Annotated in this window: 54 protein-coding genes and 1 rRNA gene (1 of these 55 running past the window's edge); 44 read left to right on the top strand and 11 right to left on the bottom strand. The window is 38.4% G+C overall.

Going from position 1 to position 57671, the window contains the following annotated elements; translation table 11 throughout:
* A protein-coding gene (gene ubiF, locus CUB63_RS03285) for a 3-demethoxyubiquinol 3-hydroxylase (protein ID WP_082147313.1) crosses the window boundary here: on the bottom strand, positions 1–835 show its 5' portion. 353 nt of this gene lie to the left of the window's left edge; the window shows 835 of its 1188 coding nt (coding positions 1–835); it begins with the start codon at positions 833–835; its stop codon lies off the left edge, out of view.
* Positions 836–1040: 205 nt separating this feature from the next.
* Here ubiF and miaB point away from each other — a divergent pair, with 205 nt between their 5' ends.
* The 5 genes from miaB (at position 1041) to lnt (ending at position 6508) form a co-directional block, all read left to right on the top strand.
* Entirely contained in the window at positions 1041–2471 is a 1431-nt protein-coding gene (gene miaB, locus CUB63_RS03280; RefSeq protein WP_006537711.1) for a tRNA (N6-isopentenyl adenosine(37)-C2)-methylthiotransferase MiaB, read from the top strand.
* A 28-nt stretch (positions 2472–2499) separates the two neighbouring features.
* Positions 2500–3561 carry a PhoH family protein gene (locus CUB63_RS03275; protein WP_072062938.1) on the top strand — a complete coding sequence of 354 codons (1062 nt, stop codon included), beginning with the start codon at positions 2500–2502 and terminating at the stop codon, positions 3559–3561.
* A complete protein-coding gene (ybeY, locus tag CUB63_RS03270; protein ID WP_006537714.1) occupies positions 3554–4021 on the top strand; it encodes an rRNA maturation RNase YbeY in 468 nt (155 codons plus the stop codon). Before CUB63_RS03275 ends, ybeY begins: the two co-directional genes overlap by 8 nt.
* Before the next feature lie 71 nt (positions 4022–4092).
* Complete coding sequence (corC, locus tag CUB63_RS03265) at positions 4093–4974, top strand: CNNM family magnesium/cobalt transport protein CorC (protein WP_006537715.1); 882 nt, start codon at positions 4093–4095, stop codon at positions 4972–4974.
* Between the two features lie 7 nt (positions 4975–4981).
* On the top strand, positions 4982–6508 hold the full coding sequence (gene lnt, locus CUB63_RS03260) for an apolipoprotein N-acyltransferase (protein ID WP_109847450.1): 1527 nt from the start codon (positions 4982–4984) through the stop codon (positions 6506–6508).
* Positions 6509–6595: 87 nt separating this feature from the next.
* Here lnt and CUB63_RS03255 read toward each other — a convergent pair whose 3' ends face one another.
* The 4 genes from CUB63_RS03255 to CUB63_RS03240 form a co-directional block, all read right to left on the bottom strand.
* Complete coding sequence (locus CUB63_RS03255; protein ID WP_109847449.1) at positions 6596–7099, bottom strand: protein disulfide oxidoreductase; 504 nt, start codon at positions 7097–7099, stop codon at positions 6596–6598.
* Complete coding sequence (locus tag CUB63_RS03250; protein ID WP_006537718.1) at positions 7099–7830, bottom strand: DsbA family protein; 732 nt, start codon at positions 7828–7830, stop codon at positions 7099–7101. Before CUB63_RS03250 ends, CUB63_RS03255 begins: the two co-directional genes overlap by 1 nt.
* Positions 7830–9869: a protein-disulfide reductase DsbD family protein gene (locus CUB63_RS03245; protein WP_109847448.1), complete on the bottom strand. Its 2040-nt coding sequence runs from the start codon at positions 9867–9869 to the stop codon at positions 7830–7832. The genes CUB63_RS03250 and CUB63_RS03245 overlap by 1 nt, the downstream gene beginning before the upstream one ends.
* A gap of 83 nt (positions 9870–9952) precedes the next feature.
* Positions 9953–10342, bottom strand: a complete 390-nt coding sequence (locus CUB63_RS03240) for a metal resistance protein (RefSeq protein ID WP_109847447.1) — start codon at positions 10340–10342, stop codon at positions 9953–9955.
* Between the two features lie 365 nt (positions 10343–10707).
* Between CUB63_RS03240 and CUB63_RS03235 the strand changes: the two genes are divergently transcribed.
* The 8 genes from CUB63_RS03235 (at position 10708) to nadD (ending at position 19022) form a co-directional block, all read left to right on the top strand.
* Positions 10708–11601: an amino acid ABC transporter substrate-binding protein gene (locus tag CUB63_RS03235; RefSeq protein WP_109847446.1), complete on the top strand. Its 894-nt coding sequence runs from the start codon at positions 10708–10710 to the stop codon at positions 11599–11601.
* 115 nt (positions 11602–11716) lie between these two features.
* Positions 11717–12457: an amino acid ABC transporter permease gene (locus CUB63_RS03230; protein ID WP_072062945.1), complete on the top strand. Its 741-nt coding sequence runs from the start codon at positions 11717–11719 to the stop codon at positions 12455–12457.
* Positions 12457–13131, top strand: coding sequence for a glutamate/aspartate ABC transporter permease GltK (gene gltK / locus CUB63_RS03225; RefSeq protein ID WP_006537724.1), 675 nt, complete (start codon positions 12457–12459; stop codon positions 13129–13131). The genes CUB63_RS03230 and gltK overlap by 1 nt, the downstream gene beginning before the upstream one ends.
* On the top strand, positions 13132–13857 hold the full coding sequence (locus CUB63_RS03220) for an amino acid ABC transporter ATP-binding protein (protein ID WP_109847445.1): 726 nt from the start codon (positions 13132–13134) through the stop codon (positions 13855–13857).
* Positions 13858–14183: 326 nt separating this feature from the next.
* Positions 14184–16766, top strand: coding sequence for a leucine--tRNA ligase (leuS, locus tag CUB63_RS03215; protein WP_072062947.1), 2583 nt, complete (start codon positions 14184–14186; stop codon positions 16764–16766).
* Positions 16767–16778: 12 nt separating this feature from the next.
* On the top strand, positions 16779–17327 hold the full coding sequence (gene lptE, locus CUB63_RS03210) for an LPS assembly lipoprotein LptE (RefSeq protein WP_072062948.1): 549 nt from the start codon (positions 16779–16781) through the stop codon (positions 17325–17327).
* Positions 17324–18358: a DNA polymerase III subunit delta gene (gene holA, locus CUB63_RS03205; RefSeq protein ID WP_109847444.1), complete on the top strand. Its 1035-nt coding sequence runs from the start codon at positions 17324–17326 to the stop codon at positions 18356–18358. The genes lptE and holA overlap by 4 nt, the downstream gene beginning before the upstream one ends.
* The gene (nadD, locus tag CUB63_RS03200; protein WP_006537730.1) at positions 18351–19022 is read left to right on the top strand and encodes a nicotinate-nucleotide adenylyltransferase; all 672 of its coding nucleotides are present in this window, start codon (positions 18351–18353) and stop codon (positions 19020–19022) included. Before holA ends, nadD begins: the two co-directional genes overlap by 8 nt.
* Before the next feature lie 10 nt (positions 19023–19032).
* Here nadD and CUB63_RS03195 read toward each other — a convergent pair whose 3' ends face one another.
* Entirely contained in the window at positions 19033–19779 is a 747-nt protein-coding gene (locus CUB63_RS03195) for a YbgA family protein (protein ID WP_109847443.1), read from the bottom strand.
* Positions 19780–20294: 515 nt separating this feature from the next.
* Here CUB63_RS03195 and rsfS point away from each other — a divergent pair.
* From rsfS to crcB, 10 genes are all read left to right on the top strand, one after another.
* The gene (gene rsfS, locus CUB63_RS03190; RefSeq protein WP_006537732.1) at positions 20295–20621 is read left to right on the top strand and encodes a ribosome silencing factor; all 327 of its coding nucleotides are present in this window, start codon (positions 20295–20297) and stop codon (positions 20619–20621) included.
* Positions 20622–20623: 2 nt separating this feature from the next.
* Positions 20624–21094: a 23S rRNA (pseudouridine(1915)-N(3))-methyltransferase RlmH gene (gene rlmH, locus CUB63_RS03185; RefSeq protein ID WP_109847442.1), complete on the top strand. Its 471-nt coding sequence runs from the start codon at positions 20624–20626 to the stop codon at positions 21092–21094.
* Between the two features lie 38 nt (positions 21095–21132).
* Positions 21133–23028 (top strand): peptidoglycan DD-transpeptidase MrdA, encoded by a 1896-nt coding sequence (gene mrdA, locus CUB63_RS03180; RefSeq protein ID WP_006537733.1) that lies wholly within the window; start codon positions 21133–21135, stop codon positions 23026–23028.
* Positions 23029–23033: 5 nt separating this feature from the next.
* The gene (gene mrdB / locus CUB63_RS03175; RefSeq protein WP_006537734.1) at positions 23034–24146 is read left to right on the top strand and encodes a peptidoglycan glycosyltransferase MrdB; all 1113 of its coding nucleotides are present in this window, start codon (positions 23034–23036) and stop codon (positions 24144–24146) included.
* A gap of 10 nt (positions 24147–24156) precedes the next feature.
* A complete protein-coding gene (rlpA, locus tag CUB63_RS03170; RefSeq protein ID WP_109847441.1) occupies positions 24157–25152 on the top strand; it encodes an endolytic peptidoglycan transglycosylase RlpA in 996 nt (331 codons plus the stop codon).
* 121 nt (positions 25153–25273) lie between these two features.
* Entirely contained in the window at positions 25274–26485 is a 1212-nt protein-coding gene (gene dacA, locus CUB63_RS03165; RefSeq protein WP_109400656.1) for a D-alanyl-D-alanine carboxypeptidase DacA, read from the top strand.
* A gap of 200 nt (positions 26486–26685) precedes the next feature.
* Entirely contained in the window at positions 26686–26949 is a 264-nt protein-coding gene (gene ybeD, locus CUB63_RS03160) for a DUF493 family protein YbeD (RefSeq protein WP_036912266.1), read from the top strand.
* 161 nt (positions 26950–27110) lie between these two features.
* Entirely contained in the window at positions 27111–27755 is a 645-nt protein-coding gene (lipB, locus tag CUB63_RS03155; protein WP_006537741.1) for a lipoyl(octanoyl) transferase LipB, read from the top strand.
* A 101-nt stretch (positions 27756–27856) separates the two neighbouring features.
* Positions 27857–28822: a lipoyl synthase gene (gene lipA, locus CUB63_RS03150; protein ID WP_006537742.1), complete on the top strand. Its 966-nt coding sequence runs from the start codon at positions 27857–27859 to the stop codon at positions 28820–28822.
* 13 nt (positions 28823–28835) lie between these two features.
* On the top strand, positions 28836–29210 hold the full coding sequence (crcB, locus tag CUB63_RS03145; protein WP_006537743.1) for a fluoride efflux transporter CrcB: 375 nt from the start codon (positions 28836–28838) through the stop codon (positions 29208–29210).
* Between the two features lie 60 nt (positions 29211–29270).
* On the opposite strand, the gene cspE is transcribed toward crcB, so the two are convergent.
* Positions 29271–29480 carry a transcription antiterminator/RNA stability regulator CspE gene (gene cspE, locus CUB63_RS03140; protein WP_023581133.1) on the bottom strand — a complete coding sequence of 70 codons (210 nt, stop codon included), beginning with the start codon at positions 29478–29480 and terminating at the stop codon, positions 29271–29273.
* Positions 29481–29677: 197 nt separating this feature from the next.
* On the bottom strand, positions 29678–30151 hold the full coding sequence (locus tag CUB63_RS03135; protein ID WP_006537744.1) for a methylated-DNA--[protein]-cysteine S-methyltransferase: 474 nt from the start codon (positions 30149–30151) through the stop codon (positions 29678–29680).
* Between the two features lie 283 nt (positions 30152–30434).
* On the opposite strand from CUB63_RS03135, the gene nrdH reads away from it, so the two are divergent.
* The 16 genes from nrdH (at position 30435) to emrB (ending at position 49058) form a co-directional block, all read left to right on the top strand.
* A complete protein-coding gene (nrdH, locus tag CUB63_RS03130) occupies positions 30435–30659 on the top strand; it encodes a glutaredoxin-like protein NrdH (RefSeq protein WP_006537745.1) in 225 nt (74 codons plus the stop codon).
* An 11-nt stretch (positions 30660–30670) separates the two neighbouring features.
* The gene (gene nrdI / locus CUB63_RS03125) at positions 30671–31090 is read left to right on the top strand and encodes a class Ib ribonucleoside-diphosphate reductase assembly flavoprotein NrdI (RefSeq protein WP_006537746.1); all 420 of its coding nucleotides are present in this window, start codon (positions 30671–30673) and stop codon (positions 31088–31090) included.
* Between the two features lie 5 nt (positions 31091–31095).
* On the top strand, positions 31096–33222 hold the full coding sequence (gene nrdE, locus CUB63_RS03120; RefSeq protein WP_109847440.1) for a class 1b ribonucleoside-diphosphate reductase subunit alpha: 2127 nt from the start codon (positions 31096–31098) through the stop codon (positions 33220–33222).
* A gap of 24 nt (positions 33223–33246) precedes the next feature.
* Positions 33247–34215 carry a class 1b ribonucleoside-diphosphate reductase subunit beta gene (gene nrdF / locus CUB63_RS03115; protein WP_109847439.1) on the top strand — a complete coding sequence of 323 codons (969 nt, stop codon included), beginning with the start codon at positions 33247–33249 and terminating at the stop codon, positions 34213–34215.
* A gap of 621 nt (positions 34216–34836) precedes the next feature.
* Positions 34837–36036, top strand: a complete 1200-nt coding sequence (gene proV / locus CUB63_RS03110; protein WP_072062961.1) for a glycine betaine/L-proline ABC transporter ATP-binding protein ProV — start codon at positions 34837–34839, stop codon at positions 36034–36036.
* Positions 36029–37225: a glycine betaine/L-proline ABC transporter permease ProW gene (gene proW, locus CUB63_RS03105; protein WP_072062962.1), complete on the top strand. Its 1197-nt coding sequence runs from the start codon at positions 36029–36031 to the stop codon at positions 37223–37225. Before proV ends, proW begins: the two co-directional genes overlap by 8 nt.
* Positions 37226–37345: 120 nt before the next feature.
* Positions 37346–38341 carry a glycine betaine/L-proline ABC transporter substrate-binding protein ProX gene (gene proX, locus CUB63_RS03100; RefSeq protein WP_006537756.1) on the top strand — a complete coding sequence of 332 codons (996 nt, stop codon included), beginning with the start codon at positions 37346–37348 and terminating at the stop codon, positions 38339–38341.
* A 283-nt stretch (positions 38342–38624) separates the two neighbouring features.
* Positions 38625–38975 (top strand): hypothetical protein, encoded by a 351-nt coding sequence (locus CUB63_RS03095; protein WP_006537757.1) that lies wholly within the window; start codon positions 38625–38627, stop codon positions 38973–38975.
* Positions 38976–39506: 531 nt separating this feature from the next.
* Positions 39507–40142, top strand: coding sequence for a CDP-alcohol phosphatidyltransferase family protein (locus CUB63_RS03090; protein WP_072062964.1), 636 nt, complete (start codon positions 39507–39509; stop codon positions 40140–40142).
* Complete coding sequence (locus CUB63_RS03085; RefSeq protein WP_109847438.1) at positions 40139–41908, top strand: bifunctional alpha/beta hydrolase/class I SAM-dependent methyltransferase; 1770 nt, start codon at positions 40139–40141, stop codon at positions 41906–41908. Before CUB63_RS03090 ends, CUB63_RS03085 begins: the two co-directional genes overlap by 4 nt.
* A 100-nt stretch (positions 41909–42008) precedes the next feature.
* A complete protein-coding gene (locus CUB63_RS03080) occupies positions 42009–43370 on the top strand; it encodes a phosphatase PAP2/dual specificity phosphatase family protein (protein WP_109847437.1) in 1362 nt (453 codons plus the stop codon).
* Positions 43351–43758 (top strand): hypothetical protein, encoded by a 408-nt coding sequence (locus CUB63_RS03075; RefSeq protein ID WP_109847436.1) that lies wholly within the window; start codon positions 43351–43353, stop codon positions 43756–43758. The genes CUB63_RS03080 and CUB63_RS03075 overlap by 20 nt, the downstream gene beginning before the upstream one ends.
* Before the next feature lie 168 nt (positions 43759–43926).
* Positions 43927–45135, top strand: coding sequence for an MFS transporter (locus tag CUB63_RS03070; RefSeq protein WP_109847435.1), 1209 nt, complete (start codon positions 43927–43929; stop codon positions 45133–45135).
* Positions 45136–45627: 492 nt separating this feature from the next.
* The gene (mprA, locus tag CUB63_RS03065) at positions 45628–46155 is read left to right on the top strand and encodes a transcriptional repressor MprA (protein WP_006537766.1); all 528 of its coding nucleotides are present in this window, start codon (positions 45628–45630) and stop codon (positions 46153–46155) included.
* Between the two features lie 230 nt (positions 46156–46385).
* The gene (gene emrA / locus CUB63_RS03060) at positions 46386–47525 is read left to right on the top strand and encodes a multidrug efflux MFS transporter periplasmic adaptor subunit EmrA (protein WP_109847434.1); all 1140 of its coding nucleotides are present in this window, start codon (positions 46386–46388) and stop codon (positions 47523–47525) included.
* A gap of 15 nt (positions 47526–47540) precedes the next feature.
* Positions 47541–49058, top strand: coding sequence for a multidrug efflux MFS transporter permease subunit EmrB (gene emrB, locus CUB63_RS03055; protein ID WP_109847433.1), 1518 nt, complete (start codon positions 47541–47543; stop codon positions 49056–49058).
* 94 nt (positions 49059–49152) lie between these two features.
* Here emrB and CUB63_RS03050 read toward each other — a convergent pair whose 3' ends face one another.
* Complete coding sequence (locus tag CUB63_RS03050; RefSeq protein ID WP_109847432.1) at positions 49153–50295, bottom strand: tRNA/rRNA methyltransferase; 1143 nt, start codon at positions 50293–50295, stop codon at positions 49153–49155.
* Between the two features lie 158 nt (positions 50296–50453).
* Positions 50454–51512 carry a C48 family peptidase gene (locus CUB63_RS03045; RefSeq protein WP_109847431.1) on the bottom strand — a complete coding sequence of 353 codons (1059 nt, stop codon included), beginning with the start codon at positions 51510–51512 and terminating at the stop codon, positions 50454–50456.
* A 139-nt stretch (positions 51513–51651) separates the two neighbouring features.
* Here CUB63_RS03045 and CUB63_RS03040 point away from each other — a divergent pair, with 139 nt between their 5' ends.
* From CUB63_RS03040 to CUB63_RS03025, 4 genes are all read left to right on the top strand, one after another.
* Positions 51652–52353 (top strand): tRNA-uridine aminocarboxypropyltransferase, encoded by a 702-nt coding sequence (locus CUB63_RS03040; RefSeq protein ID WP_109847430.1) that lies wholly within the window; start codon positions 51652–51654, stop codon positions 52351–52353.
* Between the two features lie 28 nt (positions 52354–52381).
* The gene (locus CUB63_RS03035) at positions 52382–55051 is read left to right on the top strand and encodes a bifunctional acetate--CoA ligase family protein/GNAT family N-acetyltransferase (RefSeq protein ID WP_109847429.1); all 2670 of its coding nucleotides are present in this window, start codon (positions 52382–52384) and stop codon (positions 55049–55051) included.
* A 178-nt stretch (positions 55052–55229) separates the two neighbouring features.
* Complete coding sequence (gene pssA / locus CUB63_RS03030; protein WP_109400636.1) at positions 55230–56588, top strand: CDP-diacylglycerol--serine O-phosphatidyltransferase; 1359 nt, start codon at positions 55230–55232, stop codon at positions 56586–56588.
* Between the two features lie 140 nt (positions 56589–56728).
* Positions 56729–57076: a YfiM family lipoprotein gene (locus tag CUB63_RS03025; protein ID WP_072062976.1), complete on the top strand. Its 348-nt coding sequence runs from the start codon at positions 56729–56731 to the stop codon at positions 57074–57076.
* Positions 57077–57295: 219 nt separating this feature from the next.
* Here CUB63_RS03025 and rrf read toward each other — a convergent pair.
* Positions 57296–57411, bottom strand: a 5S ribosomal RNA gene (gene rrf, locus CUB63_RS03020).
* Positions 57412–57491: 80 nt separating this feature from the next.
* Here rrf and CUB63_RS17620 point away from each other — a divergent pair.
* Positions 57492–57671, top strand: a 180-nt coding sequence (locus tag CUB63_RS17620; RefSeq protein WP_204901825.1) for a hypothetical protein, incomplete at its 3' end; no start/stop codon positions are given.

Genomic DNA, 57671 nt, shown 5'->3' with positions numbered 1-57671 from the left:
TTGCATGTTGACGCGTTAATGGGAATGAACCAGCTGCAATAGGTGTCACTTTACCTAATCGATCAGGAAAAGCATGTTGAATTTCTTTTTCTAACTGCGTCATCGACATATTTTGCAGTTTTCTAATTCTGTCAGGCGAATCATACCAAACCAAACAGGCCCAATTATCAAAAAGCGGTAAATAAGCGCGAGGCCCTGAGGGGTAAAAACGTTGCCATGTTCCCTTTTCAGGAGGTAACTCTGTTTTCACAGTGATCAGCATACAAGATTGACGATATTGCCAACCATTGCTACCAATACCCGCAAATTGGCGCACTTGAGAATTCGCACCATCTGCACCTACCACTAAATTTGTGGTCACTTCACTGCCATCAGAAAGTGTTACTTTCCATTTATCATCTAAATAGACCATTTTACTTAGACTGTTTGGGCATAATAAAGTGATATTGCTATAACGTTCAGCTTCTTGCCAAAGGGCTAATTGCAAAATACGGTTTTCAACCATATAGCCTAATTCAGGCAACCCTAAGCTTTTTGCATCAAAAACAACATGAGCATTTTCTTCTTCCCATGTTTCTAAGGTAAGATAAGGCGCAGAACGCATAGCCAAAACATGTTGCCATGCACCTAATTGTTTTAATAGACTAACGGACGCGCAACTAATCGCAGAAATACGGATATCAGGATGAGATGACGCATCAAAAGGTGCTGGAGACTGTCGTTCAATCATTGCAACACACAATCCTTCTTGCGCCAGCCCAATTGCAACAGCTGCGCCAATCATACCGCCACCCGCGATGATTGCATCAAAATCGTTTTTTACATTACTCATCATTGTTATGCCATAACTCATTACTTTAAATAATAGGTAAGCGCTGTTTCAGTTTATTTCTATTAAACTAAACGCCATAGATAATTAGCGCCGACTTGCTCTAGTCACTGACCACACAAATGACTACAATAACCACCTTATTGGCTTATTACACGCAACGTTTTCCAATGATTAGCTATTGTCTCACTGAAAATACCGGATTTACACAATGTCGACGATAAAAAAACTGTACATTAAAACTTGGGGCTGTCAGATGAATGAGTACGATTCATCCAAAATGGCAGACCTACTCGAAAGCACCCACGGTTATCAGTTAACCGATGTCGCCGAAGATGCGGACATTCTACTGCTAAATACCTGTTCTATCCGTGAGAAAGCACAAGAAAAAGTCTTTCATCAGTTAGGACGTTGGAAATATTTCAAAGATAATAAACCTGATATTATCATTGGCGTCGGTGGTTGTGTTGCCTCTCAAGAGGGCGAATACATCCGTCAACGTGCGCAGTGTGTCGATATTATCTTCGGGCCACAAACTTTACACCGTTTACCTGAAATGATTAATCAGGTTAAAGGGACTAAAAGCCCAGTTGTCGATATCAGCTTCCCTGAAATCGAAAAATTTGACCGTTTACCAGAACCGCGTGCTGAAGGCCCTTCTGCCTTCGTTTCCATCATGGAAGGCTGTAACAAATACTGCTCTTTCTGCGTAGTTCCTTACACTCGTGGTGAAGAAGTTAGCCGTCCTTGCGATGATGTCCTATTTGAAATTGCTCAATTAGCTGCCCAAGGTGTACGCGAAGTAAACTTGTTAGGTCAAAACGTTAACGCCTATCGTGGCGCGACTTTTGATGGTCAAATTTGTAGTTTTGCTGAATTAATTCGTTTAGTGGCAGCAATTGACGGTATTGACCGCATTCGCTTTACTACCAGCCACCCTATCGAATTTACTGACGATATCGTTGCGGTTTATGAAGATACACCAGAATTAGTCAGCTATTTACACTTACCTGTGCAAAGTGGTTCTGACCGCATTCTAACATTAATGAAGCGTAACCATACTGCACTTGAATACAAGAGCATCATTCGCAAATTACGTAAAGCGCGTCCTGATATTCTGATCAGTTCAGACTTTATCATCGGTTTCCCGGGTGAAACTCAAGACGACTTTGAAAAAACGATGCAATTAATTGCGGATGTTAATTTCGATATGAGCTTTAGTTTCATCTATTCAGCACGTCCTGGTACTCCAGCCGCTGACTTACCTGATGACGTTAGCGAAGATGAAAAGAAACAACGTTTATATCTGCTACAACAACGTATCAATCAACAAGCCATGAACTTTAGCCGAGCTATGCTAAACAGTGTGCAACGTATTCTTGTTGAAGGCCCTTCACGTAAAAATGTGATGGAGCTTTCTGGTCGTACTGAAAATAACCGAGTGGTTAACTTTGAAGGTACACCGGATATGATTGGTAAGTTCGTTGATGTTGAGATTGTAGACGTTTATGCCAACTCCCTACGTGGTAAAGTGGTTAGAACGGAAGATCAAATGGATTTACGGATCCATGAATCACCAGAATCCGTCATTGCACGTACTCGTAAAGAAGATGAATTAGGGGTAGGTGTTTACCAACCTTAATTAATCAGATTTAACAAAAGGATAATCAGTGACAGTAATAGCACATGCACAAGTAGCGACCCAAGAAATTTTCTTAGAGCCAGCTGACAATGCCCGTTTAATGAGCCTATGTGGCCCATTTGACGATAATATTAAGCAACTTGAGCGCCGTTTAGGTATCGAGATTAATCATCGTGATAACCGTTTTAAACTCACGGGTAAATCATTATGTGTCAATGCAGCAGCAGGAATTTTACGTCGCCTGTATGTGGAAACCTCGCCAATTAAAGGCGTGATCCCCGATATCGACCCTGAACAAATTCATCTTGCTATCAAAGAAAGCCGTGTGCTTGAGCAAAGTGATGAGCATGTTCCTGAATTTGGAAAATCAACCAATATTCGGACTAAACGAGGTGTAATAAAACCTCGTACACCAAATCAGGCACAATATATTGCCAATATTCAAACCCATGATATTACATTTGGCATTGGGCCTGCTGGTACAGGGAAAACATATCTGGCTGTTGCTGCCGCTGTTGATGCCCTTGAACGTCAAGAAGTGCGTCGTATTTTGTTAACGCGCCCTGCGGTTGAAGCTGGTGAAAAACTGGGTTTTTTACCTGGCGACCTTAGTCAAAAAGTCGATCCTTATTTACGACCGCTTTATGATGCGTTATTTGAGATGTTGGGTTTTGAAAAAGTTGAGAAACTAATAGAGCGTAATGTTATTGAAGTCGCTCCACTCGCTTATATGCGTGGGCGTACACTCAATGATGCCTTTATTATTCTTGATGAAAGCCAAAACACCACCATTGAACAAATGAAAATGTTCTTAACGCGTATTGGTTTTAACTCTAAAGCCGTTGTCACTGGGGATATTACTCAGATTGACCTGCCAAGAGGCAATAAATCAGGCTTACGTCATGCTATCGAAGTTTTATCCGATGTGAACGACTTAAGTTTTAACTTTTTCCACAGTGAAGACGTTGTTCGCCACCCTGTGGTTGCCAAAATTGTTATCGCTTATGAAACTTGGGAAACTGAAGACCAAAAACGTCGCCAAGCTATCAAAGCAGAAAAAGAGAAGCTTCAGAGAGAAAATCATGAGTGAAGTTATCCTTGATTTACAAGTAGCAAGTGAAAATACACAAGGGCTTCCTACTGAAGCCCAATTTATGACATGGTTAGAAGCGGTATTACCGCAATTTCAGCCTGTAAGTGAAGTGACTATTCGTATTGTTGATGAAGCAGAAAGTCACGAACTAAATCTCACGTATCGTGGAAAAGACAAACCGACTAATGTGCTTTCTTTTCCCTTTGAGGCCCCACCTGAAGTTGAATTGCCTCTCTTGGGGGATTTGATTATTTGCCGTCAAGTGGTAGAAAAAGAAGCGACTGAACAGAGTAAGACTGTTGAAGAGCATTGGGCACACATGGTTATTCATGGATGTCTGCATCTTTTAGGTTATGATCATATTGAAGATGATGAAGCCGAAGAAATGGAAGGTTTAGAGACGGAAATCTTACAAAATTTAGGTTATGCAGATCCCTATTTAATTGAAAAAGAGTAACAGTTCTCTTATTTTTATGATAAATACTATATCTAATTAACCATTCAATGAGGAAAAATAGTTAAAACGCCATGAGCGACGACCAATCTTCGAGTAACGATAACCCTGGTCCTAAGAAAGGGTTTCTCACACTGCTTAATCAGTGGTTCCACGGTGAACCTAAAAACCGTGATGATCTGATGGAGCTTATCCGCGATTCTGAACAGAAAGAATTAATTGATCCTGATACCCGCGACATGCTTGAAGGGGTAATGGATATTGCTGAACAGCGTGTTCGGGATATTATGATCCCACGCTCCCAAATCGTTACACTAAAACGTAATCAAACTCTTGATGAATGTTTAGATGTAATTATTGATTCAGCACATTCCCGCTTCCCAGTTATCAGCGAAGACAAAGATCATATTGAAGGCTTATTGATGGCAAAAGATTTACTGCCATTTATGCGTACAGACGCAGAGCCATTTAGCATGGATAAAGTCTTACGTTCAGCGGTTGTTGTACCTGAAAGTAAACGGGTCGATCGCCTATTAAAAGAATTCCGCTCACAACGCTATCATATGGCAATTGTGATTGATGAATTCGGAGGTGTATCAGGACTTGTCACAATTGAAGATATTCTAGAACTTATCGTAGGCGAAATTGAAGATGAGTATGACGATGAGGATGATATTGATATTCGTCCACTGAGTCGCCACGCTTACTCAGTTCGAGCTTTAACCCAGATAGAAGATTTCAATGAAGCGTTCGGTACACATTTCAGCGATGAAGAAGTTGATACAATTGGCGGTTTAGTTATGCAAGCCTTTGGTCACCTTCCTGCTCGTGGTGAAACTATTACCATTGATAATTACCAATTTAAAGTTGTTATGGCAGATAGCCGTAAGATCATTCAGGTGTATGTGCATATTCCAGATGATGCGCCCATTCCTGAACTAGGTAATGATGTATAGGATCTCAATGAATAAGACCTCTTTCTTAAACCGCCAGTGGGTTCGCGCCCTTCTGGCGTTTTTTTTCGGTGCTATCGGCACTTTCGCGTTTTCGCCTTTTGACTTTTGGCCTGCTGCTTTAATTTCACTGCTGGGCCTATTACTGATAATCTCGCAACGTACAACCCGACAAGGTGCATTTCTTGGCTTTGCTTGGGGCTTTGGATTATTTGGCGCGGGTGTAAATTGGGTTTATGTCAGCATTGCTGATTTTGGCGGTATGCCATTTGCGATAAATATCTTTTTAGTGATTTTATTAGCACTTTATTTATCACTTTATCCCCTACTTTTTGCCGGCTTATTAAATAAGTTTTTCCCAAATCCGACTCTATGGCGATTTGTTTTTGCTGCACCCGCACTATGGCAAATCACTGAATTTTTAAGGGGTTGGGTATTATCAGGCTTTCCGTGGTTACAGTTTGGTTATAGCCAAATTGATGGCCCTTTAAAAGGCATTGCACCTATTTTTGGTGTCACTATGATAACGTTGCTCTTAACCGTTATTAGTGGATTAATTGCATTTACAATCTATCGTAAATCAATTTACAGCCTCGTGGTTGCACTACTTTTATTAATATTACCTATCAGCTTTAAATCCTATCAGTGGTATCAACCTTTGCCGGATGAAACGCAAGAAATTGCATTAATCCAAGGTAATATTGCACAATCATTAAAATGGGAACCGGGTACATTAGAGAGTACATTAAAAACCTATCTCACCTTAAGTCGCCCTTTTATTGGTAATGCCAATCTTATTATTTGGCCTGAATCGGCGATCCCTGACGTTGAAATTCAACAACAAAGCTTTTTAGCAGAATTAGATAAACAATTAAGAGAGCAAGATACTCATTTAATGACGGGAATTATTGATGCTCGACCGACATTAGAAGGTTATCGTTTCTATAATAGTGTCATCACATTAGGTGAACACTATGCTTATCAATACCCAGCCACTGATCGCTATAACAAACATCATCTTGTTCCTTTCGGCGAATATGTGCCATTAGAATCACTATTACGCCCACTGGCACCTTTCTTTAATTTACCGATGTCATCATTAAGCCAAGGCGAATATGTACAGCCTCAACTGACTGTCAATGATGCCAAAATTACCGCAGCTATTTGCTACGAAATTATTTTAGGTGAACAAGTCCGTGCTAATTTTAAACCCGATACACGGTTCTTATTAACGATTTCTAATGATGCGTGGTTTGGTAATTCAATCGGCCCTTGGCAGCATTTCCAAATGGCGAGAATGCGCTCTCTTGAGTTAGGAAGACCATTATTACGTTCGACAAATAACGGTATTACAGCCTTTATTGCAGCCAACGGTGAGGTAATTTCTCAACTTCCTCAGTTTGAAGAAGGTGCTTTAGCGGAAAAAATCACACCAACAACGGGGTTAACCCCTTATTATAAATGGGGGAATACACCATTGTGGATACTGGTTGGATTATTTTTTATTATCGCCTTAATTAAACGTCGAGTTGAATAAAGCAAAATAAAATAACGGAATTCAATATGACAATGAATTCCGTTATTTTTAATCTACTAAAGCTTAAAATAATCGTTGGTATACCGTTCAAAAACCAGCCCACCATAAACGTAGTTTTAATCCCCACGAAGATGACCAGCCACTTGTAAAGCCTACCATTTCCCCTTTATAAATAATAACAAATGAAGGTGTTGCACTAATTCCCCACTGCTGAGAAATATCCCCTCGACTATCATTTATCACAGGAAATACCAGTCCTTTAGACTGGATACCGCGCTCTAACTTTGCGTTATCACCAGAACGGATCGCAACAGATGTCACGTTATAACCATCTTGCGCTAACGAATTTACTGCAGGCGTTGTTAGTTTACACACCCCACACCAAGTTGCCCAAAAATAGATTAATAATGGCTTTTCAGCGCTCAATTCTGTTAATGAAACAACTTTATTATCAACAGTATAAAGTTCAGGTAAATTTGTTAAAGAGGGTGGCGTAGGTTGTCGCCACCAATCCATCGCGAAAGAAGCTACAACGAAAATGACAACCAGAACAATCAGTTCTTTACTCCATTTTCGTAAGCGACTACGCATTATTTTTTCACTTTAGCCAGTTGCTCTTTCACAATCACTTCTAGCTGAGCGTAATCAACGGCACCAGGGATAACCATATCGCCAACAACTGTTGCAGGTGTACCTTGGATACCTAATTTACGAGAAAGATCTAAGTTATTTTGTAACGTTTTTAAGCTGTCATCTGTTAATTTTACTTTGCTTGTGTTGGTTGTCTTCATTGCATCGTCAATACTTGCATTATCTAGCATTGTTTTTTTCTGCATTAAACGTTGGTGTAATGCTAAGAATGCTTTTGGATCTTCTTTCCAAACTGAAAGCACCGCTTGAGAGGCTTTAGCCGAGCTTTCGCCTTTAAATGGCAGCGGTTTAATTACCACAGCTACTTCTGGATAATCTTTTGTAATTTGTTCTAATAATGGATCGAAACGTTTGCAGTAAGGGCAGTTATAATCAGTAAAGGAAACTAACACTAACTTAGCGTCTTTTGCACCAATACGAGGGCTTGCTGCATCGTTATATAATGCGTCGTGTTCTGCCTTTAATGCGGTACGAAATTGTGCTTGTTGTTCATCGGCTTTTTGTGCTTGTAATGCAGTGATTGCTTCTTCCAAAATTTCTGGATTTTTGATTAACGTATCACGCACCAGTGCACGAACTTCTTTTTCCTGATCAGCGCTTAATGCCGCTGCTTGCACATTTGCACCAAAAAGTAACGAAGAAATAACCAGTGCAGAAAGTGTTTTTTTCATTATTGGGCTCCTTTAGCCTCTGAAAGAACTGTCAATGTTGAATCTTTATTTAAAATAGAAGGTAAAACCACGCCATTTTTATGGCCTGGCCCATAAACTTGGTTAAAAGGTACGGCAACTTGACCACGTTGTTTTAAAAACTGAGTGATCTTGTCAGAGGGTTTAGTCCAATCCCCTCTTAATGCGACAACATCTGGCGCTGAAAGTGCCTCTTGGATCTCGTCTCGCAATAATACATTGTATTTGTTTGCTTTGCAGGTTACACACCAATCTGCTGTAACATCAACAAACACGCGTTTATTCTCTGCTAATGCTTGATGTATTGCCTCTTCTGATAAAGGTTGCCAATTTATCGTATCTTGACCTGCGAGTGTTTGGCTTGCTGGTTGAGCAACAAACAAATAAGTACTTCCCGCCAAAAATAGGGCAATTACAGTAGAAATAAGAGCCGTTTTTTTGCCATAGTGCCGTGCAATTGCGAGTAATAAAAGCAAAGTAATAACAATAAAAATGCCAGCAACAATTGTCATGCCCAAATGAGGAATTAAAAGTGTAATAAGCCAAATGCTAGACAACAGCATCATAAAACCTAAAACCACTCTTAGGCGATTCATCCATTTACCGGGTTTTGGTAGCACTTTTGCAACAGATGGGAATATAGCCACTAAGATCCACGGCAAACTCATTCCTATCCCTAATGCAGTAAAAATAAGCCATAACTCACTTAACGGAGCAACCAAAGCATAAGCGACGGCGGTGCCTAAAAAGGGTGCAGAACAAGGGGTGGCTAGTAAAGTAGCAAAAGCACCTTCCCAAAAATGGCGACCATATCCCTGCCCACCAGCCGTTGCCATTTTAGTATTCATATTGCTACTTAAACGCAGTTCAAATAATCCAAATAGATTTGCAGTAAAAATAGCGGTAACTAACACCATAAAACCAATAAACCAAGGGCTTTGAAACTGTATTCCCCAACCTAAGGCCTCTTGGCTATAACGTAACCCCGTCATAAATAGAGCTAGTGCCCAAAAAGAAACTAAAATACCTAAAACAGACACCGAAAATTGCTTACGAATAACCCCTTTATCACGATTTTCAAGATGTAAAATCGAACCCAATTTCATCGCCAACACAGGTAATACACAAGGCATCAAATTCAGAATTAACCCCCCCAATAGTGCGAAAGCAAGAATGCTCCAAAGCCCAATACCTGAACTAGATAGTGGAACAATGTCTTCTTTTCCATGCCCTATTGTGTCATTAACTTGACGAGAAAAATCTTGATCAGTAATAACAAAGGAAAGTGCCTTACCTGAGATATCACCAGCTGCATCGCCCCAATCATCTGTCACATCAATGGTGACAAATAAGTTTTTATCTTGATGATTTAATTTTGGAATGCCGTAAAGCATACCTTCAGGGGGATCGAGATAAATATTAGGCTCAACCCAAGCACCTTGCTCTCTTTGCAAAGAAATAGTCAGTTGGCTATTGTTATAATTCGAAGAAACTGATGATATTAATCCTGTATCAACTGGGATTTTTGCCATCGCCTGATTATATTGCCATTCAAAATCAGCAGGTGCTGGCTCTGTAAGATCTAGATCTAAAGTGTAGTCCGTTAAAATACAGACATTACTGCATGTTGATAACGTTAAAACGCCTGTTAAACGGTCAGCATCAACAGAGGTTAATTCAATCGGAAAAACAACTTGTTTATCATAGCCTTGAGTGTGAATACCTGCGACATCAAAAGCAGAAGGTGACGGCCAATGCCATACCATTGCACTCACATCTTGTGACCAATTAATTTCAGGTGCAACACCACCTTCTCCTGGTGAGCGCCAGTAAGTTTTCCATCCAGACTCAAGTTGCACTTCAAGTAACATTTTCACATCACCCGTTGGTGACTTTTGTGCTGTCGCCCTAACTTGTGCGTGAGAATTATCAGGCGTGGTTAACCAACCTGTCTCTGCTGCTTGAGATGTAGATAACGTAAATAGCGTTAATACCAACGCCATAACAAAAGAACGAAACATAACAACTCCCTAAAAATTCCTACAACGCTACACAAAGCTACGCCCAAAGATAGACGTACAATTTTTTAGCTAAAAGGAAATTTCTAATCCCTCAGAATACAATAATGAAGGTGAAGTCTGATTGGAGGCGGTGGATGATAGTGTTTTTTCTGATTACGCTGACGCGATACATAGATGCCAGCCATACTTAACAATAGCAATACAGCCCACGAATGGAAAAATGGCTCTATTGTTAATGGAGGAACAGATATTAATGATTTAGCGCTTAATTCACAGGTAGAGAGTGAATAAGTATGATCTGTTGCGCTATTCTCATCAGTAATTGGTGTTGATAGTGGGTATTGTGTTTGAGCAACAGCCATCGCTAAGCGCTCACTAATGACGTGGGCACCTAATGAACGCTGAACAATGCAACTCAAGATCAGCAAAACTGTTATCACCACTAGCCAGCGACCTGACCGCCAATTACTCATAGATGTTCCTCATCAATATGACACGCCATCTTAATAGTAATCTACAGACAAACAACTCCTTAAGACAAACTTTACAAATCCATACTTATTTTATTTTTCGCATTATCTCAAATATTCATCTTTAACCTTTATTTCTATAAGGTTTCTACTACAATAATTTTAAATATTGAAAACAACTTCCAAAAAAATAATCAACCACATTTGATTTCATTCTTTTATTGAGAGATACCTCTCGTATTTCATAAATTGCACTTCCCAACGGTATGTTATTTGTTCTATCTATTAACATTATCAAAACAAATTAAAACAAAAAAGCAACACAAAGCAAAATACAAATATCATTTATCACCACGACAGGAGTTATTATGCGCATGCGTAAACTAGCGTTATCATTAATGATTTTAGGGGCTGCAGGAGCTGTGCAGGCAGAAGAACTCACTGGAACCTTAAAAAAAATCAACGACAACGATATTATTATCGTTGGACATCGGGAATCCTCTGTTCCTTTTTCTTACTATGATAACCAACAAAAAGTGGTTGGTTATTCTCAAGACTATTCCAATCTGATTGTACAAGCAGTAAAAGACAAAATAGGCAAACCTAACCTGCAAGTTCGCCTGATCCCTATTACCTCTCAGAATCGCATTCCATTATTACAAAATGGTACATTTGATTTTGAGTGTGGCTCAACAACCAACAATGAAGCTCGTCAACAACAAGCTAGCTTCTCTAATACTATTTTTATCGTAGGTACACGTTTACTGGCGAAAAAAGACAGTGGAATTAAAGATTTTGCTGACTTGTCAGGTAAAAACGTTGTCGTAACATCAGGAACAACGTCTGAAATGTTACTTAACAAATTAAATGATGAGAAAAAGATGAATATGCGCATTATCAGCGCAAAAGATCATGGAGACTCGTTCCGTACACTTGAATCAGGTCGTGCTGTTGCCTTTATGATGGATGACGCATTACTAGCTGGTGAACGTGCTAAAGCGAAAAAACCGGGTGAGTGGGAAATTGTAGGAACCCCACAATCTGAAGAAGCTTATGGTTGTATGTTGCGTAAAGACGATGCTCAATTCAAAGCATTAATCGATGAAACTATCGCTAACGCACAAAAATCAGGCGAAGCAGAAAAATCCTTCAATCGCTGGTTCAATGCACCGATCCCACCTAAAAATCTTAACTTAGAATTCACTATCTCTGATGAAATGAAAGCCTTATTTGCATCACCAAATGATAAGGCACTGAACTAAAAATACATAAGCAGTTGATGCAAACAAATAATTATAAAGTATCTGTTGGACAGACAGATCAGTGAAGTTTGGGGCAGCCGTTCCCTGCCCCTCTTTTTTCACCGGAGGTGAAATCATGTCGATTGATTGGGATTGGGGGATATTCTTCCAAGAAGCCCCTTTCGGAAACACCACATACTTAGGATGGCTGATTTCTGGCTTCCAAGTCACTATTGCCTTATCTCTATGCGCTTGGGTTATTGCCTTTCTTGTTGGTTCTTTATTCGGAATTTTACGCACGGTCCCTAATCGTTGGCTTTCAAGCTTAGGTACTGTTTATGTTGAGTTATTCCGTAACGTACCACTTATTGTTCAATTCTTTACGTGGTATCTCGTCATTCCTGAACTATTACCTCAATCTATTGGCGACTGGTTTAAAATGGACTTAGCGCCAAATGTGCAATTTTTTGTCTCTTCAGCACTCTGCTTAGGTTTATTTACCGCAGCGCGTATGTGTGAACAAGTCAGAGCTGCAATAAACTCATTGCCCCGTGGTCAAAAAGCCGCAGGCTTAGCATTGGGCTTAACCTTACCTCAAACTTATCGTTATGTTTTATTACCCAATGCATATCGAGTCATTATTCCACCAATGACCTCCGAAATGCTTAATCTCGTGAAAAACTCAGCGATTGCTTCTACTATCGGACTTATTGATATGGCAGCACAAGCGAATAAACTCCTCGATTATTCAGCGAAAGCGTATGAGTCATTCACAGCAATTACCCTCGCCTATGTTTTTATCAACGTCATCATTATGTTACTCATGAGTTGGCTTGAAAAACGTGTGCGTTTACCTGGCACAACAGGAGGTCAATAATGTACGAATTTGACTGGAGTTCTGTTGTTCCAAGCCTACCATTTCTAGTCGATGGTATGGCAATCACTTTAAAAATCACTATCACCGCTATAGTAGTTGGTATTTTATGGGGAACGGTACTTGCTGTTATGCGCCTTTCTACGTTTAAACCTATTAGTTGGTTTGCGGCCGCTTACGTTAATACCTTTCGTTCAATCCCATTAGTCATGGTATTACTGTGGTTTTATTTAATTGTGCCTAACATATTACAAAATGTTCTAGGACTTTCACCAAAAAGTGATATCCGTTTAATTTCGGCAATGATAGCGTTCTCATTATTTGAAGCTGCGTACTACTCTGAAATTATAAGGGCAGGTATTCAAAGTGTTAGTAAAGGACAATTTTCTGCCTCACTTGCATTAGGTATGACCAAATCACAAACAATGCGTTTAGTGATCTTACCTCAAGCCTTTCGAGCCATGATCCCGCTTTTACTGACTCAAGGAATTGTCTTGTTCCAAGATACGTCCTTAGTTTACGTATTAAGTCTCACTGACTTTTTCAGAACGGCGGCAAATATTGGTGAACGCGATGGTACACAAGTTGAAATGATCCTCTTTGCTGGTTTTGTTTATTTTGTCATTAGCTTCGCTGCTTCAATGTTAGTGAACTTTCTTAAAAAAAGGACTACCTAGATGATTTCCCTAAAAGATGTATCCAAATGGTATGGTCAGTTTCAAGTACTGACTGAATGTTCCACTGAAGTTAAAAAGGGGGAAGTTGTTGTTGTCTGTGGACCTTCTGGCTCAGGTAAATCAACACTGATTAAAACAGTGAATGGTCTAGAACCAATACAGCAAGGTGAGATACTTGTTAATGAAATCAAAGTAAATGACAAGCATACCGATCTTGCTAAATTACGAGCAAAAGTAGGTATGGTATTCCAACATTTTGAACTCTTTCCCCATCTCTCTATTATTGAAAATCTTACACTCGCACAAGTTAAAGTGCTTAATAGAGAGAAAGACGCCGCAAAAGAAAAAGGCTTAAAGTTATTAGAACGCGTAGGTCTATCCAGTCATGCGAACAAATACCCAGCTCAACTTTCTGGCGGTCAACAACAGCGTGTCGCCATTGCTCGTGCTTTATGTATGGATCCTATTGCAATGTTATTTGATGAACCGACATCCGCACTTGATCCTGAAATGATTAATGAAGTCCTTGATGTAATGGTAGAGCTTGCAAATGAAGGTATGACGATGATGGTAGTGACCCATGAAATGGGTTTTGCTAAAAAGGTTGCTGACCGTATTATTTTTATGGATGAAGGTCGAATAGTGGAAGATAGACCTAAAAATGACTTTTTTGATAATCCAAAATCAGCACGAGCCAAAGATTTCCTCGCTAAAATTCTGCATTAATCGCTGCATCTCCTCTGCTGGCGTGCTTTTTTAGCACGTCAGCCCAAAATAATAATTTCGATTAACCTCGCAACTAAATATCAAAAAAACTTATTTTCTCGCAATATCAAAATTATTTTTTCAGAAAATACGCATTTATTCTCTTTTTGCTTTAACTCTTTTCAAGATATCTCGCAATTGTCTTGAAAAAGTTATGCAAACAGTGGCTTTCATTAAGATCAATAGTTGTGGCTATTAGACAAAATCAGCTATGCTATGCAAGTCTTAATTTCATAATAGCGGTTACCCTCCGGTAGCCATTAATTCACCATAGGATTATCGGTGCCATGCAAGAACAATATCGTCCCGAAGATATAGAGCAAACTATCCAGGAACACTGGGAAAAGAACAACACATTTAAAGTGACAGAAGATAATAACAAAGAAAAATATTACTGCCTGTCAATGCTACCTTATCCTTCTGGCCGACTACACATGGGACACGTCCGTAACTACACCATTGGTGACGTGATTTCCCGTTATCAACGAATGCAAGGTAAAAACGTCTTACAACCTATTGGTTGGGATGCATTTGGCTTACCTGCAGAAGGTGCCGCTGTAAAAAATAATACCGCGCCAGCGCCGTGGACTTACGAAAATATCAATTACATGAAAAACCAGTTAAAAAAACTGGGTTTTGGTTACGATTGGGATCGTGAAGTCACTACTTGTACACCAGAATATTATCGTTGGGAACAGTGGTTCTTTACTAAGTTATATGAAAAAGGCTTAGTGTATAAAAAGACCTCCGCCGTTAACTGGTGCCCACATGACTTAACCGTATTAGCTAACGAACAAGTTATTGACGGCTGTTGTTGGCGTTGTGATACCCCTGTAGAACGTAAAGAAATTCCACAGTGGTTTATCAAAATTACCGATTACGCAGAAGAACTGTTAAACGATTTAGATACGTTAGATGAGTGGCCAGAACAAGTTAAGACCATGCAACGTAACTGGATTGGTCGTTCAGAAGGTGTCGAAATTAAATTTGATGTGGCCGATAGCGACGACACAATGACCGTTTATACAACGCGTCCTGATACATTTATGGGCGTCACTTATGTTGCAGTTGCAGCAGGTCACCCATTAGCGCAAAAAGCTGCTCAAAATAACCCTGAAGTTCAGCACTTCATTGATGAATGCCGTAACATGAAAATGGCAGAAGCCGATATGGCAACAATGGAGAAAAAAGGGATTGCAACGGGTCTTTATGCTATCCATCCATTAACTAAAGAGAAAGTAGCTATTTGGGTTGCTAACTTTGTATTAATGGAATACGGCACAGGTGCTGTAATGGCGGTTCCAGGTCATGATGAACGTGACTGGGAATTTGCAACTAAATACAATTTACCAATTAAAGCTGTTATTGCGGATGCTGAAGGTAATCAACCTGACTTATCTGAAGGCGCATTAACCGAGAAAAATAGCCTGATTAACTCTGGTGAATTCTCTGGATTAGACAACCAAGCTGGCTTTAACGCAATTGCAGATAAACTAGCACAAATGGGTGTTGGTGAACGTAAAGTTAACTACCGTTTACGTGACTGGGGTGTTTCTCGTCAACGTTACTGGGGCGCACCAATTCCAATGGCTACCTTAGAAGACGGTACAGTTGTTCCTGTTCCTGAAGATCAACTGCCCGTTATCCTGCCAGAAGATGTAAAAATGGATGGGATAACCAGTCCAATTAAAGCTGATCCTGAGTGGGCAAAAACCACCATTAATGGTCAGCCAGCACTGCGTGAAACAGATACTTTTGACACCTTTATGGAATCATCTTGGTATTACGCTCGTTATACCTGCCCTGATTACGATAAAGGCATGTTAGATCCAAAAGCAGCTAACTATTGGTTACCTGTTGACTGGTATATTGGTGGTATTGAACACGCCATCATGCACTTAATGTATTTCCGCTTCTTCCATAAACTGATGCGTGATGCCGGTTTAGTGAACTCTGATGAACCAGCAAAACGTTTACTGTGTCAAGGTATGGTATTAGCGGATGCGTTCTATTACACCGGTGAAGATGGTGCTCGTCATTGGGTATCTCCTGCTGAAGCTATCGTTGAACGTGATGAGAAAAACCGCATCATAAAAGCGACTGACAGTGAAGGACATGAGCTGACTTATGCTGGCATGAGCAAAATGTCTAAATCTAAAAATAACGGTATTGACCCACAAACGATGGTTGAACGTTATGGCGCAGATACCGTCCGTTTATTTATGATGTTTGCCGCTCCACCAGAATTAACACTTGAATGGCAAGAGTCTAGTGTTGAAGGTGCAAATCGTTTCTTACGTCGTTTATGGCGTTTAGTTCATGAACATACACAAAAAGGAGCGACACAGTCACTTGATCTTTCTGCTCTGACAGAAGAACAAAAAGATTTGCGTCGTGACTTACATAAAACAATTGCAAAAGTATCTGATGACGTAGGTCGTCGTTTAGCCTTTAACACCGCGATTGCAGCCATTATGGAGTTAATGAATAAATTAACTCGTGCAAGTCAAGATACAGAGCAAGATCGTGCATTAATGCAAGAAGCATTAGAAGCCATCGTTCGTATGCTTTCTCCAATCATTCCTCACGCTTGTTTTGTTATGTGGCAGGCATTAGGTGGAAAAGAGGACGTTGATGTTGCACCATGGCCGGTTGCTGATGAAGAAGCAATGATCGATGACACCAAGCTAATAATCGTTCAAGTGAATGGTAAAGTGCGTGGTCGAGTCACTGTTCCGGCTAATTCAGAAAAAGAATATGTTCAGGAAATGGCGACAAAAGAGTACAGTGTTGCTAAATACTTGGAAGATGTGACTATTCGTAAAGTCATTTATGTTCCAGGAAAATTACTGAACATCGTTGTTGGCTGATAAGGAGGCCTAGTGCGATATCTATTTTCGCTATTTTTCGGTTTAGCGGTGTTAATCACCGCTGGCTGCGGTTTTCACTTACAAGGGAAAACTCAGGTTCCAGCAGAATTAAAAACGCTTTATCTTAGCTCTGGTGACCCTTATGGCCCATTATCTCGTGTAATGCGTCAACAACTCAGACTTAGTGATGTTCAGCTTGTTGAAAATCCAACAGCAGATATCCCTATTCTCAAAATTGTCGGTTCGTCAGAGAGTACAGAGACCGTTTCTGTGTATCAAGACGGTAAATCAGCAGAACGTCAGCTAACATTTGTGCTAGATGCGCAAGTGATTATGCCTGATGGAACGATTTACCCAATTTCATCACAGGTTTCACGCCCATTCTTCGATAACCCATTAGAAGCACTCGCAAAAGATGCTGAAAATGACATTATCAAGCAAGAGATGCGTGAACAAGCGACAGCAATATTAGTGCGTAAATTATTGGTTGTTCACAATGCTGAACGCCAAAAAGCTGCACAAGCTGAGCAAGCAAAACAGATAATCTCTCCGGCCAAATGATCCGCTTATATCCAGAACAACTGAATGCGCAGCTCCAAGAGGGGCTGCGCCAAAGTTATCTACTCTGGGGTAATGAACCTCTGTTACTCCAAGAGTCTCAAGATGCCATCCAATCTGTTGCTAAAGCCCAAGGATTTATTGAACACTATCAATTTACTCTTGATAATAATACGGACTGGAATGAAATTTACTCACTTTGTCAATCGCTAAGCCTTTTTTCTCAAAGGCAATCTCTTTTGCTGCATTTACCTGAAAATGGCCCCAATGCAGCCATGTCAGAGAAACTCACAAGGTTATCTCAAGAGTTACATCAAGATTTATTGTTGATTTTACGTGGCAATAAACTCACTAAGGCTCAAGAAAACAGTGAATGGTTTAAAACATTAAGCCAGAATGGAACGTATATTTCTTGTCTGACACCTGAACTTGATAAATTACCTAATTGGGTTGCTCGTCGAGCAAAACAAAAAGGATTAGCGCTGGATGAACAAGGTAACCAACTACTTTGCTACTGCTATGAAGGTAATTTGCTCGCATTAGCACAAGCGATAGAGCGTCTTTCCCTACTTTATCCTGACGGTAAATTGACATTACCTAGAGTAGAAGCGGCCGTTAATGACGCGTCACATTTTACCCCTTATCACTGGGTTGATGCATTACTGACAGGAAAAACACAACGTGCATGGCATATCTTGCAACAACTCAAAAGAGAAGATTCTGAACCTGTTATTTTACTTAGAACTTTACAACGTGAGTTAATGCAGTTGATTACACTACATCGTGAATCTAAAACAGCTTCGTTAAAAACGATTTTTGATAAGCATCGAATTTGGCAAAACAGGCGCCCAATATTCACAGCAGCACTACAGCGTTTATCCGAGCATCAATTGCTAACGGCAATACGGTTATTAGCCAGTATCGAAATGACCATCAAACAAGATTATGGTCAAACTGTTTGGCCATCTCTTAGCGCGTTAGGCTTATTGCTTTGTGGGAAAGCATTACCAGAAGGATTTGTAAATCATGCCTAAAAATAATGATCCTACACCTTTAATTAATCAAGCTATCGCCTTATACGGTGGCACATTTGATCCAATTCATTATGGGCATTTACGTCCTGTTGAAGCTCTTTCAGGATTAATTGGCTTAAAAGAAGTGGTATGGCTACCCAATAATATTCCCCCTCATCGCCCTCAACCGGAGGCATCTTCTCAACAACGACTTGAGATGGTGCGACTTGCTCTTGAACCCTATTCCTCATTTAAAGTGGATACTCGTGAACTTGAGAAGCCAACACCTTCTTATACTATTGAGACATTAAGAGACTTCAGACAAGAAATTGGTAATAAACAACCTTTAGCATTTATTATTGGCCAAGATTCATTACTTTCAATTAATACATGGCATCAGTGGGATGAACTATTGGATGTATGCCATTTGTTAGTTTGTGCTCGCCCTGGTTATCAAACTCATTTCGAGTCAGCCCAAATGCAAACTTGGCTAACCCAGCATCAGACAAAACAGCAAGAAGATATTCATTGCTTACCTTCTGGCAAAATTTTTCTGGCCGATACACCTCTTTATAATATTTCAGCAACAGATATTCGGGCTCGTCATAAAGCGGGATTAGACTGCCACGATTTACTACCAAATGCGGTTGAAAACTATATCCGCCAACACCAACTCTATAAATAATTTATTATTTCTAAAGTTGTTCTCTGAGATAATCAAAAGCTTGCGGATAAGGTGAGAAGTAGCGTTGATGAATCAAATAATCATCAGGATAAACACTTAGCCAATATTGAAGTAAATTATAAGGCTTGGAAAAAGGCACAACACCTTGACGATATAGCAAAATTGTCTGTGCCAGTTCTTGTTTTTGTTGTGAGTTTAGATTTCGCTTAAAATACCCTGCCATATGCATTAACGCATTAGTTTGCCCTTCTCTATTCGCTGCAACACTGAATGCCTTCATTAGCTTTTCCAGATATTTCGATGCAACTTTTTCAAGGGGAATGGCATCAGAAAAATTAGCAATATCACGCCCCAATTCTCGATAAGCTGCTAGTGAATAAGCCATAATTAAATATTTGTATCGGCTATGAAATTTAACTAAAGCCCCTTTAGTTAATGATTGATTAACCTGTTGTTGGTAATCAAACAGTGTGAAAAATTGGGTAAGAAAATGATCAAAAACAATAGGCTGTAAAAGTTGGTCAATATTTAATTGAGGTAAAGTAAAATTCACGGGTGAGATAAGGCTGTCTCCTTTTTTTCCAATATAACCATAAAGTGGCAACAGGTTATCTCTATTTTGAGCCTCTATCTGCATAATGCCTATCTTTTCTGCCTGAACAGTATCGCAAAGCAAAGCTAACTTTTCTTGCAATTGGTGATTGGTGTTACTCATAATTTCTGAAGATATCCCGAGATAATTCACTTTTCTTTCCATTCTTTTTCTCTCCAATTAAAAAGTCTGAGCATTACACCGTATAATCTGAACACAACAAAGTAAAACACACCTAATTAGGTGTTTGATGAGCATTGACAGACGAGGTTTAGCTGTTATTCTCACCCTCTGTTCCCTTAAGGGAACTGTAAGGTAAAACTGTCGTCTAAATGGAAAAGTTCTTATCTGCCTTCTTTTTGTTATTTATTATGACGCAGTTAATGGACATATATGAATTTTTCTAAATCAAACGTCGAAAAACAAGAAAATGAGATTTATGTTCTTGTTATTGCTAACTGGAATTAATCATCCAGTAAAATAGATTTATTGGTATAAATTCCTTTAAAATAGCATTCATATTCTAAATAATTTGAGGCGCAGTTAGACAACAATTGAAGTAAGTCGCTAGGAATATACCCAAGTATATAACTAGTGCGAATAAATGTAGTCAACAACGCTGCAACTTAAAGTATCACGAGTATGTTATTTTTCGGTTGAATTAACTCATTAGATTAAAGGTGATCCTTTTGCAAGGTTCTGAATTACAGCAATTTATTATTGATAAACTTGAAGATTCTAAAGCTCAAGACATTATTGCATTAGATGTCCGCGGAAAATCAAGTGTAACTGATTACATGATTATTTGTACGGGTACATCAAGCAGACACCTGATGTCTGTTGCAGATAACCTCGTTGATGATTGCCGCGAAGCGGGATTACAACCGTTAGGTGTTGAAGGACAAGGCGTTTCTGACTGGATTGTCGTTGATCTTGGTGAAGCCATGGTACACGTCATGCAAGAAGATAGTCGCCGTATGTATGAACTAGAAAAACTCTGGAGCTGAGTTTGAAATTACAGCTCATTGCCGTTGGTACAAAAATGCCGGACTGGATACAGACCGGCTTTATGGATTATCTTAATCGATTCCCCAAAGATATGCCTTTAGAACTTATCGAGATCCCCGCAGGCAAGCGTGGAAAGAATGCAGATATCAAACGTATTCTCGAAAAAGAAGGTGAACAAATGTTAGCTGCAGTAGGTAAAGGGAATCGTATCGTCACTCTCGATATTCCTGGCGCTCGCTGGGATACGCCAAAACTTGCAGAACAACTTGATCGATGGAAGCTTGATGGTAGAAATGTCAGCTTACTCATTGGCGGCCCTGAAGGATTAGCACCTGCTTGTAAAACTGCGGCTGAACAAAGCTGGTCTTTATCTCCTTTAACCATGCCACATCCCCTTGTTCGTGTCGTGGTTGCAGAAAGCCTTTATCGAGCATGGAGCATTACCACAAACCATCCTTATCATCGTGAATAATCAATAAATTGGCGGGTCAGTAAGTGAAGTCAAATGGGATGAAAAGAAAAAAACGTACCCCGTTTCGAGATTATACTGCGGAATCAAAGCTATTTATCCGTCGTGTGATTGTCGCATTTTCAGTAATTATTATATTGAGTGGTGTTTTGGTTTTTAACCTCAATCACTTACAAATCACTCGCCATGACGATTATCAAACACGTTCAAATGATAACCGAATTAAATTAGTACCGATTGCGCCCAGCAGAGGCATTATTTACGACCGCAATGGTATCCCTCTTGCGCTCAATCGTACTATCTATCAATTAGAAGTTGTGCCTGAAAAGGTAGCAAACTTACAAGAAACACTTGAAAGTTTAAGAGATATTGTTGACTTAACTGATGAAGATATTGCTGCATTCGAAAAAGAGCGCAAACGCTCACGCCGATTTAGCTCTATTGCCTTAAAAACAACATTAAGCCAAGTACAAGTCGCCCGTTTCGCAATCAACCAATACCGCTATCCTGGTTTAGAAATTAAAGGTTATCAGCGTCGTTATTATCCTTATGGCTCAGCATTAACGCATGTGATTGGTTATGTTGCGAAAATTAACGATAAAGATGTTGAACGCCTTGATAAAGAAGGTTTATCACCTAACTATGCAGCGACTCACGATATCGGCAAGTTAGGCATCGAACGTTATTATGAGTCTGTTTTACATGGCACAACGGGCTATGAGGAAGTTGAAGTTAATAGCCGTGGTCGAGTTATTCGCCAATTACACGAGCAGCCTCCACAAGCCGGTAAAGATATCTATCTTACCATCGACCTTGAACTGCAAACCTATATTGAAGAATTACTCACCACAAGCCGAGCCGCGGTTGTAGTAACCGACCCTCGCAATGGTGAAATTTTAGCGCTTGTATCAAACCCTAGTTATGATCCTAACTTATTTGTCGGTGGAATTTCGAATACCGATTATCAAGGGTTACTAAATAACCCAGATAGGCCACTGATCAACCGTACAACCCAAGGTCTTTATCCGCCAGCATCAACCGTGAAACCATTTATGTCTGTTGCGGCATTAAGCGAAGGTGTAATCACAGCCAATACAACAATTCATGATCCCGGTTGGTGGCAACTTCCTGGTTCTGAAAAACGTTATCGAGATTGGAAACGTTGGGGACATGGAAAACTTAATGTGACAAAATCTATCGTAGAATCTGCGGATACCTTCTTCTACCAAGTTGCTTATGATATGGGGATTGATCGCATATCAACTTGGATGAGTCGCTTTGGTTATGGTGAATATACAGGTATTGATTTATCTGAAGAGCGTAATGGGATCATGCCAACACGTGAATGGAAACAGCAACGTTATAAAAAACCTTGGTATCAAGGTGACACGATCCCTGTAGGAATTGGACAAGGCTATTGGACAGCAACGCCCATTCAAATGGCGAAAGCTTTAATGACATTAATTAATGACGGCCAAGTTAAAACTCCTCACCTGCTTTATGGTACAAAACTTGGCAATGAAATGTTGCCTTATGTTGATAAGGAAACACGCCAAATTGGTGATATCAACTCAGGTTATTGGGAATTAGCAAAACACGGTATGTATGGTGTGGCTAACTTCCCAAATGGTACAGGCCGCCGAAGTTTTGCTGATGCACCTTATAAAGTAGCTGCAAAATCAGGAACAGCACAGGTGTTTAGTTACGAAACCTACAATGCAAGCCAATTGGCTGAACATCTTCGTGACCACAAATTGATGATTGCCTTTGCGCCTTACGATAACCCAACCATAGCCATCTCTATTATCCTAGAAAATGGTGGTGCTGGCCCTTCTGTTGGTGATATTACAAGACAAATTCTTGACCACATTCTCCTTGGTGATAACAACACAGTATTGCCAGCTTCTCCACCCGCACCGCGTGGTTCAGAGGAATAATACTTATGACTGAAAATAACAAGAAAAAATCCTTCTGGACACGGATCCATATCGACCCTTTATTCTTGCTCTGTATTATTGCTTTATTAGGATACAGCGCATTTATTATGTGGAGTGCCAGTGGACAAGATCCAGAAATGATGCAACGTAAGTTAGGGCAGATTGCAATGGGTTTTATGATCATGATAGTCATGGCTCAAATCCCACCACGAGTCTATGAAAGCTGGGCTCCTCATCTCTATTTCTTCTGTGTTATTTTACTTATTCTTGTTGATGTCTTTGGTCAAATCAGTAAAGGGGCTCAACGTTGGCTAGATTTAGGCATTGTGCGTTTTCAGCCTTCAGAAATCGCTAAAATAGCCGTGCCTTTAATGGTCGCTCGATTTATGAATCGCGATGTGTGCCCTCCGACATTGCGTAATACTGCTATTGCTTTAGTCATTATTTTTGTGCCAACTTTATTAGTCGCAGCACAGCCTGACTTAGGAACCTCTATTCTTGTTGCCGCATCGGGTTTATTTGTTCTTTTTCTTGCAGGAATGAGTTGGCGCCTTATCACTGTAGCCATAGTTCTTGTTGCTGCTTTTATCCCCATACTCTGGTTTTTCCTTATGCATGATTACCAACAAGCTAGGGTAATGATGCTACTTGACCCTGAATCTGATCCACTCGGCGCCGGATATCATATTATCCAATCTAAAATTGCCATTGGTTCTGGCGGATTACATGGAAAAGGATGGTTACAAGGCACGCAATCTCAATTAGAATTCTTACCTGAGCGCCATACAGACTTTATTTTTGCTGTATTGGCTGAAGAACTCGGATTAATTGGTGTTTTGATACTGCTAGCTCTTTATATACTCTTAATTGCGCGAGGCCTTTACCTTGCAACGAAAGCACAAAATACATTTGGCAGAGTAATGATTGGCGGATTAATGCTAATCTTCTTTGTCTATGTCTTTGTCAACATAGGAATGGTGAGTGGTATTCTTCCTGTTGTCGGTGTTCCGTTACCGCTAATGAGTTATGGAGGCTCGGCCCTAATTGTCTTAATGGCAGGATTTGGCATTGTTATGTCTATTCATACACACCGAAAACTATTATCGAAAAGTTTATAATGAGGTTTCTATGCGTCTGCAATGGGTTTTGGTAGGTATCAGTGCATTGCTACTTTCAGGATGTGTTGTTGATAAGCCGAACACGAATAAACAGCCTGCACCATTACCCAATGTGCCAGCTCAACGTGTTCTTGGTGCTGAACCTCGTTACGAGCCTTATCACCCAACAGCAAATCAAGATTACCGAAAAAATGGTGTGATCTATCGTATTGTGACTGATCCTGCAAACTTTAGTGAGCGAGGAGAGGCTATTGTTTATGATAGCTTAGCGATGAGTCGTTTAACGACTATTGGTGAACGTGTCAATCCCTATGAATTTGCGGCTGCACATCCTACATTACCCATTCCAAGTTATGTAAAAATTACAAACTTACTCAATGGGCGCACAATGGTTGTACGTATTAACGACCGTGGCCCTTACGTTAATGGAAAACAAATTCAAGTCACTCCAGTGGTTTCTGATAGCTTACGTTTAATGCCGACAACCCCATTACTTATTGAAGGGATTGTTGTTGATCAAACTGGCCATATGAGCGGTATTGGTACGCATGGTGCGCAAATAGAAAAGAAAACAACGGCATTACCTGAGCGCCCTAATTTTAATGCTCAACCAGCTGCGCCTGCGCCATTAACAACATCAACGCCTACCAACAACAATATGCCAGTTGAGTCACCTGCGCCAACTCCAGTTCCAGCAAAAACACCAACTCCAGTGCTAGTTCCAACGCCAGCAGAGACGGAAACAAAAGCGTCAAAACCAGTATTATCGGCAAACTCCATAGCGCAAGGTTTTTATGTCCAAGTCAGTGCTCTAAGTAACGAAAATAATGCACAGTTTTTGCTCAATGATTTATCGTCATTATTTAACACACAAGGTGTGATAAATAAAACAGATGGATTATATAAAGTGCAACTCGGCCCTTATTCATCTAAAGAGCAAGCCGAAACGATAAAAAACAAGCTAAAACAAGTTAAAAATATCACTGGGTTTATTATTACCCAATAAAAGATAATGTTACGTAAAATTCTTTTTATATCAGCAAATTCAAGCGTAGAATCATCCGGATTTGCTGATATTTTATTTATCGGTTCCTATTTTTCCCTGAATTTTGGATAAAACAAACAGAATGAAACAGATACTCCCAGCAAAACGACTAAGAACCAGCTTGTTAAGTGCCACGTTTGCTTTACTCACAGTCAGTCATCAAGGTATTGCCGAAGATTCCCTAAAAACAATGATACCCGCTGTTCCTAGTATCGAAGCCGAATCTTATATTCTGATTGATTATAATTCTGGGAAAGTATTGGCTGAAATGAATGCTGATGTTCGCCGTGATCCTGCAAGTTTAACCAAGATGATGACCAGCTATGTTATTGGTCAATCTATTCGTGCTGGTAAAATATCTAATAGCGATATTGTACCCATTGGTGAAGAAGCATGGGCAACGGGCAATCCTATTTTTCGCGGCTCTTCTTTAATGTTCTTAAAACCAGGTGATCAAGTTACAGTTGCACAGTTAACACGTGGTATTAACTTACAATCAGGTAATGATGCTTGTGTCGCAATGGCCTCTTATGTTGCAGGAAGCCAAGATACATTTGTGGCTATGATGAACGATTACGTTAAGCGTCTAGGTTTACAAAATACACAGTTCCAAACCGTTCATGGCCTTGATGCCCCAGGACAATACAGCACAGCACGTGATATGGCACTAATCGGTGCTGCATTAATTCGCGATGTACCGGATGAATATGCCATCTATAAAGAAAAAGAGTACACTTACAACAATATCCGCCAAACTAACCGAAATGGCTTGTTGTGGGATACCAGTTTAAACGTTGATGGTATTAAAACAGGTCATACTGCATCCGCAGGCTATAATCTTGTCGCCTCTGCAACTGAAGGCAATATGCGTTTAATTTCTGCAGTTATGGGCGGTCACTCACCTAAAGGTCGTGATGTCGAAAGTAAAAAACTACTTACTTGGGGTTTTCGTTTCTTTGAAACCGTAAAACCATTGCAAGTCGGTAAAGAATTTGCGGCAGAGCCTATCTGGTATGGTGAAACAGATAAAGTACAATTAGGGGTAGATAAAGATGTTTATTTAACTATTCCTCGTGGTCGTTTAAAAGATTTAAAAGCAAGCTATGTTCTTGATAATGTAGAATTACATGCACCAGTCACTAAAAACCAAGTTGTAGGAACAATTAATTTCCAACTTGATGGACAAGTTATTGAACAGCGCCCGCTTGTTGTGATGAATGAAGTAAAAGAAGGTGGCTTCTTTAGTCGTATTATCGATTACATCAAATTATTATTTTCACACTGGTTTGGCTAAGACTTGAAAAAGGTAAATGTGACCACATATAACTTACATATAGATATTGGCATAAACACATTTACCATTACCATATTTACCCTAATGACTAGTATCGCATTCCTTATTATGTAAGGAATGCGCTTTTTATTTGCTAAGATTAGGTATAGAAATAAATTATTAAAACAACAGCACCTGTTGTCTTAAGGAATTACATTATGATGAAAACAAAATTAAACGAGCTGTTAGAGTTCCCATGTTCTTTCACTTATAAAGTGATGGGTCATGCAAAACCAGAATTAGTGGATCAAGTTGTTGAAGTCATTCAACGCCACGCGCCTGGTGATTACACTCCTTCAGTGAAACCAAGTAGCAAAGGTAATTACCACTCTGTTTCTATTACCATCAACGCAACTCATATCGACCAAGTAGAAACGTTATATAAAGAATTAGGTGAACTTGAACTGGTACGTATGGTTCTGTAATCCCTTCATTTAAAATGATGAATTTTTCAAAAGCGCCTTTACTCAGGCGCTTTTTCTTACCTTAATGTCTTTCACTTTTCTCTCCTTTTCGGAAAAAAAACATCTCAATCTGGTAGTTCATTTGCTGGGGCGTTATACTGCCCTTCACAATTACGCTACAAATGAAGATTTTCACGGTGCAAGACAAGACAATCATTATTCGCCAATTAGGTGTGAAACCCTATTTACCGGTTTCTGATTCTATGCATCAGTTTACGGAAAAACGGGAAAGTCACACACCTGATGAAATATGGCTCGTTCAACATGAACAGGTTTTTACCCAAGGCCAAGCAGGTAAAGCTGAACACTTATTAAACACAGGAACTATTCCTGTTATTCAGTCTGATCGTGGTGGCCAAGTAACTTATCATGGTCCTGGTCAGCAAGTGATGTATGTTTTAATTGACTTAAAACGCAATCATATCGGTGTTCGTCAACTAGTTACTGCTCTTGAAAACACGGTTATTGATACGCTGGCAGAGTTTAATGTAGAAGCTTATGCTCGCGCTGATGCACCCGGCGTTTATGTAAAAGGTGATAAAATTTGCTCTTTAGGATTACGTATTCGTAAAGGTTGCTCCTTTCATGGACTTGCGCTCAATATCGATATGGATTTATCCCCTTTTGCACGAATAAATCCTTGTGGTTATTCTGATCTCAAAATGACGCAGTTAATTGATTTTGCACCAAATACGTCAACGACACAGGTAGCACCGTTATTAGTTAAGCATTTTTGTACACATCTAGGATTTCAACCACAGCAATAAAAATGCTATAATTTTTTTAACATTTATCATATTTTTTTAAAACCCTGATTACCTCAGTCACATCGTGTTAATCACTCTAGATAACTGGAACTGGCACAATTATGAGTAAACCTATTCAGATGGAACGCGGAGTTAAATATCGCGACGCCGATAAAATGGCACTTATTCCTGTTAAAACAGTCGCTACAGAACGAGAACAACTGCTACGCAAACCTGATTGGATGAAAATAAAGCTACCCGCTGACTCAAGTAAAATACAGGGTATCAAAGCAGCAATGCGTAAAAATGGTCTTCATTCGGTCTGTGAAGAAGCCTCTTGCCCTAACCTTGCAGAATGCTTTAACCATGGAACGGCAACCTTTATGATTTTAGGGGCAATCTGTACACGCCGTTGCCCATTCTGCGATGTCGCTCATGGCCGCCCAAATGCTCCCGATCCACAAGAGCCAGAAAAACTCGCTCAAACAATCAAAGATATGGGGTTACGCTACGTCGTAATTACCTCCGTAGACCGTGATGATTTACGTGATGGTGGTGCTCAGCATTTTGCGGATTGTATTGCTGCAATTCGAGCAAAAAATCCAACCATCCGTATTGAAACATTAGTTCCTGATTTCCGTGGTCGTATGGATAAAGCACTGGAAATCCTCACGGAAACCCCACCTGATGTCTTCAACCATAACTTAGAGAATGTTCCTCGTGTTTATCGTCAAGTACGTCCAGGCGCTAACTATCAATGGTCATTGACTTTGTTAGAGCGCTTTAAGCAAGCTCACCCTGATATTCCCACCAAATCAGGTTTAATGGTCGGTCTTGGGGAAACCAACGAAGAAATTATTGACGTTATGCGTGATCTGCGTAAACATGGGGTAACGATGCTGACTTTAGGGCAATATTTACAGCCAAGTCGTCATCATCTTCCTGTTCAACGTTACGTCAGTCCTGACGAGTTTGAATATATGAAAGAGCAAGCACTCGCGATGGGCTTTACCCACGCTGCTTGTGGGCCGTTTGTTCGCTCGTCTTATCATGCTGATCTTCAAGCTCAGGGGATTGAGGTTAAATAACAATTAATTTCTCATGCTTAATATTGCAATTGCTGTATTTATAGGTGGTGGTTTAGGTAGCGTATTACGCTGGCTGATTAGCTACCGCCTAAATTCTATTTTTCCTCATTTTGCCACAGGCACCTTTGTTGCTAACTGTATTGGTGCTTTTATTATAGCCTTTGGTATCGCTTGGTTTAGCAAAGCCCCCAATATTGATCCTATTTGGAAAATTATGCTAACTACGGGTTTTTGTGGCGGTCTGACAACATTTTCAACCTTTTCTGTCGAAGTTGTCGCACTCTTAACTGAGGGAAAGATAGGATGGGCATTAAGTACGATGGGCGCTAACTTAGCGGGTTCATTTTTAATGACCGCATTTGCGTTTTGGTTACTACGAGAAATGTAATACTCAGAATATAAAAACCCGTTAAACAACGGGTTTTTACTGTCTCAAAGAAGTCGTTAATTAGATAGCGACAACGTTTGCAGCAGATGGCCCTTTCGCGCCGTCAGTAACTTCAAACTCTACTTTTTGACCTTCAGCAAGGGTTTTAAAGCCTTCTGATGTAATAGCGGAAAAGTGTACAAATACATCTTTGCTGCCATCTTCTGGAGTGATAAAACCAAAACCTTTAGTTTCGTTAAACCACTTAACGTTACCTTTTAATTTAGACATCAAGTTTACCTTTAAAATAGAAAATAAACGCAAGCGTTTTGCGTTGACTATAGTAAAACAAAAATGATGATTCCCTGTCCACAGCCTAGATCACGAAACTCACATTTTTTTTCTGCTAAATGATTAATATTCAGACAAATCCCATGCCTTAACGCATAGTTCACTTAAGAAATAATACTTAATACTTACTATCTGAACTATTCATCAATTTCTACTTTTTCATATTGAAGTAGCCAACGCTTAATATCTAACCCACCAGTATAGCCGACTAACTTACCGTTATGACCAATAACTCGGTGGCAAGGAATAATTAAAGAAATTGGATTGCGTGAGTTTGCCATTCCTACCGCTCTGCAATAATTGACTGAACCTAATGTAAGCGCCAATTTTTTATAACTCCAAATTTCGCCATAAGGGATTGTCTGTAATGTCTTCCAAACACGGCTTTGAAACTCTGTTCCTTCTGGTGCCAAAGGCACAGAAAAGGCGGTACGTTTACCCGCAAAATACTCTTTGAGTTGTTTTATACATTGATTAATTACGGAGCTTGGATTCACAGCAACATCTTTGTCATTTACAAAATAGAGGCTAGTGATCCCTTTTTCATTGGCTGTAATAGAAATATAAGGTTTTGGGAAGCCAACAGGGGCATCGAGATAATCTTGGTACATAATATTTTCTCTGCTGATTTGTCTGTAGCACTAAGAGTAAATCATGCCTGATTGATAAAGCAATCATCTAATTACTCGTATATCTAATAAAAATTGATCAATCGAGCGATCTAAAAATAAAATTAATGCACTAACTATTTAATTTTAATGATAATCATTATCAAAAATCAAAATCACCATATATTGTGTGGTTGAAAATAAATAACTCTATATATAGTATTTAATCACTTTCCATTATGGATGTGAAAACAGACGCATCCATATTTTTATAAGGGTTATTTTTATGTCTGTTATCCTCTATACCAAACCGAATTGCGTTCAATGTAGTGCCACAGAGCGCGCCTTAAAACAGAAAAACATTCCGTTTGTTGCTGTTGATCTCACCCAAGATACGCAAGCCCTCGCTCACATTGTTTCTATGGGATATCGCCAAGTTCCCGTTGTTGTTCATGGTGACCAGCATTGGTCCGGTTTCTGCCCTGATAAGATCAGACAGATCACGCTCTAAAGGAGCATTTCATGCAAACTGCACCTTTGATCTATTTTTCAAGTCGCTCTGAAAACTGTCATCGTTTTGTACAAAAGCTCAACTTAAAAGCGACCAGAATTTTTGAAGATGAAACATTGCTTGCAACACAGCCATTTGTGTTGCTTTGCCCTACTTACGGTGGCGGCAGTACTAAAGGTGCGGTGCCTAAAGCGGTTATTCAGTTTTTAAATATTTATGAAAATCGCCAACTAATACGCGGTGTTATTGCTTCTGGAAATACAAATTTTGGTACAGCTTATGGATTGGCTGGCGACATCATTGCACAAAAATGCCAAATCCCTTTTTTGTATCGATTTGAATTATTAGGCACGCCAGAAGATGTAAACCGCGTAAAAACGGGTTTAAGCGCATTTTGGTCAAGCCTTACTGACCAATGCGCCATGAGATAATTAATATGACACAATCAATAGAACAACTTGATTACCATGCCTTAAACGCCATGCTAAACCTGTATGATGAGCAAGGTAATATTCAGTTTGATAAAGACAAATTAGCGACACATCATTTTTTTCGCCAACATGTAAATCAAAACACGGTATTTTTTCATGATTTAAAAGAAAAACTTGAGTTTTTAGTACAACAACACTATTACGAAGCTCAAGTATTAGAACAATATGAATTTGCTTTTATCAAACAGCTATTCAAACATGCTTATAGCAAAAAATTTCGCTTTCAATCTTTTTTAGGCGCTTTTAAATACTATACCAGTTACACCTTAAAAACCTTTGATGGTGAGCGTTACCTTGAGCGCTATGAAGATCGCGTCTGTATGGTAGCGCTTACTCTTGCACAAGGTGATACTGATCTCGCTATTCATCTTGTTGATGAAATCATTAGTGGTCGTTTCCAACCCGCAACACCCACTTTTTTAAATTGCGGGAAACAACAACGCGGTGAATTAGTTTCCTGCTTTCTATTACGTATAGAAGATAATATGGAGTCTATCGGTCGATCGGTAAATTCTGCATTACAGCTTTCTAAACGTGGCGGCGGCGTTGCATTTTTGCTCACTAATTTACGTGAAGCAGGCGCCCCCATTAAGCGTATAGAGAATCAATCTTCTGGCGTTGTTCCCGTTATGAAGATGCTTGAAGATGCTTTTTCCTATGCTAATCAGTTAGGAGCAAGACAAGGTGCTGGCGCTGTTTATCTTCATGCTCATCATCCAGATATTTACCATTTTCTTGATACCAAAAGAGAGAATGCAGATGAAAAAGTTCGAATAAAAACCCTCTCTTTAGGGGTTGTTATTCCTGATATCACTTTTGAATTAGCGAAACGTAATGAAGATATGTACCTCTTCTCTCCTTATGATGTAGAGCGTGTTTATGGCGTACCTATGTCAGAGATCAGTATTAGTGAAAAATACAGTGAAATGGTAAATAACGCGCAAATTCGTAAGAAGAAAATTAAAGCGAGGGAGTTTTTCCAAACATTAGCCGAAATTCAATTTGAGTCTGGCTATCCTTATATCATGTTTGAAGATGCGGTAAACCGCGCAAATCCTATTGCGGGTAGAATAAACATGAGCAATCTCTGCTCTGAAATTTTACAAGTCAACAGCGCAAGTGAGTATCACCCAGACTTAAGCTATCGCCATATCGGTCATGACATCAGTTGTAACTTAGGTTCTATGAATATTGCTATGGCAATGGACTCGCCTAACTTTGCCCATACTGTCAGCACAGCAATTAGAGCATTAAGCAATGTCTCTGAAATGACGAAAATAGAGTCTGTTCCTTCTATTGAAAAAGGTAATCTCGCTTCTCATGCAATTGGTTTAGGGCAAATGAATTTACATGGCTACTTAGCTCGTGAAAGGATTTATTACGGCTCTGAAGAAGCGTTAGATTTCACCAATATCTATTTTTATACCGTCACTTATTATGCGTTATTCGCTTCAAATCAATTAGCTATTGAGAAAAAACAGTACTTTAAAGGTTTTGAAAACTCAAAATACGCAACAGGTGAATATTTTAATAAATATGTATCACAACAGTGGTTACCTAAAACTCAAAAAGTCCACCAGCTATTTAGCCAATCTAATATTCATATTCCAACACAAGAAGATTGGCAGACTCTCAAGCAATCTATTATGACGCATGGGATCTATAACCAAAATTTACAAGCAATACCGCCGACAGGATCTATTTCCTATATCAACCACTCTACATCAAGCATTCATCCTATTGCCGCGCCAATAGAAATTAGAAAAGAAGGTAAGATTGGACGGGTTTATTACCCCGCCCCCTTTATGACTAATGAAAATCGCCAATATTACCAAGATGCGTATGAAATTGGTGCAGAAAAGATTATCGATACCTATGCAGAAGCGTCACAACATATCGATCAAGGCTTATCACTGACATTATTCTTTTCGGATGAAGCCACAACAAGGGATATTAACAAAGCACAAATCTATGCCTGGCGTAAAGGAATTAAAACCTTGTATTACATTCGTATCCGACAATCCGCATTAGCAGGCACTGAAATCAAAGGCTGTGTTTCGTGTGCACTTTAATAATTACAATAAGGAGAACATAGCATGTCATCACCTTTATTAAGTCATGTTAATGCGATTAACTGGAATCGTATTGAAGACGAAAAAGATTTAGATGTTTGGAACCGTTTAACCATGAATTTTTGGTTACCTGAAAAAATTCCACTCTCCAATGACATTCCTTCATGGAGTACATTAACTCAAGCCGAAAAACAGCTCACTATTCGTGTTTTTACTGGGTTAACGTTATTGGACACTATCCAAAATACAGTAGGTGCGCCGACATTGATGCCCGATGCATTGACGCCACATGAAGAAGCGGTGTTATCCAACATCTGTTTTATGGAGGCTGTTCATGCTCGCTCTTACAGTTCGATATTTTCTACACTCTGCTTAACAACTGATGTCGATGAAGCATATCGTTGGAGTGAGGAAAACCCTTACTTACAAAAGAAAGCAGAAATTATTTTGCGTTATTACCAAGATGAAGATCCTTTAAAGAAAAAAATTGCCAGCGTCTTTTTAGAATCCTTTTTATTTTATTCAGGATTCTATTTACCAATGTATTGGTCAAGCCGAGGAAAATTAACTAATACAGCCGATTTAATTCGACTCATTATTCGTGATGAAGCCGTTCATGGTTATTATATTGGCTATAAATTTCAAAATCAGTTATTAAATAAATCCGAATTAGAGAAACAAGATATTAAAGATTTTGCATTCTCATTATTATTAGATTTATATGACAATGAAGTGAAATATACTGAAGATCTTTACGACACTGTAGGTTGGACAGAAGATGTCAAAAAATTCCTTCATTATAATGCAAATAAAGCATTAATGAATTTAGGGTATGAAGCTTTATTCCCTGATGAAATAACCGATGTAAGTCCTGCGATTCTTTCTTCATTATCACCAGATGCAAATGAAAATCACGATTTCTTTTCTGGTTCCGGTTCATCTTATGTTATTGGAAAAACGATTAACACTGAAGACGATGATTGGGATTTTTAAGATTTATTAGTCAAATGGGAAGTAAGAGAAACAACAAAATACATTCAATTTGATTATGTATCACATATAAAACATAATGCACTGAAAAATATAGATTATTTTTTTGTGCATTTTTATTTGAGCAATAAACAATCTAATCGATTGATTTTTGCCGTTCAATATTGTCAAAAAATCAATTTTTTTCGAATCATTTCAGCTTAAATTTCGTAGATAAACCTTATCACAAGAGAATAAATATTAATCATGCTAATGATTATTGGTTTTTTTTCATTTAATTTTCATCTATTTCATCCTCTATTTTGAGATTAAATTTTCATTTTTATTGAGATCCTAATCAAAATAATAACATCTATAAAAATAAAGTTATTTCAGTTAGTTAGATAGAAATATATCTTTTAATCAATTTTATTTATTTCACTTTATTTAATTATTAATCATATAAAAAATAAAGAAATTACAGCTAAATAATTTAGTTAATTATAATTAACATAGGGTTGTCAGACTCAATCATTGTGGTAGGGTATTTCCCTTACTAAAATTTTATTTAGGAAAAACAATAACACTTATTAATTAATATTTAATTTATTCCTTTCAATATTTAAATAGGAAACTATATATTGCATGGCAATTAAACTCGAAGTAAAAAATCTCTACAAGGTATTTGGCGAGCACCCTAAACGCGCTTTTGAATTATTAGAGTCTGGTATGAACAAAGATCAGATTTTTGATAAAACAGGGCTTACGGTGGGCGTTCAAAATGCAAATCTGGCAATTGAAGAAGGCGAAATATTTGTCATCATGGGATTATCTGGCTCAGGTAAATCCACCCTAGTCCGCCTTCTCAATCGTCTGATTTCTCCTACAAAGGGAGAAGTGCTTATTGATGGTGAAAATATTGCCACCATGTCTGATAAAGAATTACGACAAGTACGCCGTAAAAAAATCAGTATGGTGTTTCAATCATTTGCATTAATGCCCCATATGAACGTGCTTGATAACACTGCATTTGGCATGGATCTCGCTGGATTAAGCAAAGACGAACGTTATAAAAAAGCGATGGATGCCTTAGAGCAAGTCAATTTAGGCAGTTACGCAAACTCTTGGCCTGATGAACTTTCTGGTGGGATGCGTCAACGTATTGGTCTGGCTCGCGCACTTGCCAATGATCCTGATATCTTGTTAATGGACGAGGCTTTTTCAGCACTTGACCCATTAATTCGTACTGAAATGCAAGATGAGTTATTGAGCTTACAAGGCGATAAACAGCGTACGATTGTGTTTATTTCTCATGATCTCGATGAAGCCATGCGTATTGGTGATCGCATTGCCATTATGCAAGGTGGTGTTGTTGTTCAAACGGGCACACCGGATGAAATACTCAACAATCCAGCGAATGATTATGTACGTACCTTTTTCCGTGGTGTTGATATTAGCCATGTATTTAGTGCAAAAGATATTGCCAAACGTCGCCCAGAAACCTTACTGCATATTGCCCCAGGTTTTGGCCCACGCTCCGCCTTGAAAGTACTCGAAGATGAAGATAGAAATTTTGGCTATCTCATTGAGCGGGGAAGAAAATTTGTTGGCATCGTTTCCGTTACGTCTCTTGAAGAGGCGCTCAAAAATAAACAACCTATTGAGTCAGCTATTCTACCTGAGCCTTGTGCCATTAATGGGGATACACCGTTAAATGAGCTGATTTCAACTGTTGCACAATCTCCCTGTGCTATTCCTGTTATTGATGAAAAAAACCGTTATATCGGCTTAATTTCTAAAGGAATGTTACTACAAGCACTGGATAAGGAGACGCCAAATGAGTAATACAACAGATAAAAATACGACTGTGGATACAGATATCCAAGAAACCATAACAAGCGAGACAGCTCAAGAGGCAACCAATAATGCCAATGATGATCCTTGGGCAACAACAGATACTAGCACAACAGAAAGCGATCCTTGGAGTAGTACTGACAGTTCATCAACAGATGCCGATCCATGGGGTGCAGGCGGTGGTGGTGACATTGATACATCATCCGCTGGCAGTGATTGGCTTGATGCCGCACCGACGGATGTCGCACCCGATTCATTCAATCTAATGGATCCGTTTCACAATACGCTGATCCCATTAGATTCATGGGTTACCGATGCGATTGACTGGATTGTGTTGCACTTTCGCCCAGTTTTCCAAGGTATTCGTGTACCCGTTGATTTGGTATTAAGTGGTTTTGAAAATTTCTTAACCTCAATGCCTGCACCTATCGCCATTATTCTGTTTTCTCTGATTGCATGGCAACTTTCAGGCAAAGCCATGGGTGTCGCTTCTTTTATCTCATTAATATTAATTGGTGCAATAGGTGCTTGGTCTGAAGCCATGGTTACCCTTGCATTGGTACTCACTTCATTACTGTTTTGTCTTATTATCGGACTTCCATTAGGGATATGGCTAGCTAACAGCGATAGAGCATCCAAAATTGTCCGGCCTTTACTGGATGCGATGCAGACAACACCTGCGTTTGTCTACTTAGTGCCTATCGTCATGTTATTTGGTATTGGTAACGTCCCTGGCGTTGTGGTCACCATTATTTTTGCTTTGCCACCTATTGTGAGATTGACCATTTTAGGGATCAAACAAGTCCCTGAAGATTTAATTGAAGCAGCACAATCATTTGGTGCAAGTCCTCGCCAAATGCTGTTTAAAGTGCAATTACCGCTCGCCATGCCAACGATTATGGCAGGTGTAAACCAAACACTGATGTTAGCGCTTTCAATGGTTGTTATTGCATCAATGATAGCCGTTGGTGGATTAGGTCAAATGGTATTACGCGGTATAGGCCGTCTTGATATGGGACTTGCTGCTGTAGGGGGCGCAGGTATTGTTATTCTCGCAATTATTCTTGACCGATTAACGCAATCTTTAGGTCAAAACAGCCGTCATAAAGGCAATCGATGCTGGTATATGACAGGGCCTATTGGCTTAATTTGCCGACTCTTTGGCAAAAAAGCATCGTAATAAATATTTTACTATTAATTAAAAATCAATAAAGAACATCACGTTCAATCAATATAAGAAATAGAGGCGACAGTTCGCTGTCGCTATTTATCTCTTACCATAACAACAGAAGGAAAAACTATGCGTAATCCAGTTCTCTGGGCAACAGTATTGTCCGCCACACTGATAAGCACCCAGTTATCCGCTGCTGATTTACCTGGAAAAGGGATTTCGGTTCAACCCGTGCAAAGTACGATTTCTGAAGAAACCTTTCAAACTTTAATCGTCAACAAAGCATTAGAACAATTAGGTTACACTGTTCAGCCAATTAAAGAAGTAGACTATAACGTTGCTTACTCCTCTATCGCCAATGGTGATGCGACCTTTATGGCAGTCAGTTGGGTTCCTCTTCATAATTCACAATATGCAGCAGCAGGAGGTGATAATACCTTTTATCGCAAAGGGGATTATGTCGTTAATGCAGCTCAAGGTTACTTGATTGATAAAAAAACGGCAGAGAAATATAACATTACGAATATTGAGCAATTAAAAGATCCTAAAATTGCCAAACTCTTTGATGCCGATGGTGATGGCAAAGCCGATTTAACGGGTTGTAATCCGGGATGGGGTTGTGAAGAAGCTATTAACAACCACTTAAAAGCCTATGGATTAGAAAAATCTGTCACACATAACCAAGGTAATTACGCGGCAATGATGGCAGATACTATTACTCGCTATAAAGAAGGTAAACCCATTTTTTATTACACTTGGACGCCTTACTGGATAAGTGATGTATTAAAACCGGGTAAAGATGTTGTTTGGTTACAAGTGCCTTTCTCTTCATTACCGGGTGATGATAAAACCGATACTACATTAGCAAATGGTAAAAACTATGGTTTCCCGCCAAGTACTATGCATATCGCAGCGAATAAAAAATGGGCTGAAGAAAACCCTGCAGCGGCAAAACTCTTTGAAGTCATGAAAGTGTCTGTTGCCGATATTAATGCGCAAAACTTACGTATGCATAATGGTCAAAAATCGCAGGCAGATATTGAACGTCATGCTAATGCTTGGATCAAAGCACATCAAAAAACCTTTGATGGCTGGATTGAACAAGCTCAGGCTGCTGCAAAGTAATTAATAAATAATCTTAAATTAAGATTATCACAAAACAGGTCACACTATTGTGGCCTGTTTTTATTTATAAAAAACTATAATTACATGTAATTAGGCAGAGCTAATTTATATAAAAATAAAAAGATCTTAATACTATTTCATTATTAAGATAATTCTTTTTATTAATGGCAAAGATATACCTGTCTTTCATTCTCTCATTTCTTCAATTATGATTATCGTTTTCTCCAGTTGCCATTTTGGCATTCTCATTTTTATATTTATTATTTTAGATAAGGAATAAACTGTGTCTTACACTAACAAACCAGTACCTGAAGAAATTAAACGTTGGAACTGGGGTGCTTTCATGTTTAATATTATTTGGGGTTTTGGTAATAAATCCTATCTTCCATTATTAGCGCTTGTTCCTTTACTTAACTTAGTTTGGATCTTTGTCTGTGGTATTAAAGGAAATGAATGGGCTTGGAAAAGCGGTGATTACGATTCTGTTGAAACCTTTATGAAAGTGCAAGAAACATGGAACAGAGCTGGCTTTGTTTACTTTATTATTAGTATCGTTATGGCTGTTCTTTTCTTTATTTTCTTCTTCACAACCATGATGGCAATGATTGCAACTTCTGCATCACAAGGTTATTAATTCAATATATTGAGTATGAACTCGTAATGACAATAAAACCCCATAATATCTATGGGGTTTATTCGTTTTTATTTTCATAATATTCGAAACATCTTGCCACTGTAACTCGTTGATTACACTATTGATACCCCTATTATATTTAAATCTCATTTAAAACAATACATTAAAAATAAATCAAACTACTTCATCAGCTGTTATAAAGTGTTTAATATCCCTTATTTTCATTCCCTTCTTTTAATTCTCTAATTATAATTACGCACACATTTCTAAAGAAAAATTAATCATTCTAAAAATAAAAAATAAACACAAATACAGAACAATCCGATAATTACAATTATATGCATTTGATTTTTGTTTTATTTTTAGAGCTAAATAATTATTAAATCAGGTAAATTTCAGAAATTAGTTTTATGGCTAAATCGTAAATAAATTAAATATTTGAAATAAAGATATTCAATGAGATAAAAATCAGCTAATAATAAATCAATAATTTTGAGATAGTATACGTACTTTTGAACACAAGGATGCGTCATGACAATTTATGACTTAAAACCCAAATTTCAATCTCTATTGCGCCCTTATGTAAAACAATTATTTAAAAAAGGGATCACCGCAAATCAAGTTACACTTTCTGCCTTACTCTTATCCATTGCCGTTGGTGGACTACTTTTGCTTCATCCTTCCCCTCGTTTATTTTTATTACTCCCTTTTGTCCTCTTTTTTCGGATGGCGCTTAATGCCATTGATGGCATGCTTGCGCGAGAACATAATCAAAAAAGTGCGCTTGGCGCGATATTAAACGAAGCTAGCGATGTTATTTCAGACATTGCACTCTATTTACCTTTTGCTTTTATTTTTCCACAGGCCTACTGGTGGATCATGCTGGCACTTTTTTTAATGATAATGACTGAGTTTTTAGGTGTTCTTGCCCAAACTATTCATGCGTCTCGTCGTTATGATGGCCCCATGGGAAAAAGTGATAGAGCCTTTATTTTCGGTACTATTGCGCTTTTTATCGGAATATTCCCCTCACTGACATTATCAGAAAACATACATTATCTTTTTATTATTATTAATTTATTACTTTTGTTGACTTGTTATCACCGTATTCATCGAGCACTAAAAGAAGCAACGATGACAGATAAAGATAAGGATACATCGTTATGAATCAACAACCGCAATATCAAACTCAAAGGAATATGATTGAGTCTGAATTTACCACCAGCGATAAGACACCGTTGTATTATCGCCATTGGCCTGCTCAAATCACCACTGAATCAAAAGCAATTATTTTATTTCACCGAGGTCATGAACATTCGGGGCGTGTTTCTCATCTAGTTGATGAATTAGATCTTCCTGATTTTTCAATGTTTGCTTGGGATGCTCGTGGACATGGTAAAAATGAAGGTGCTCGCGGTTATAGTCCATCAATGGGAACATCAATAAAAGATATAGACGAATTCGTTCATTACGTTTCGTCTAACTATAGTATTCCAATGGAGAATATTCTGGTTGTTGGTCAAAGTGTCGGTGCTGTTTTAGTTACTGGTTGGGTACACGATTATGCCCCGAAGATCCGTGGTATGGTGTTAGCTTCTCCTGCATTTAAAGTGAAGTTATATGTTCCTTTTGCACGCACCGGCCTCGCCTTAATGCAAAAAATTCGGGGCCTTTTTTACGTCAATTCATATGTGAAAGCCAAATACTTAACCCATGACCAAAGTCGTATCGACTCTTTTAATCAAGACTCGCTAATCACTCGCCCTATTGCCGTCAATATTTTATTAGAACTTTATAAAACGGCCGATCGCGTGGTTGAAGATGCAAGTGCGATTACTTTACCAACACAATTATTTATTTCAGGTAATGATCATGTAGTTCACGCCAAACCTCAACATCTTTTCTATGAACGTTTAAATACCTCTATTAAAGAAAAGCATGTTTTACCTGGTTTTTACCACGATACATTGGGCGAGAAAGACAGAGCAATCCCCATCAATAAAATGCGTCACTTTATTGAAACATTGTTTGCACAACCGCTTTATCAACACGATTATCAAAATGAAGATATATGGAGCCATAGTGCTGATGTTTATCGCGCATTACAGACCCCTCTTCCTAAATATTGTCCAAAAAAACTTTATTATAAATTAATTAGCCGTTCTATGAGCACGTTAGGTAAAGCGTCTGAAGGGGTTGCTCTGGGTTACGATAAGGGTTTTGATTCTGGATCGACTCTGGATTATGTCTACCGTAATCAACCTCAGGGAAAAGGCTTATTTGGTCGTATCATTGATAAACAATATTTAAACAGTATTGGTTGGCAAGGTATTCGCCAACGTAAAATCAATATTGAAAATACGATCAGATACGCTATTCGCCAATTAACACAAAATAATATGCCAGTACATATTATGGATATTGCTGCAGGACAAGGCCGTTATATTTTTGATGCGGTTAATGACTATGGTAAGGTCGATTCAATTTTAATGCGCGACTATAGCCCGATTAATGTTGAACAAGGCCGACTTGCCATTAAAGAACGCCATTTAGAAGACAAAGTGCGTTTTGAAGAAGGTAACGCTTTTGATGCAGAAAGTTTGAGTGCTGTTTCACCTTCACCCACTTTGGGTATTGTCAGTGGACTTTATGAATTATTCCCTGAAAACCATCTGCTAAAAGAGTCTTTAAAAGGACTTTCGCTAGCCATTCCAAGTGGTGGCTTATTGATTTATACCTGTCAACCTTGGCACCCTCAACTTGAAATGATTGCGCGCGTATTACCAAGTCACCAAAACGGACAACCTTGGATCATGCGTTGCCGTAGTCAAGGTGAAATGGATGCTTTAGTCAATGAAGCGGGATTTGAAAAGTTAGATCAACAAATTGATCATTGGGGGATTTTTAGTGTATCGATAGCAAAACGTCGCTAATAGAATACACTACCAATAACAGGGCTATCACTCTATGTCACTGTATAGCGGTAGCTTTAAGTCCTTGTAAAAAAACATAAACAAATAAAGGGATCTTTGTATGGGGGGAAACCAACACTCTCAAATAATATCATCAAGAAAAAGTATCTGGCTCGCTGGTATTGTATGGCTGTTATTTCTTGCCCCATTTTTCTATTTAACTTATATGCAAGTTAACACTTATACTTCCACTTTATCTGATGTTCCTTCTTTTGTTTATTCGTGGGAAAAAGCAATCCCCTTTTTACCCTGGACAATCATTCCTTATTGGAGTGTAAATATTGCCTATGGTATTTCACTGATTATTTGTACAACGCTAAAAGAACAATTTATACATGGGCTACGTTTAATTGTTGCCTCGCTTATTGCTTGTGCTGGTTTTTTATTATTCCCTTTAAAATTTAGCTTTATTCGCCCAACAACAGAAGGGGTTTCTGGCTGGTTATTTACCCAATTAGAGGGGTTCGATTTACCTTATAACCAAGCCCCTTCTTTACATATTATTTTATTGTGGATTATTTGGTTACGTTTCCGTGCTCATACGCCAAAATCATGGCAATGGCTTTTAAATTTATGGTCATTGCTTATTGCTGTGTCTGTACTAACAACGTGGCAACATCACTTTATTGATATTATTACGGGTTTTGGTGTCGGCGTATTTATTTGCTATTTATTACCAATAAATTCGCGTTGGAAATGGCATTTTACTGGTAGCAAACGTAGTTTGCGTATTGGTAAAAACTATGCGTTATCCGCAATGGTGTTTTATCTGTTATCTTTTGGTTTGCAAGGATTCTTTTGGATCTTTCTATGGCCAGCAATCACATTAACTTTTGTAACGTTAGGCTATTTAGGTGCTGGAGCTTCTATTTTTCAAAAAAATGCGCAAGGTGAAGTCCCTCTTTCTGCACAGATAATCCTATTACCTTATCGCTTCTTTGCGTGGTGTACTTATCGTTATTATTTAAAACAGTGCCAAACACCGAGTTTAGTCACTGAAGGTATTTTATTAGGTGGACGCCCTCTTTATAAATTAAAAGCAAACGCTGTCTTTGATTTAACTTGTGAATGGCCAAAAAATAAGTTTAGTCAAAATAAACTTTATTTAGCACAGCCTCAAATTGATTTATTACCTTTATCTCCAGATGATATTAACAAAGCAATGTTATCAATGGAGCAACTCAATCAAGCAGGTACTGTTTATATTCATTGCAAATTAGGCTATTCACGCAGTGCAACTATTGCCGTTGCATGGCTCGTTTATACTGGCACAGTAAATACTTTACAAGACGCAATAAAACAAGTGTATCAAACTCGCCCTCAAGTGATTTTAAATCTAGAAACACAAGAGGCATTACAAATGTGGTATTCACGTTTCCAACAAAATAGATCACGAGGTAACGATGCTGACAACAAAAACTAGCGGTAAAGTCATTGTATCTTTAACCCAAAGTTGGCGTTATTTACTGCTGTTATCACTGTTACCTTATATAAACACATGGCCTGTTTTTAGCCTTCACTTTCACAATAAATTAGCATTCTTTGGTGCTTCTCTTTTATTTTTATTTACGCAATATCATCTTTTTCGTTTATGGCTTGATAGTCATTTTTTTCAAGCTCTTTATCGCTATCAAGACAATATTAGCTTTGATGAAAGTCTCTCTACATTATTTCCTAAACGCCCGAAAAAACAGACAATGGAAGCCCGCTGGTTGGGAACTAAACGTCTGTTTTCTTTTGCCGTGATTGGTATTTCAGTTCAATGGATATGGTGTTTGACGATGCTCTTTTTTACGTTTTTTAGTTATTAGAATGTCCAGTTAATAACCTTATTTAGCATATAAAACAATATGTTATAACAATTAAATATAAAAGGTTTATATCAAATTAATTGAACATTTCTATCACAGTAATTCTTTTCCCAAAAAAATGACTCATGTTACTATCATTTACCTTACAAATGATTCGTTATGAGTATTATGGAAAACACCGCACCACAAACATCACTAAGTAAAAGTCTTATTTTACTTATGGCGGTTGCCACAGGCATGGTTGTTGCCAGTAACTACTACGCACAACCTCTACTTGATTCAATCGCAAACTATTTCCACATATCGGCTACTTTGGCCGGATTTATTGTCACTACAGCGCAATTCAGTTATGCCATAGGGTTAATGTTATTAGTGCCTCTTGGCGATATTTTTGAACGTCGCTCACTCATTATTACCATGACATTAATTTCAGCGAGTGGTCTATTGATTACCGCTATGGCATCTAATATTTGGGTGATGTTAATAGGAACGGCGCTCTCAGGTATGTTCTCCGTTGTGGCTCAAATTCTTGTTCCTTTTGCTGCTACGCTTGCCGCGCCACATCAAAGAGGAAAAGCCGTCGGAACGATTATGAGTGGTCTTTTACTCGGGATCTTACTGGCGAGAACTGCATCTGGGTTAATGGCATCATTTACTAATTGGCAGGGTATTTTCTGGGTGGCAAGTATTTTTCTGGCCATTTTAGCGATCACTTTATGGCGCTGTTTACCCACTTATAAAAGTGAAACTGACTTAAATTATTTCCAATTGCTAGGCTCTATTTTCAAATTATTTGCAACAACGCCCGTGTTAAGGACTCGCTCATTAGTTGGTGCACTTATTTTTGCTCACTTTGGTTTATTATGGACTTCAATGGCTTTTTTATTGGCTTCTGATCCTTTTAATTACTCAGATGCTGTGATTGGTTTATTTGGTCTTGTAGGCGCCGCAGGTGCATTGATGGCGGGTAAAGCGGGTGTATTAGTTGATAAAGGAAAAGGCAAGAAAACGACTACCGTGGGATTAGTCATCCTCTTTCTTTCTTGGGGTTTTATCGTTATTGCACCTTATTATCACTGGATTGGGCTCATCAGCTTTATTATTGGCGTTGTCCTGCTAGACTTAGCGGTTCAAGGTGTTCATGTCACCAATCAGAGTACCATATATCGTATTTTACCGGATGCTAGAAACCGCCTAACTGCCGCTTATATGACAAGCTATTTTATCGGTGGTGCATTAGGATCTTTACTATCGGGCTATGCTTATCATCAATATGGATGGACAGGCGTTTCTATCGCTGGATTAGTCATTGGTGTTATTGGTCTTATTGTTTGGTTTTTAGGTTATAAAAATGATCCAATAATCCACACTGAATAATTTTCAGACCCAAGGATGGGTTATATTATTTCTTCAATCCTACTCTAATCAGAATAAAATATGAATGTTTTAACAGCGTGATTACTATTAATGTATATCATCATCCTATTCTTTATTAAGAAAATTATATCAATCTTCCCAATAAAGCACTATATAAATAATTTCATTTCGATATCATAAACATAACAACCATTGGTAGTGATAATAAATTTATTACGTGTTTTATCGTAAAAAATGATCCATTTTTTCGTAAATAGACTACTATTCATTGTCAGATAAGTGATAAATTGATTTTATTAACTTATAACAAAGAGATAAGCACCTATCTTTTTTTTTGTGTTATCATTCAGAAAATTTATGAATCAGGTAACATAATCAAAAAAACATAGTGACTATAAATAATAAAAATTGCTAAATTGTGTGTTTAATATACCATTTAACATGTTGATAACAGCATTATCCTAATTTTCGAAACTAACAAGGTGTCTAAAAATGGAAAGCTCATTTACGCCAACAGAAGAATTACTAAACACTCGCGCTACACAACAGAAATCGCTTAACAAAGATATTCCTTATCAAGAAATTTTGTTAACTCGACTTTCTATGCATGTTCAAAGCAAACTTCTTGAAAGTCGTAATAATATGTTGAAGTCTCAGGGTATTAACGAGACATTATTTATGGCATTAATGATATTAGATACGACAGAAAATCGTAGTATTCAACCATCAGAATTAAGTGCGGCTTTAGGCTCTTCAAGAACAAATGCAACTCGTATTGCTGATGAGCTTGAAAAACAAGGTTGGATTGAACGCCGTGAAAGTCATAATGATCGTCGTTGTTTACATCTCCATTTAACTGATGCTGGTGAAGAGTTTTTAAATAGCTTATTACCACCGCAACATCAGTGTTTAAAACAAATCTGGTCTGTATTAGATCAATCTGAACAAAGACAGCTTGAAACGCTAATGCGTAAGCTATTATTACAATTAGATACTTTGGCTGAAAAGGCTTGTGAATAAGTAGCATAATAGATAGTTTTATTGATCTAATCCTATTTAAGCCATAAATCGGCAAACATACTTACCCATTAGCATTTATAATTTATCCTCACGCTAATAATTATTCTAAGATTGACTTTATAATTATGTTTCCAGTTTTAATACTGGAAACATATCTAATGATGTTTTTCTGGTTTTATGGAGATCTTCTAAATGAGTGTTAATGAGGAAAATACCCCCCTCAGGCTCCCATTCGCAATAAAAAACGAACTCGCCGAAATGTTCTACTGTTTCTAACTATCTTATTTATTGTTGCTGGCATAGCTTACACAGCTTATTGGTTTATGGTGCTAAGGCATCATGAAACGACAGATAATGCTTATGTGACTGGTAATCAAATCATGGTAATGCCTCAGATTTCTGGTTCTGTTACCACTGTTTATGTGGATAACACCGATTTTGTAAAAGCGGGAGAACCCTTAGTTTTATTAGATTCAAGTGATGAAAAACTGGCATTAGAAAAAGCAAAAACAGCATTAGCGAATAGTGTTCGCCAAATGCATCAACAAATCATCAACGGTCGCCAATTAAAAGCAAACATCGTTTTGCGCGAAACAGAGCTCACTAAATTACAAAATGATCTTCGTCGCCGTGAAGTTTTAGGCGAACGCAATGTGATTGGTAAAGAAGAACTTCAACACGCCAGAGAAGCTGTTTCCACTGCAAAGGCTGCTTTAGAAGTTGCAAGAGAGCAATATAATGCTAATCAGGCAATTATCTTAAATACACCAATTGCACAGCAACCTTCCGTTTTACAAGCATCAACCGATGTTCGTAATGCATGGCTCGCTTTAGAACGTACTAAAATTTTAAGTCCAACAGATGGCTATGTTTCACGTCGTAGCGTTCAAGTAGGTGCACAAGTCGCACCGGGTAAACCTTTAATGGCTATTGTTCCCGTAACAGGTATGTGGATTGATGCCAATTTTAAAGAAACTCAGCTCGCTAATATGCGTATCGGCCAACCAGCCAAAATTACAACTGACTTTTATGGTAAAAAAGTGATTTATCATGGCACTGTATTAGGTTTAGATATGGGAACTGGGAGTGCTTTCTCATTATTACCTGCTCAAAATGCCAGTGGTAACTGGATAAAAGTTGTTCAGCGCTTACCTGTTCGTATTTCATTAGATGAAAAAGAGTTAGCGGAAAAACCACTGCGTATTGGTCTTTCTTCTGAAGTAACCGTTGATACAATTAACCTCGATGGAAAAGTATTATCACACAGTGAACGCCAAGTACCTGCTTATCATACTGATGCATTAACTATTGATATGTCAGCGATTAATAAACTGATCAATGAAATTATTGAACAGAATGCGGGACAATAAAGGCGAGGTGTAAAGGTGATTAAAGAGCCATTACAAGGAGGAAAACTTGCCTTAATGACCATCGCTCTTGCGTTGGCCACCTTTATGCAAGTTCTCGATTCTACAATCGCTAACGTAGCCATTCCAACTATTGCAGGAAACTTAGGTGCCTCTAACTCACAGGGGACTTGGGTTATTACCTCTTTTGGTGTAGCAAATGCTATTTCTATCCCAATTACAGGTTGGTTAGCAAAACGTATTGGTGAAGTTCGACTCTTTATGTGGTCAACGGCACTTTTTGCGTTAACCTCATGGCTTTGTGGTATTTCACAAAGCCTTGAAATGCTGATTTTCTTTCGTGTGCTTCAAGGTTTAGTTGCCGGACCGCTTATTCCTTTATCACAAAGTCTGTTATTGAATAACTATCCACCAGCAAAACGAAATATGGCACTTGCACTATGGTCAGTAACCATAGTTGTTGCACCGATTTTAGGACCTATTTTAGGTGGCTATATCAGCGATAACTATCACTGGGGATGGATATTCTTTATTAATGTCCCATTTGGTGTGTTGATTATCATGTGTATATCAAACACATTAGCTGGGCGAGAAACAAAAACCGAAATTAAACCAATTGATACCATTGGTCTTGTTTTACTTGTTATCGGTATAGGTGCTTTACAAATCATGCTCGATCAGGGTAAAGAGCTTGATTGGTTTAACTCAACAGAAATTATAGTCCTCACCATTGTGGCTGTGGTTGCACTTAGTTTCTTAATTGTTTGGGAGTTAACAGACGACCATCCGGTGATAGACCTTTCACTCTTTAAGAGCCGAAACTTTACCATTGGTTGTGTCACGCTCAGTCTCGCCTATATGATCTATTTTGGTACCATTGTTTTACTGCCACTACTTTTACAAGAAGTCTTTGGTTATACAGCAACATGGGCTGGATTAGCATCTGCATCAGTAGGTTTATTGCCTTTAATTATCACACCGATTATAGGCAAGTTTGGTGGTAAAGTAGATTTACGCTATATCATCAGCTTCAGCTTTATTATATTTTCTGTGTGTTTTTATTGGCGAGCTTATACCTTCGAACCAGGAATGGATTTTGCCACTGTGGCATGGCCTCAATTTTGGCAAGGCTTAGCGGTTGCATGTTTCTTTATGCCGTTAACAACAATGACATTATCTGGATTACCCCCAGAAAAAATGGCATCTGCGTCAAGTCTTTCAAATTTCTTAAGAACATTGGCAGGGGCAATTGGTGCATCGTTAACTACGACAATTTGGACACAAAGAGAATCACTTCACCATGAAACCTTTGTAGAAAAAATTAATCCACTTGATCCTGATTCACAAATGGCATTCCAGCAAATGAATGATCTTGGTCTTTCAAATGAACAGGCATCGGCCTATTTAGCGAAAACCATTACAGAACAAGGATTAATTATTTCAGCCAATGAGATTTTCTGGTTAGCTGCAGGTATTTTCCTTATCATGATGATAGTGGTTTGGTTTGCTAAACCGCCATTCTCTCCAGGAAAATAACGCAATTCACGTAGATCTTATACATAAAAAAAACCGCTTAAATCACAATGATTAAGCGGTTTTTTATCATTTTTTATTTAACACTATAAAGCAATTAGCCTTGGTGCTGACGCCACCATTCTGCTAATAATACACCTGAAGCTACAGAAACGTTTAAGCTTTCAACGTGTCCAGTACCACCGATGTAAATGCTCATATCACCTTGATTTAAAGTGCTTTCACTTAAGCCATCTTTCTCTTGACCTAAGATAAGTACCATTTTCGCTGGTAATTGTGCTTTTGATAATGGCACACTGCCTTTATGGCTTGATGTTGCCACTAGTGTATAACCCGCCTTTTTAAATTTATCTAAAGTTTGAGCAAAATTATCAGCATCAATACCTTGGATATATTCAGCGCCACCTTCTGCGGTACGAACAGCCGCACCAGATTCTAATACAGCAGAATCAGGAGAAATAACCCCTTTCACACCAAAATGCGCACAACTACGCATAATTGCACCTACGTTATGTGGATTCCCCACATCTTCAAGTGCTAATACGCAATCATGTTCAGGTGCATCTTTCAGATAAGTTTCTGCATCATGACCGACACGTTTTTTAATTAAGAAGCATACACCACCATGGTGATCGGTACGGGCGGCTTTGACCATCTCTTCTTCTTCAACAACGTGATAGGCTTTACGATTTGCAGCCATCCATTTTAGTGCATCACGAAAGCGTGGTGTCACATCTTGTAAAAACCAAGCACGAACAATCGCGTCAGGACGATTTTTAAACATTGCCTGACAGGCATTTTCACCATAAATGCGAGTTTCTTCTAAACGCTGGCGACGTAGCTGTTCTGGATCGATTTGGCTCTTACCAGTAATGCCATCGTGCTCTTTAATTGCCTCTTCACCAGCAGGGCGAGAAACCGTTTTCCATGGAGAAAAACTTCCGCCTTCGCTATCGCGAGAAGGTTTTGATTCATTACGTGATGCGCCACGCCCTGAAGGCTTACCTGCTGCACCGCGGTCATCGCGACGAGAAAATTTGTTATCACCACGTCTGTTATCGCGATTTTTATCGTCGCGGCTATCACCACGTCTATTATCACGATTTTTGTCGTTACGGTTATCACCACGACCATTTTCAGGACGGCGGGGTGGTTTTTTAGGTTTATTATCGGCATTGTCCTCACTACGGACATACATCACTTTTACTTTGCCGTTTTTACCTTCATAAGAATCGTTCATTTGTCTCTCCAACTGCAATAGGGGCGCAGATTACATGATAGTTTAGCAACTGTCACCGAGAGAATCACGCAGAGTAAGAGATAAACCTATATCAAAAAACTCTCACTTTAAAAATAAAATTAGATTTAACTTTTTCTCAATAAAAAACAATCGGTATATCAATATGTAAGAGAGCTATTCATTACTAGATTTAAAAAATTAAAAAGTGTATCCATGATTAATGTTTTCCTAAAATCATGATTAAATGTAGTTTGCTCTTCATCACTCAGGTTAAGAAAATTTTTCCCTGTATTGTGTAATACCGTTTCTATTGTGGATGTTAAATCAGTTTCTTTTCCATTATTTAAGTTATTTAATTCATTTTGTAAACTATCAATATAATTAAGCGCAAAAAGACCACAGCCATTAGGCACATTTTTTTGTAAGTTATCTTCTATATTAAAGGTATTAAATCCTTTTTTTTCTAGTCTAGATAATAATTTATGACGTTCATCATTATCTTCTTTGTTTGAAGATAATGAATCACATAAAAAACAGCTATTTTTATAAGTAAATAAAGCAACCCAATGGTTACCGTTGACTAAAACCACATGATTTTTTAACTCATCAGATTTATTATTCTTTTCTATTTTATTAAGTATTGTTTCATAGTGACCAATATCACATTGATAGGATTGAAGTGAAACCCAAGACTGTAATTCTGATGCAGAGATATAACGATTACTGCTACTTACGCTTTCAGCATTATTAGCAAACACGCTTTTAGTAGATTCTATATTTAAATAATTATCAATCGCTGAGATAAAAACATTATTCCCTTTTCCCTGTTGCCCAGCAATCGCATCCCCACAAGCCATGGCGCTTAATAAAGGTCGCTCTTTGAAATATTCTTTATCGTCTCTTACTTTTATTTCATAGAGTGATTTAATAAATTCTTTAATATCACCTCTTATTGAATTATTTAATTTTGAATAAATTAAATAGAGTTGATTAGTGGCATATAAGCTTATTTCTTTATTTTCATGAAACATGATATTAACTAAATATTCTAAATCTTTTGAACTTCCATTTCTTATTGAATCAGCGAGTTTATCTATTTGACTTTTAGCAATATTAATATTACAAAGTTTAATACCAAAGCTATCAAATAGCTTTTGAATTTCATTATCGTTAATACTCTGTTGATTCGCTATAAAAGAGATTGGCGTTATATTCATATGTCACCACAACTTATTAAATAATAATAATCCTATTACCATCCTATAAATTAACTTTCATAAAAAAAACAACTGATAGTAGACCTTTGGGTATCATGATAATATTCGATTCTTTTTTATCAGTATTGGTCAATCTGTTATGCGTAACAATGCAGTCTCTCGACTTCGTCAATATCGACTTTCAATTTCAACTCGTCCTTTTAAAGCGCGAGGTTTTCGTACAAAACGTTGCACTTTTTGCTTATTACCAGAAAAACAGTGTCTTTGTGATACGATTGTCAATCAACCAGCAAAAAGTCAATTCTGTTTATTGATGTATGATACTGAAGTGATGAAGCCAAGTAATACGGGGAAATTAATTGCCGATGTATTACCAGACACACAGGCTTTTTTATGGTCCCGAACGACTCCAGAACAGGCCTTGCTTGATCTAATCAATACACCAGAAAGGCAAGCTTATGTTGTCTTCCCTGAAAGCTATGCATCAAAAGAACGTATTGTATACAACCAACTCCCTGCAAATAGCAAACCACCTTTATTTATCCTTCTTGATGGTACTTGGAGTGAAGCACGAAAAATGTTTCGCAAAAGCCCCTATCTTGATGCTCTGCCCATCTTCTCTTTAAATGAAGCCAGCAAATGTGACTATGTACTTCGCCAAGCAGCAAGAGAGGATCAACATTGTACTGCAGAAGTTGCGGCTTCTATTTTAGAGAATGTCGGCGATATTCAAGCTTCACAACAACTTTTTTCTCATTTTAGTTACTTTCGTCAACAATATTTACTTGGAAAACCAGACCGAAGTCAGGCAAAAGAAGAGCAAATCAGCTACATTGAATAGCAGTTGATAATGAAACGCTGGAGTGAATATGAGCCAACGAGGTCTTGAAGCACTATTACGTCCTAAATCTATTGCAGTGATCGGTGCCTCTGAAAAATTGGATCGAGCAGGAACAACAATGATGAGAAACCTGCTCAGCGGCGGGTTTAATGGCCCAGTATTTCCGATTAATCCCTCTCGTGGCTCTGTTTCTGGTGTTTTTACTTATCCTTCTATTGATAAATTACCTCAGATCCCTGATCTCGCGATTATTTGTACACATCATCACCGCAACCTTGAGCTACTAAAACAATTAGGTGAATCAGGTTGTAAAGCCGTTATTGTGCTTTCCGCACAACCTGAACAATTTCAACCAATAAAATTACTTTGCCAGCAATATCACATCCGCTTACTTGGCCCAAATAGCTTGGGGCTTTTAGCGCCGTGGCAAGGTTTAAATGCCAGCTTTTCACCTCTGCCAGTTAAAAAAGGAAAGTTGGCGTTTATTTCTCAATCAGCGGCTGTCGCCAATACGATTTTAGATTGGGCTTATTATCGTAATATTGGTTTTTCCTATTTTATTGCGTTAGGTGATAACCAAGATATCCAAGTTGATGATTTATTAGATTTTCTAGCAAGAGACAGTAAAACCAGCGCTATTTTATTGCACCTCGAACATATCAAAGATGCACGACGTTTTATGTCGGCATCTCGTAGTGCTTCGCGTAACAAACCGATTTTGGTGATAAAAAGCGGTCGTACTCAAAAAGCTCAACTGTTATTAGGCGATACACCGAGTTATGACGTCGCTTATGATGCTGCTTTTCAACGTGCGGGGTTATTACGAGTACAAGATACCCATGAAATGTTTTCTGCCGTTGAAACACTTAGCTATATGACGCCTTTAAAAGGCGAAAGATTGATGATTATGAGCAATGGCTCTGCGCCTGCGGCCATGGCGATAGATGAGTTATTTTTGCATTCAGGTAAGCTGGCGAAACTGACAGATGAAACAATGCAAAAACTACAAAATGTTATTCAAGAAGAAAATAGCATTCGTAACCCACTAAACTTAGGTGATGATACAACCGTTGATCGCTATATTGCAACGCTCAATTGCTTATTAGATAGTCATGATCATGACGCTTTATTACTTATTCATACCCCAAGTGCTATTGCACCTAGTATTGAAACAGCACAACGCGTCATAGCAGCAATTAATCAGCATCCTAGACGAAAATGGCTCACCGTTTTTACTAACTGGGGTGGAGAATATTCATCTCAGCAATCGCGTAAATTATTTAGTGAAGCAGGAATTCCAACCTACCGAACACCCGAAGGTGCCGTCACCGCATTTATGCATATGGTGGAATATCGTCGAAATCAGAAACAATTAAAAGAAACGCCAGCATTACCTTTAGATGTCAAAATGAATACGCAACAAGCACATCGTTGCATTGAAGAAGCATTAAAAAATAAGCAATATCGATTAGATACACACCAAGTTCAGCCCATTATGGACGCTTACGGTTTTAATACACTTCCTACTTGGATTGCTCATAATGCACAAGAAGCTGTAAATATAGCGGAAAAAATTGGCTATCCCGTTGCACTAAAATTACGTTCTCCTGATATTCCTCATAAATCTGAAGTACAAGGTGTCATGCTTTACCTACGTGACAGCACTGAAGTTTCATCAGCGGCCCATGCCATTATTGAACGAGTAACCGAACTCTACCCTGAGGCTCAAATTCAGGGTTTATTAGTGCAAAGTATGGCAAATCGAGCAGGCTCTCAAGAACTACGAGTCGCAATAGAGCAAGATCCGATTTTTGGCCCATTAATTGTATTAGGTGAAGGGGGAGTTGAGTGGCAAATAGAAACGAAAGCCGCAGTTGCTTTGCCACCTCTTAATATGGCGCTTGCTCGCTATCTGGTTATTAATGCGATAAAAAGCGGAAAGATACAACCAAGAAGTGCTTTACAGCCTCTAAATATCTTAAGTTTAAGCCATTTTTTGGTACAGGTTTCTCACCTACTTTTAGATTGTCCACAAATAGTTAGGCTAGATATTCACCCATTACTGGCTTCTGGCAATGATTTTACACTATTAGATGTTGCAATGGAGTTAGCTCCACTGCAAGGTGATCCTCACCAAAGGCTCTCTATCCGCCCTTATCCTAATGAATTAGAAGAAACATTTTATTTAAGAGATAGTAATCCTTGTTTTATTCGCCCTATTTTACCTGAGGACGAACCTCTACTAAAAACGTTTATTAACCAAGTGACAAAAGAAGATCTTTACTATCGTTATTTTAGTGAAATCAGTGAGTTTACACATGACGATCTCGCGAATATGACACAAATTGATTACGATCGAGAAATGGCTTTTGTCGCAATCCGAAATCCTGAAGATCAGCCTGAAATCATTGGTGTTGCCCGTGCAATGGCAGATCCAGATAATCAACATGCAGAATTTGCTATTCTTGTTCGTTCTGATTTAAAAGGAAATACCCTAGGCCATCAACTTATGACTAAACTTATTAACTATACTAGAGAACATGGCATTAAACGTTTAACCGCAATAACCATGCCTGAAAATCGCAACATGATAAGTTTAGCAAAAAAACTAGGGTTTTCTGTTGAAGTACAATTTGATGAAGGAATAGTCAATCTTGATTTGCAGCTTGAACCATCAAAAAATAGCCTAATGCTATAATCATAAAAGAAAGTTTCTTTATGTGATTGTTCACGCATCCTTTGATAAATTAGCTATATATGATGATTTTATGCGTACATCCCATATAACTAATGTTATGATCAGTAGATCGGTTAAAGAAAATCCACATGGACGATGGCTCCATCTGCCATCATAAACAAGAGAATTAAGCACTGTGATGTTGTCTAAACTAAAACTTGCTAAGCATCAACAACACCTTGCACAACTGCCTAAATTAGCTCAGTCAGTTGCTGATGTTGAAACGCTTTATCAAACATCCGCGTTTCGCAGCACCTTATTGAAATATATTGCTCAAGCCCAAAAAGAGATCTTTATTACAGCTCTTTACCTAGAGCACGATGAGGCTGGTGAAGAAATCCTTGATGCGCTTTACACCGCAAAACAACAACGTCCTGAATTATCCATTACCGTTATTGTTGACTGGCACAGAGCTCAACGTGGGCGAATTGGTGTCTCTGCTGATGCGACAAATGCAGATTGGTATTACCATGTTGCACAACAGCATCCTGATATAGAGCTCCCTATTTATGGGATACCTGTTAATACTCGTGAAGCGCTAGGTGTATTACACCTTAAAGGCTTTATCTTTGATGATACGGTTATTTATAGTGGTGCAAGCATTAATAATGTGTATTTGCATAAGCTAGATAAATATCGCTATGACCGATATCATATTATTCAAAATAGTGAATTAGCAACCACAATGAAACAGTTTATTGTGGACGATCTTCTGCAATCTGAAGCGATTCAACGTCTTGATATTAAAGATAGAGTTCGTTGTGCTGAAATAAAAAATTGCATACGTCAATTTCGTTTTAATTTACGCACGCGTGATGGCTATGATATTAAAACCAATGCTTCTAATCATGAATTAGCCGTCACGCCTTTAGTAGGTTTAGGTAAGAAAAATATCTTAAATAAGACCATTTCTCACCTAATGGCTTCTACAGAAGAAAAATTAGTTATTTGCACACCTTATTTTAATTTACCAGCGATCCTTGTTCGTCAAATCAGCCATTTATTAAGAAATGGCAAACAAGTCGAAATTATTATTGGTGATAAAACGGCAAATGACTTTTATATTCCACCTGAAGAGCCGTTTAAAATTATTGGAGCCCTACCTTATCTCTATGAGATCAATCTGCGTAAATTTACCCAGCGTTTCCAGCGGTTTATTGATAATGACCAATTAACAGTAAGGCTCTGGAAAGACGGTGATAATACCTATCACTTAAAAGGTATGTGGGTTGATGATAATTGGCAATTGATTACAGGTAATAATCTTAACCCACGAGCATGGGGATTAGATTTAGAAAATGCGATATTAATTCATGATCCTAAACATGAATTGCATGAACAACGGCATAAAGAGCTAGATTGTATTCGCCAAAAAACACGTATTGTAAAACACTACCAAGAGCTAGAAAGTATTAAGCTTTACCCACTTAAAGTGAAAAAATTAATCAAGCGGTTACGACGTATTCGTGTTGATAGATTAATTAGCCGTATACTTTAACCAATGCTTCATTCGATAAGCCTTGCTAAATTACAGCAAGGCTTTTTTGTTTAATAATATTGTTTTCTCAAATCAACCTTTATCTTTAATAATCTTCTATATTAAAAACACTCTTATCAATGAAAAGGCTTTTATTTTTTATGAAATTAAAGCTCAAATATTGCTCTCTGATTATTTTATTATCAATAATGACTTTAAATGGGTGCACATCATTTCATTTTGCCAATGATAATTGGCAAGGCAAAGATAAAGCTCAACATTTCTTATTTTCTATGGCAGCCTCTGCGGGAGCAAATGCGTATACAGATCATCAAAAATATGGTCATAGAGAGGGATTATTAATTGGGCTCTCGTTTTCGATTAGTTTAGGGGTAGCAAAAGAGCTTTATGATAGTCGTCCTGAAGGTACTGGTTGGAGCTGGCATGATTTTGCTTACGATGTTGCTGGGGCAGTAGCGGGTTCATTGCTTTATCAACAATTAAAGTAACACAAAATAGTATTCATAATAGAACAACTATTCTGTATTCCTTTAAGATATGATGAGTCAGCAATATAATATTAATATCGAAACATTATGGGTTATAAGTCCAAGAGTAATGATTAAAAATATCAAACCTTGAATGTGGATTTGTTTTATTGATCTGTTTAAAAACCCCCAAACGCAAAAAAGCCAACCCATTGGGTTGGCTTTCTCGTCTTAATTAATGCCTGGCAGTTCCCTACTCTCACATGGGGAGACCCCACACTACCATCGGCGCTACAACGTTTCACTTCTGAGTTCGGCATGGGATCAGGTGGGACCGTTGCGCTATGGCCGCCAAGCAGAATTCTTTAAATTCTTTAATTATTCGTCTCTTCCTGAGACTCACCCCTTTGGGGCTAGTGCTCCGCACTGTTCCAGTTTGTTCCAGACAAACTGGTCGATTTTATTACCCGCTTCTTTCCTTTCGGTCAGTCGCCAGCAATATTCAATCTTAAACAAGCCTACTTCATTCATCTTTGTCTCTCAGACAAAACACCTTCGGTGTTGTCAGGTTAAGCCTCACGGTTCATTAGTACTGGTTAGCTCAACGTATCGCTAC

This window comes from Proteus penneri (assembly GCF_003144535.1).
GTDB lineage: Bacteria > Pseudomonadota > Gammaproteobacteria > Enterobacterales > Enterobacteriaceae > Proteus > Proteus penneri.
This window is presented reverse-complemented; position numbering and strand designations above follow the sequence as displayed.

Bases quoted from the DNA above. Each gene is read 5' to 3' on its own strand.
- miaB (WP_006537711.1), top strand. From the start codon at position 1,041: ATGTCGACGATAAAAAAACTGTACATTAAAACTTGGGGCTGTCAGATG.
- ybeY (WP_006537714.1), top strand. From the start codon at position 3,554: ATGAGTGAAGTTATCCTTGATTTACAAGTAGCAAGTGAAAATACACAA.
- corC (WP_006537715.1), top strand. From the start codon at position 4,093: ATGAGCGACGACCAATCTTCGAGTAACGATAACCCTGGTCCTAAGAAA.
- lnt (WP_109847450.1), top strand. From the start codon at position 4,982: ATGAATAAGACCTCTTTCTTAAACCGCCAGTGGGTTCGCGCCCTTCTG.
- CUB63_RS03255 (WP_109847449.1), bottom strand. From the start codon at position 7,099: ATGCGTAGTCGCTTACGAAAATGGAGTAAAGAACTGATTGTTCTGGTT.
- CUB63_RS03250 (WP_006537718.1), bottom strand. From the start codon at position 7,830: ATGAAAAAAACACTTTCTGCACTGGTTATTTCTTCGTTACTTTTTGGT.
- CUB63_RS03245 (WP_109847448.1), bottom strand. From the start codon at position 9,869: ATGTTTCGTTCTTTTGTTATGGCGTTGGTATTAACGCTATTTACGTTA.
- CUB63_RS03240 (WP_109847447.1), bottom strand. From the start codon at position 10,342: ATGAGTAATTGGCGGTCAGGTCGCTGGCTAGTGGTGATAACAGTTTTG.
- CUB63_RS03235 (WP_109847446.1), top strand. From the start codon at position 10,708: ATGCGCATGCGTAAACTAGCGTTATCATTAATGATTTTAGGGGCTGCA.
- CUB63_RS03230 (WP_072062945.1), top strand. From the start codon at position 11,717: ATGTCGATTGATTGGGATTGGGGGATATTCTTCCAAGAAGCCCCTTTC.
- gltK (WP_006537724.1), top strand. From the start codon at position 12,457: ATGTACGAATTTGACTGGAGTTCTGTTGTTCCAAGCCTACCATTTCTA.
- CUB63_RS03220 (WP_109847445.1), top strand. From the start codon at position 13,132: ATGATTTCCCTAAAAGATGTATCCAAATGGTATGGTCAGTTTCAAGTA.
- leuS (WP_072062947.1), top strand. From the start codon at position 14,184: ATGCAAGAACAATATCGTCCCGAAGATATAGAGCAAACTATCCAGGAA.
- holA (WP_109847444.1), top strand. From the start codon at position 17,324: ATGATCCGCTTATATCCAGAACAACTGAATGCGCAGCTCCAAGAGGGG.
- nadD (WP_006537730.1), top strand. From the start codon at position 18,351: ATGCCTAAAAATAATGATCCTACACCTTTAATTAATCAAGCTATCGCC.
- CUB63_RS03195 (WP_109847443.1), bottom strand. From the start codon at position 19,779: ATGGAAAGAAAAGTGAATTATCTCGGGATATCTTCAGAAATTATGAGT.
- mrdA (WP_006537733.1), top strand. From the start codon at position 21,133: ATGAAAAGAAAAAAACGTACCCCGTTTCGAGATTATACTGCGGAATCA.
- mrdB (WP_006537734.1), top strand. From the start codon at position 23,034: ATGACTGAAAATAACAAGAAAAAATCCTTCTGGACACGGATCCATATC.
- rlpA (WP_109847441.1), top strand. From the start codon at position 24,157: ATGCGTCTGCAATGGGTTTTGGTAGGTATCAGTGCATTGCTACTTTCA.
- dacA (WP_109400656.1), top strand. From the start codon at position 25,274: ATGAAACAGATACTCCCAGCAAAACGACTAAGAACCAGCTTGTTAAGT.
- ybeD (WP_036912266.1), top strand. From the start codon at position 26,686: ATGAAAACAAAATTAAACGAGCTGTTAGAGTTCCCATGTTCTTTCACT.
- lipB (WP_006537741.1), top strand. From the start codon at position 27,111: ATGAAGATTTTCACGGTGCAAGACAAGACAATCATTATTCGCCAATTA.
- lipA (WP_006537742.1), top strand. From the start codon at position 27,857: ATGAGTAAACCTATTCAGATGGAACGCGGAGTTAAATATCGCGACGCC.
- crcB (WP_006537743.1), top strand. From the start codon at position 28,836: ATGCTTAATATTGCAATTGCTGTATTTATAGGTGGTGGTTTAGGTAGC.
- cspE (WP_023581133.1), bottom strand. From the start codon at position 29,480: ATGTCTAAATTAAAAGGTAACGTTAAGTGGTTTAACGAAACTAAAGGT.
- CUB63_RS03135 (WP_006537744.1), bottom strand. From the start codon at position 30,151: ATGTACCAAGATTATCTCGATGCCCCTGTTGGCTTCCCAAAACCTTAT.
- nrdH (WP_006537745.1), top strand. From the start codon at position 30,435: ATGTCTGTTATCCTCTATACCAAACCGAATTGCGTTCAATGTAGTGCC.
- nrdI (WP_006537746.1), top strand. From the start codon at position 30,671: ATGCAAACTGCACCTTTGATCTATTTTTCAAGTCGCTCTGAAAACTGT.
- nrdE (WP_109847440.1), top strand. From the start codon at position 31,096: ATGACACAATCAATAGAACAACTTGATTACCATGCCTTAAACGCCATG.
- nrdF (WP_109847439.1), top strand. From the start codon at position 33,247: ATGTCATCACCTTTATTAAGTCATGTTAATGCGATTAACTGGAATCGT.
- proV (WP_072062961.1), top strand. From the start codon at position 34,837: ATGGCAATTAAACTCGAAGTAAAAAATCTCTACAAGGTATTTGGCGAG.
- proW (WP_072062962.1), top strand. From the start codon at position 36,029: ATGAGTAATACAACAGATAAAAATACGACTGTGGATACAGATATCCAA.
- proX (WP_006537756.1), top strand. From the start codon at position 37,346: ATGCGTAATCCAGTTCTCTGGGCAACAGTATTGTCCGCCACACTGATA.
- CUB63_RS03090 (WP_072062964.1), top strand. From the start codon at position 39,507: ATGACAATTTATGACTTAAAACCCAAATTTCAATCTCTATTGCGCCCT.
- CUB63_RS03085 (WP_109847438.1), top strand. From the start codon at position 40,139: ATGAATCAACAACCGCAATATCAAACTCAAAGGAATATGATTGAGTCT.
- CUB63_RS03080 (WP_109847437.1), top strand. From the start codon at position 42,009: ATGGGGGGAAACCAACACTCTCAAATAATATCATCAAGAAAAAGTATC.
- CUB63_RS03075 (WP_109847436.1), top strand. From the start codon at position 43,351: ATGCTGACAACAAAAACTAGCGGTAAAGTCATTGTATCTTTAACCCAA.
- CUB63_RS03070 (WP_109847435.1), top strand. From the start codon at position 43,927: ATGGAAAACACCGCACCACAAACATCACTAAGTAAAAGTCTTATTTTA.
- mprA (WP_006537766.1), top strand. From the start codon at position 45,628: ATGGAAAGCTCATTTACGCCAACAGAAGAATTACTAAACACTCGCGCT.
- CUB63_RS03050 (WP_109847432.1), bottom strand. From the start codon at position 50,295: ATGAACGATTCTTATGAAGGTAAAAACGGCAAAGTAAAAGTGATGTAT.
- CUB63_RS03045 (WP_109847431.1), bottom strand. From the start codon at position 51,512: ATGAATATAACGCCAATCTCTTTTATAGCGAATCAACAGAGTATTAAC.
- CUB63_RS03040 (WP_109847430.1), top strand. From the start codon at position 51,652: ATGCGTAACAATGCAGTCTCTCGACTTCGTCAATATCGACTTTCAATT.
- CUB63_RS03035 (WP_109847429.1), top strand. From the start codon at position 52,382: ATGAGCCAACGAGGTCTTGAAGCACTATTACGTCCTAAATCTATTGCA.
- pssA (WP_109400636.1), top strand. From the start codon at position 55,230: ATGTTGTCTAAACTAAAACTTGCTAAGCATCAACAACACCTTGCACAA.
- CUB63_RS03025 (WP_072062976.1), top strand. From the start codon at position 56,729: ATGAAATTAAAGCTCAAATATTGCTCTCTGATTATTTTATTATCAATA.